The sequence below is a fragment of the Anaerococcus tetradius ATCC 35098 genome (assembly GCF_000159095.1).
Taxonomy (GTDB): Bacteria; Bacillota; Clostridia; order Tissierellales; family Peptoniphilaceae; genus Anaerococcus; species Anaerococcus tetradius.
On sequence record NZ_GG666297.1, the window covers coordinates 288,026 to 345,696 of the forward strand.

The window sequence follows — 57,671 nt, forward strand, 5'->3', positions numbered from 1 at the left end:
GAAGATAGGGATGTTATTGGAAAATTTGTAAGAGGAAAAAAATTATTCTAAAAAGGGGCTAGCCTAGGCTAGCCCTTGATATTTTCTCTAATAAATTCGATTAGGCCTTCTATCAAGTCATCAGAAGTCTTGTAGATTCTTGGCTTATCGAAAACATTGCCGTCCTTATCCATATAGGAAAGACCAGTTATTAGCTTGTTTATATACAAAAAGTCGTTTTGGAAGACGTCTTTTTTTATTTCGCATATCTTATCTTCTCTATCATTACCGTTAAGTCTTATATCTGTATATAGTTGAAAAATAGGGATGCCTCTTTCAAAGGCTATGCCCATCTCTCCAGCAAGGCCCAAATCTTCTGTATCCATAAGGCCAATCAAAAGGTCAGCTTCCTTGAGCCTCTTGTAGTCAGCCCAAAGAATATCATAACCATTAGCAAAACCTGCCGCCTTATCATTTATACTTAGATTATCGGCTGGATTATATAGGTCGATTTTATCGCCAAATTCTTTTTCTAGGGCATCTTGCACCTTTTTGGCTTGATATCTTTGTCCTTCTATAAATAAGTCACATCCTAAATATATTTTCATAATTTTCACCTCCCATCTATTATAACAAATAAAAAAATTTACTAAAACTATTTTATAAAATATAATAAGAATAAGAGAGGTGCTTATGAAAAAAAATATAAAAATTCTATCAACAAATTTCGATATAAGCCTAGGTAATGTAAGCGAAAACCTTGCTTCTATCAAAGATATAATAAAAAAAGCTGACAAATGCGGGGTAAACATCCTATCCCTTCCAGAATTGTGCCTAACAGGAGCTTCCCTTTATGATTTATATAAGGAAGATGTATTAATAGAAAGGGTCAAAGAAGCAATCATTGACCTAAAAGCTTTCTCCAAGGACTATGATCTTCTCATAAGTCTAGGTGCTCCCCTAAGAGAAAATGGAAAGCTCTACAATACCATACTTTTTATTAAGAAGGGTGAGCTTATAACAAGCTTTGTCAAAGAAAATCTCAAAGCCTACGAAAAAAACATCTTTTGTAGCGAAACTCCAAACTATTTTAGCCTAGGATCTAGTGAAGTTCCTGTAAATATGATTTATCCAGCAGAAATTTCAGGTATCAGGATTGGAGTAGTTATAGGAGAAGATGAAAGAGATGCCATAGCAACTTCCTTGGTCTTTAAGGAAATGGGGGTCGATTTAATCTTAAATCCTAACGCCTATGAGAAAACAGTCCAATCAAACAGACAAAGCCTTAGCGATATAAGCTACTTATCCAAGGGGCTTGTCTATGTATCATCAGGAGCTGGCAGGGGAGAATCTAGCACAGATTCAGTCTATCAGGGCTTAAATGTAATAGCCTATGATGGGGAAATAATTGAAAGTCGTGTAAATGACTCAGTAAGCTTTATCAAAAATTTTGAAATTGATGAAAATAGCCCTACAGCCTTTAAGAAATTTACTGACGAGAAAAATAAAGTAGCTAAGTTTCCTTATCTTCCAAAAGAAGCAAATAAAAAAGAATTTGTAGGAGATATAATGGAAATAGGAAGCTCTGCCCTCCTAAGTAGGATGAAAAAAATCGGAGTCGAGGATGTATTCTTGGGAGTATCAGGTGGGCTTGATTCTACCATGACCCTACTTTTCATAAACGAAGCCTACAAGAAAGCTGGCCTTCCAAAAGAAAAAATCCACGCCTACACCATGCCTGCCTTTGCTACAAGTAAGAGGACTAAGTCAAATGCCTTTTATTTATGCCAAGCCTTGGGAATTGACCTAAAAGAGATAAACATATCCGAAGCAGTAAAAATCCACCTAGCAAATATTGGCCATGACCTTAAAAGTCAAGATGTGGCTTACGAAAATGCCCAAGCAAGGGAAAGAACCCAAGTCCTCCTTGACCTAGCCAATATGTACGGGGGAATAGTAATAGGAACTGGCGATTTATCAGAATGTATGCAGGGCTTTGCAACCTTCAATGGAGATCATATAAGTAACTACTCCCTAAACTCAAGTCTAACTAAGACCCACTTGCGTTTCATAGTAACTTACCTTGCCGAAAACACAGACAATGACAAACTAGCTAAAGTTCTAAAAGATATAGTAGAAACTCCAATCTCTCCAGAACTAAAAAATGAAACTGATGATAAAATAAGCCAAAAAACTGAAGACATCATAGGCCCTTACGAGCTAATAGATTTCTTTATCTACCATCACCTCAAAGACAAAAAAAGTCCAAGAGAAATCCTAGCCTTGGCAAAATCTGCCTTTGGGGATGACTATAAAGAAGAAGTCATAAAAAAATGGCTAACCTCCTACTTCAAGAGATTTGCAGCCTCCCAATTCAAGAGAGCAACTGCAGTAGATGGGCCAAACATCACAGGACTTTCAACATCACCTAGACTAGGCTATAAAATTGCCTCCGATATGGCTTCTACTTTGTACTTGGAAGATATAGATGAATAAGAAAAAAATCGCCACAGGCCTAGGACTCCTTGCCCTAGGTCTAGGCTTTTATATCAACAGGCAATGCTTCTACGCCAAGGAAAAAAGAATTGATCTTAGAAATCCCAAGGTCAAAGGAGAAATAAGGATTACCCAAATATCCGACCTCCACTCCAATGTCATAGCCAATCTAGATGACATGCTAAGAAAAATCAGACAATTCAATCCCCACTTTATAATCCTAACTGGCGATATCATCGATTATGGAACAGAAAGAAAAATAGAAAGAAGCCTATTTTTTCTTAAAAATCTAAGAAAACTTGAAATTCCTACTTTTTTCATATCAGGTAACCACGAAGAAAAAGGCCCCAATCTCGACTATTTTGTAAGTCAGATGGAAAAACTTGGCATAGTCTATCTATTTAATGATGGGGTAAAATTTTCTGTAGGAGACAATATAATAAATCTCTATGGCACAGGCCACTATGCTAGATTCTACGAAAAATATAAGCCAAAAGACGATAACATAAACATCATCCTAAGCCATCTATCAAAATCAATAAGAGATGATGATAGAGATGACTTCGACTTTATCTTCTCAGGTCATACCCATGGCGGTCAAGTAAGACTACCAATAATTGGTGCCCTCCTAAGCCCAGCCGAGGGAATCTTGCCAGATTACGATATGGGAGTATTCCCTTACAAAAAAGGTATAATATATGTCGATAGCGGACTAGGAAACACCTTCCTACCACTGAGATTTCTAGATCCTGTGGGCTATTCCAACATAAGTATAAGAAATGGGTCTGTAGTTTAGTGGCAAAACAAGGGTGTCCGAAGCCAAAGATGGGGGTTCGATTCCCTCCAGACCTGCCAAAATATCAGTTCTATATCAGAGCTGATTTTTATTTGCGAATTTGCCTTCATATAGCAAAGTTTAAAGCTAAATTTATAAAAATAGTTTTATGTTACAGAAATTGAGACAAAACAATTAATAGTAAGCTTGAACAAGTTGAATCCATCAACGTTCCAGCGACTAAAGCTACATCCACCTTATCCGATATACCAAAGAGTCCTAATAGAGGATCATCAAAACTTGAAGATACTATCGTAAAGATCATAGACCTTCAAGGAGAAATCAATAGGGATATAGATAAGTTGTTAGATTTGAAAAAGAAATCGTAAGAACAATAAAAAAGATAGAAGATAAAGAACTTCAAGTAGTTTTAGAAAAAAGATATCTTTGTTTTGAATCTTGGGAGAGAATAGCGGTTGAGATGAATTACTCAATTCAGCATATCTTCAGACTCCATAGTAAGGCTTTGAAAAATATAGAAGTATAAAAAATCGGGTGACGCATAAATGCATCACCCGCAAAACTTTTGTCTTCAATTCGTACTATTATTATAGTAGCAATTTTAAAACTTGTCTATGATATCATGGTGTCCAATATCTAAAAGGAATATCAACTCATTATTTTCATAGAACCAAATAATGCGAATATCCATATTCACAGAAGATTCCCATAGTCCATCTGCACCTTGTATCTTCTTGGTTCTTAAAGATGGATGGGTAGGATTTTCTACGAAAAATTTAAGTTTCTTTTTCATTTGTTTCTTTTCAGTATCAGATAGTTTTTTATAATGTTTTTTAAAGGCTTTCGAATAAGTAAGTTTATAGGACATTACTTATCTAATTCCTCAAATAGAGAATCAATGGAATCAAAGATTGGCCTTTCTCCATTTTTTATAGATTCTTTAATTTCTTTTACTTCAGCTTTCAAGTTTTTTATGACGTGTTCTGGATAGATTGCAACTGGAACAAGTACAATTTTTCCCTTATCTTCTATGACTTCAAATTGATCGCCTTGATTTAATTCCATAGATTTTACTATGTCTTTTGGGATAGTAACTTGTGATTTAGCTTTTAGTTCAACCAACATAAGAAAACCTCCTTAGTTAGAAATTCATACTTTCTAACTAAATTATATTTTCTTCTAATGAAAAAGTCAAGTGGAGAGTAAAGTTGATAGAATGAGAGTAAGTAGTTGTAGTATAGTTAAAATAGCAAAAGAATAATAAAACTAGCCTTGGAGATTAAATCTTCAGGGCTTTCTTTATGGAGTGATAAAGTGCCGAGAAAACCTAAGAGACATGTTCTAATCCAGCTTGTCCTGAATTAGTTGATGGACGATTCTGTAAGAAACATGAGAAAGAATACAACAAAAACTATGAAAAATATAAAAGAGATCCAAAAACCCATAAGTGTTATGGAAAAGCGTGGAGACTTATTAGAAAAAGATATGTAGCAGAGCATCCGATTTGTGAGATGTGTTTAAAAGAAAATAGAATGACAAAGGTAGGGGTTGTTGCAAAACTATGAATAATCATCGTCCCATCATTAGAAAGTTCTCTTAGGAAATTTTACCTCTCCTTGCCAGTGGGCATATTAGTGCCTGCCGGATGATGGAGGCATTAGCCCGTCGGCAAGGTGAGACTTTCCGTGGAGGTTCTTCTAACTATAATGGTACGATTTATTCATTCTGCAACAGCCCCTTATATTTAAGTATTAGGAGGTGATACTATCGCTAAAAACGGAACATACAGAGGTGGAAGAAGAGTAAAAGCAGGAGGGAAACCACAGCCTGTTGCTGAAAAAATAGAAAAAGGTAAAAAATTAGAGATACTAATCTAGATAATAAAACAAACTATCAGGCCTATGTTGAGGCAAAGGGATTCCATCTATTAGATAAGTCTGAAAAAACATGGAAAAAATCATTTTTACTAGAGATAGCAGAAAAATTTCAAGTGAAAAATCCGATAATTACTGCAAATAATGACTATTTTATTCTAGGTTTGCCTTTTTATAATGATGATATAAGTAAAGGAAATTTTGATAAAGCTATTGATAATTGGGTTAATGAGATTTGATTAAAGCTTAAAATTAGAATAAGTATATAAAAAAGACGCTTTAAATATAAATTGAAAACATAGCCCCATCATTAGAATGATTTCTATTGATGGGGCTATGTTTATTTTAGTTTTTAAATAGCTTATATTTATCATTTATGTTCTATCTTCTGACAGTCAGGGCAAATTCCTGTAAATTCGAAGTTGTGGCCTGTTATTAGGAAGCCTGTTTCTTTTTGTATTTGCTCTTCTAATGGATGGACAGGGCAGTTTTCTAGGATTATTTTTTTGTTGCATATGGTGCAAGTCATAAAGTGCTTGTGCTTTTCATTGTTTAGTTGGTAGTAGCTTATGCCATCTATATTTGTGTTTTTTAGAAGGATTTCATTTTCTTCAAGAGTGTTAAGGTTTCTATAAATAGTGGACAAATCAACCCTGATGTCTTCTTTGATAAGTTCATAAATTTCGTCTGCTGATATAGGATTGTTGCATCCTAATAGGGTTTCTAGTATAAGCTTTCTTTGCTTAGTTATTCTCAAATTTTTTTTCTTTAGTAAATCTTCTATATTCAAAATCTTATCCCTCCTTATATATTATACAATTATTTGACAGATTGGAAAATAATAATATAATCATATTTGCAAATAGATTGCAAAAAGAAAAGGAGATAATATGAAGGTAAAAAATATAGTAGCAGTATTGGCCCTAAGTTTTGTTTTAGGAGCTTGCGGCAACAATTCCGATAAAGAAAAGAGCCCAGATAAACAAGAGGCTAAACAAGAAACTAGCGTCAATGAAGAAAAGAAGGATGACAAAAAGGCTGAAGATGCTAAGGAAGAAAGAGTTATTTATACATCATTTTTCCCAATCTATAATCTAGCTAAACAAATAGCAGGAGATAAGTTTGAAGTTAAATCTTTTGTGAATTTAAAGACAGAAAGCCATGATTTTGAGCCATCTGCAAAAGAAATCGCAGAACTTTCTTCTACTAAGTTAATGTTTATTAATGGTGCTGGCATGGAAGAATGGGAAGGTGCTGTAAAGGATGCAGTCGATATTGACCTAGTAAATACAAGTAAGGATATCGACCTTATCAAGGCTAGTGAAGATGATCACGACGATCATGATCATGACCATGATAAGGATGAAGCGAAGGATGATCACAAGGAAGAAGCTAAGGATGAGCATAAGGAAGAAGCTAAGGATGATGACCACGACCACGACCATCATCATGGCGAATATGACCCACATACTTGGTTAGATCCAGCTAATGGTAAGCTTCAAGCAAAGATAATTGCAGATAAATTATCAGAAATTGATCCTGCAAATAAGGATTATTATATGGCAAATTATGAAAAGATTGCCAAAGAGCTTGATGATATGGTTAAAGAATATAAGGAAAAATTTGATAAGGTTGAAAATAAGAAATTCATAGTTCCTCACCAAGCTTTTGGTTATCTTGCAAGGGAGTTTAATCTTGAACAAATTCCACTAAATAGTCTAACATCAACAGGGGAAGCAGATGCTAAGGTATTAAAGGAAGTTGCAGATCTAGCAAAGGCTGCTAAGTTAAAGACTGTATTTTACGAGATGGGTGGTTCAGATAAGGAAGCTAAGACTCTAGCAGATGAAATTGGAGCAGAGGCTAAGCCAATTAACACCCTCGAGTTTGCAACTGATGATGAATTAAACTCAAACAAAACTTACCAAGAAATGATTAAGGAAAACCTAGAAGCAATCTATAAGTCCTTATCATAAATATAATTAGACCTATAAATCCTAAGAATTAAGTAACTTTAAGGGCAAAGAATTATTATATCTTTGCTCTTTCTTTTGATTTTTTATCTTAGACAAAGCTAAGATTTTTTAAGAATATATGGGTCAAGGGGTATAATGTAGTATATGAAATTGCTAGAGATTAAAAACCTTAAATTCGGTTATGAAGAAAATTTAATACTTAATGATATCAATCTCCAAATAGAAAAGGGTGATTTTATTGCGGTTAGTGGGGAGAATGGTTCGGGCAAGTCTACTTTGATTAAGCTTATTTTGAAGGCAGAAAAAAAGGATTCTGGACAGATTAAAATTCTAGGCAAGCCTATCGAAGATTTTCATGAGTATGAAAAGATAGGCTATCTTCCTCAAGTTAGTGACTCATCTCAGATTGCCTTTCCTGTTACTTGCAAGGAATATGTAAGACTTGGCCTATACAAGGACTTTAATATTTTCAATATGGCGACAAAGAAAGTAGATCAAAAGGTTAAAAATGCCTTCTCCTCTCTTTCTATCGAAGATTTGATAAATAAGCCTTTCAACAAGCTTTCTGGCGGTCAGCAACAAAGGGTCATGATTGCAAGGGCTCTTGTTTCTACACCCGAGATGCTTATCCTAGATGAGCCTACTGTTGGCATAGATGCTAAACACAAAGAAGCTTTCCTAAAACTTTTGGCCCATCTTAATAAAGACCAGGCAATTACAATCCTAATCATAAGTCACGAGATGGATCTAATAAGGGACTTGGTTAACAGAACCGTTGTTTTAAAGGAAGGAAGGCTAATTGATGCTTGAATATGATTTTATGAGAAGGGCCCTACTTGCAGGAGGAATGCTTGCAATAATTATCCCTATGATCGGCGTGGTAATGATTAATAGAAAGACTTCCATGATTGGCGATGCCCTAAGCCATTCATCCCTATCGGGCGTTGCCCTTGGACTAATTTTTGGTATAAATCCTCTTTGGTCTTCACTTCTTATTTGCGTTCTAGCAAGTTTTGCAATCGAGGTCATTAGGAGGAGATTTAAGCAATATGGCGATATGGCAACAGCTATAGTAATGAGTGCAGGCATAGGTCTCGCTGCCGTCCTATCCGACTTTACCACAGGAGGTAAGAGCTTTGAATCATTTATGTTTGGCTCAATTACTACAGTTAGCAAGGAAGACTTAAGACTAATTGGAATAATATTTGTTCTAGTCCTAGTCCTTTCTCTTTATTTTTATAATGCACTCTTGTACAATTCTATAAATCCGATGATGAGTAGGCTATCAGGAGTAAAGACTGACCTAGTAGATTCTTTCTTCACCCTAATTACTGCAATAACAGTTGCGATATCTGCAAAAACTGTCGGTGCCTTGATGATAAGTTCCCTTATGGTAATACCAGTAGCGAGCGCCCTCCTTATAGCCAAATCCTACAAGGCTTCCTACCTTATAGCGATAATTCTTTCTTTGATATTTATGCTAAGCGGTATAAGCATAAGTTTCTATCAGGGAATAAAACCAGGAGGAGCCATAGTCCTAATAGCGATAGGATTTTTATTAGTAATATCCTTATTTAGCTTGATAAAAAAGAAAATCCTTGTTAAGAAATGAATAAAAGAGACATAAGTATGAATCTATTTCAGATTATTACTCATGCCTCTTTTCTCTAATTATAATTATTTATTAATTTTTCATCACAAAATCTAAGGCCATCTATATGTTCGAATAAGTCATCTTTAATTTTTCGGCCTAGTGAATCTAAGACAAAATCAATACCTTCTCTTCTTGCGAGTTTGGCAGCAGGAACAAAGTCAGAGTCTCCTGCAATCAAGACGATTTTATCCACTTGCTTCTTATATGCTAAAGAGGCAATATCAATTCCGATTTTCATATCAACACCTTTTTGTTTAGATGTTAGATAAAAATCCTTAGTAGTTAATTCATCAATACTAAGACTTCTATTTATTATTTTTTTTACACTTTCATATTTTAAAGTATAATTAACTTCATTTTCTGAAAGTCTACCTAATCTCAAAGCTACTTTTCTCTTCTTCTTCAATTCATTTAAAAATTCATTCATCCATAGATACTGAGGGTGTTTTTTCATATTTATAACCTTCATTGTTAGGGGGTCATATACGCTTGTATCAAGAGGAGGACAATCATAATAGAATATTCTATATAAATCATAGTATATATCTTCTCTTCTGATTTTTTCTTTTAAATGCCTCATACAATATGTAATCAGCATCTTAGCATCTTTTTCAGGACTATCTTCCTTTAATGCTTTTAAGGCTACTTTCCTGTAGTAACCTCCATCCACTAATATCGCTGCTTTCATTTTCGCTCCTATTAATAAAAAATCCTTGGTTTCGAAAATTCCCTTAGGGTGGGATATCTAATGCCAAGGATAAATATCATTGATTACAACATATCGTTGTTCATTTATATAATATCTTGAAACTTGTCTTTTGTCAAGCAGCTTTCAAATTAGACTTTCTTTATATACCTAAGCCCTAATGAGGGGGACTTTATAGTATAATGTTTATATAAGGAAGGTATTATGAAGATTATTATATCACCAGCTAAAAGATTTAAACATTTTGATAATTTTAAGACAGAGAAGATTTTGTTTGAGGATAAGACGAGAAAGCTTGTTGATGAGATTAGAAAGCTTAGCCTAAATGATTTAGGCAATCTCAATCAGACCAATGACGAGCTTACAGAGAAGGCTTATTTTGATTTCCAAGATTTTGATTTTGATAGACTCGACAACCCCGCACTTTTTTCCTATGATGGTTTGGTTTTTAAGCAGTTTTGCGAAGAAGATTTCCCAGATTTGGCTTATCTTAATAATCACGTCTATATAATTTCTGCCCTTTATGGTGCCTTAAAGCCTTACACAGGAATTAGGGATTACAGGCTATATTTTGACAACAAGATGATAGATCTCTATGATTTTTGGAAAGATGATATATATAAGGAAGTCTTTAGGGATAAAGACCTTGTGATTAATCTAGCGAGTAAGGAATATGCCAAAACTATAAGGCCTTATCTTAAAAAGGACGACATTTTTATTACCATAGACTTTAAGGATGAGAGAAATGGCAAGCTTAGGTCAATTGTAGCTTGGACTAAGGAGATGAGGGGGAAATTCCTCAAGGAAATTATTAGAAAAAAGATTGATAAGCTTGATGATATCAAGAAGATTTCTATTGATGATTATATTTTCGATTCCTTTCTATCAACTAAGGATAATTTCATCTTTGCGAGGAGAAAATCATGAGGCTTATCCACCTATCTGACCTTCATCTAGGAAAAAATATCGGATCATATTCTCTAATAGAAGAGCAAAAATTCGCCCTCGATGAGATTATTTCTATAATAAAAAAAGAAGAAGTCGACCTTGTAATGATTGCAGGAGATATTTTCGATACTACTATACCAAGTGCTGAGGCCCTTGACCTTTATTCCAATTTCTTGGAAGAAGTAGTCTTTGATTTAAAGAAAAAAGTTCTAGCCATTTCAGGTAACCACGATTCTTCCAAAAGGCTTGATATCAACAAGAGATTTTATAGGTCCAACAATTATTATCTCATAAGTGAATATGAAAAAAGCCCCCTTACTTTCGAAGATGAATATGGGAAGGTGAATTTCTACCTAATTCCCTTTATCTCAATCAATAAGGCAAGGACGATTTTTAACCCTTCCATAGATAATTTCACAGACCTTTACAAGTTTGCCCTAAAGGACATTGGCTATGAAGATAGAAATGTCCTAATCAGCCACTGCTATGCTTCTTCTATGAAGGAAGACAAAGAAGCCTACGATGATGGCCAAAAGCCCCTTACTATCGGAGGTTATGACATGATGGATGCCTCAGTTTTTGAGAAATTCGACTATGTCGCCCTGGGTCACCTTCACAGGGCCCACTTTGTTTTAGATCCAAAGATAAGATATGCGGGAACTTTTATGAAATATTCCTTCGATGAAGAAAATCAAAGTAAGTCTGTAACCCTTGTCGATCTTAAAGAAAAGGCGGAGATTAGAAAAATCGACCTTCCCCTTCTTAGGGACTTTGAAGTAAGAAGGGGCTTGTTCGAAGATCTCCTAAGGGAAAAATCTACTGATTCCTACATAAAATTTATACTCGAGGATTCCTCCATCATAGAAAATGCCATGGCCAAGGTCAAGGAAAAGTTTCCTAGGGCAGTTTCTATAAGCTATGCCAATAAGCTTGCCCTTACTAGGGAAGATAGCCTAGATATAGATTTGGAAAATAAGGATATCTTGGAGCTTTTTTCTGATTTTTATAAGTTTAAGATGGACGAAGATTTAAAAGATAAGGATAAGGAAGTTATAAAAAGGATAATAGCATGCGACCAAGAAGATTAAAGCTAAGGGGTTTTATCACCTACAAGGATACAATTGAAATCGACTTTACTAAGTTGTATGATAAGAAAATTTTCCTAATTTCTGGAGATACAGGCTCTGGCAAGACCAGCATTTTTGATGCCATAAGCTTTGCCCTTTACGGAAATGTAGCAAGGGATATATCATCTGATAGGCTTAGGTGTGATTTTCTTTCAGAAGAAGACCCCTATACTTATGTAAATCTAGAGTTTGATGTAGGAGCTAGGACCTATAGGATAGAAAGAATCCCTCGACAAAGAGCCAAAAAGACTAAGATCGGTCAAAGTATAGGCAATGCTGTAGCCCTTTTTGACATAACAGAAGAAGAAATTCTCCTTAGCGAAAAGCAAGGGGAAACTGACGAGATGATCAAAAATATCATAGGCCTTGATGATAAGCAATTTTCCAAGGTCATGCTCCTAGCCCAAGGGAAATTTCAAGAATTTTTGAAAGCCAAATCTACCGATAAGGCCAAGCTTCTCGGAGATATCTTTAAGACCTATGAGTACAAGGACTTCCAAGAAAAAATTAAGAATCTCGCCAAAGATTCCATCAAGGAGATGGACTATATAGACAAGGAAGTAGCAGGCGTCATAGACTATAGTCCAGAGATTAAAAAGCTAATAGACAGGGATTATCTCATAACCCACGATTTTTCTGCCATAGAAAAAATTCTTTTCGATGGCAAAAGCAGGCTCGATAAGACCTATGAGGAGATTACGAGCAAAGAAGAAAAAATGGACCTTCTTATAAAAAAGCTTATAGGAGATTTGGAAGAGGGCAAAAGGCTCAATGAAAATATAGAAAAGTACAAGACCATAGAAAAAGACCTCGAGCAATTATTAAGTCATGAAGAAGAAAATAAAATCTTGTTAGAAAAAATAAGGCTTTCAGATCTTGCCCAAAATATCCTAGTTTATGAAAAAAATTACAAAGATACCCTTTGTGATATAAAAAAGCTAGAGGATGGCCTTGGGGAAAGTGAAAGAATCGAAAAGGAAGAAACAGCTAAAAATAAGACCTTGGCCCAAGAGATTGAAGGCTTAGCGGATAAAAAAAGCATCCTTGATAAGAAAAAAATCGAAAAAGAAAATATGGACAAGCTTTTGGAAAACTACAAGACTTTTCTCAAAGCCAAGAAATCCTATAAGGATATGGAAAAAATCAAGGAAGAAAGGCAGGACAATCTAGCAAGCCTTGAAAACTTAGACAAAGAATTTAAGAATTTAAGGCAGATTTTCGATCTAAATAACGAGCTTATCGGAGAAATCTCTGAAAAGGGGACTAATGAAAACAAAAATCTCACCAATTTATCTGAAAACATCAGAAAGTTAGAAGAGGATAGGAAAAAACTTCTAGAAATCAAAGACCACAAGGAAAAAATTTCTCAGTTATCCACAGATAAGGACAAGCTCGAAGAAATCGAAAAGAAGGCCCTAGCTAGTGAAGACCTAATAATCATAAATAAGCTCATAGATAGGGCCAATGAAGAAGGCCTTTGCCCAGTCTGCCTTAAAAAGCAGGATAAAATTCTTCACAAGCACCCAATAGAAGACATAGACCTTAATCTCTTGAGAAAAAATCTTGCCAATGTCAACCAAGCCCTAAATTTAAGAAAAGAAAGCCTAGGAAAAATTGAAAAAGACCTGACTTCAAAGGATAATCTAGAGCAAATCGGAAAGCTTCTAGAAGGAAATTACGTCCACAAAAAAGCAATCGAAGAAAATATCCTAAGGCTAAGAAAGGATTACCAAAAAAGAGTCGAGGATAGGAAAAGTTTTAAGAAAAGCCTTGATAAATTGACAGAAGAAATTAAGACTTCCAAGGATAAGGATAAAAGCTTGCTAGATATGCTTTCTGCCAACAAGGATGCTGAAATCACCTATCTAAGCCAAAAGGACCTTATGAAAGACTTTGATGAGAAGATTCTAGAAGAAAAAAGTCTAAAGCTCAAGGAAGAAATAGAAGGTCTTGAAAAAGAAATAAGTGATATAAGCAAGGCCTTCCAAAAGTCCCAGCTAAGATTAAAGGAAATCCAAACCAATATAGAAAATAAAAAGGAAAACCTCAAGGATCTATCGGCTAAGGCTAAGACCTCCAAGGATGACTTCGAAGAAAAAGTCAAAGAGAGTTTTGCCAATAAGGAAAGCTATCAAGCGTCTTTACTAGCTTCAGATAAACTTTTTGAAAAAAAAGATGTGGTTGATTCCTACTTCAAGACCCTTTCCAAGGCGAAAATTTCCCTAGACAATTTCGCATCCTACAAGGATCAAAAGCCTATGGACTTGGAAAAAATCGAGAAAGAAATAGAAATTGAAGACCTAAATAAAAAAGAGCTATCAATAAAGAAGGCAGAAATTTATGCGAGAATCGAAATTTTCTCAAAGACCTACCAAAGGATAGGGGATTTGAAAAAATCTTACGAGAAGGGCCTAGCCGATGCCGAATCCCTCGCCCGCCTTTCCAAGGTCGCTGATGGATCTTTTGGCAAGGTCATAGGTAGGGAGAAGATTGACTTTGAAACCTTCGTCCTAACTTACTACTTTGATAAGGTTCTAAGCCTTGCCAATTTGCGTCTAATGGATATGACTGGCAATCAATTCTCCATGATTAGAAAATCCGAAGCCGAAGATCAGAGGTCTAAGGCAGGCCTTGACATAGAAATCTTAGATGCCAACACTGGCAAGGCTCGCCCAGCCTCAACCCTTTCTGGAGGAGAGAGCTTTCTTGCTTCCCTTTCTCTTGCTTTGGGTCTTTCTGATGAGATTAGTATGGAAAATGGGGGAATAAGAATCGACACCCTCTTTATAGACGAAGGCTTCGGGACCTTGTCCAAGGATTATTTGGATAAGGCCATTTCTACCATCGAAAAACTCGCCTATGAGGATAAATTTATCGGCCTTATCTCCCATGTAGATGAGCTAAAAGAAGCGATAGATGCAAAGATAAATGTTACCTATACACCAAGCCATGGATCAAAAGTGGAGGTTTGTGGATGATTAAGACAATAATTTCAAGATACCCGAGAGACATATCGACTTATATATATAAGGAAATTGAAAAGGATCTGGCCAGGGGAAAGAAGGCCATGCTCATAGTTCCTGAGCAATACACCCTACAGACTGATATCAATTTTATGAGAAATATTTCCAAAAAATCAGTAATGGATGCCAAAGTCCTAAGCTTTTCTTCATTAAAAAGCCTGATAATAGACAAAATTGGTCAAGCTGATAGGAAATTTCTAAGCAAAAATGCCAAGACCCTGCTTATAACAAATATCCTTCAAGATATAAATGATAAGCTAAGCCTTTTCCAAAACAAGGCTTCTAACATTGACTTTGTAAATAATATAGGCTCTCTAATTTCTAGCATTAAGGACAATAATTTTGACGAGGAATTTTTTAATAATGTAGAAAATACCGACGATCCTATAACCAAGATTAAATTTAAGGAGCTAAAGATGATTTTTGACGCCTATGAGAAAGAAATCTCAGGCAAGTTCATCGACTCCGAAGACAACCTAACTTACATCATAGAAAGGCTTCCGACTTGCGATTTTCTCGATGATGCCATCTTTTATTTCGATAAGTTCGATAGCCTATCCGAGCTTAAACTCTCCTTTATAGAGGCTCTCTTGGCTAGGGGAAATGTCGTAAATGTTAGCCTAAATATAGACAAGAATTTCCTTTTTGCAGATAGATTTTCTGATGTAGAATTTTTTGACCCAGGCCTAAGGCTCTACCAAAAGCTCAATGAGCTTGAAAAAACTAAGGATATCTTTGTCGAGGAAGCTTCTATATATAAAGAAGATATTTATCACCTGGCAAAAAACTTCGAAGCCTATAATTACAAAAAATATGGCAAAGACCCAAAAAACATCTACTTTTTGGAAAATACTTCGACTAAAAGCGAGGTCATAAATATAGCCAAGCTCATTAACTACTTGGTCAAGGCGAAAAATTACAGGTACAGGGACCTTGCCATCTACATATCTGACGAAGACGAATATAAAAATGAGATAATCAAAGTCTTTAATAGATATGACTTGCCTGTCTTTATGGATCAAAGAAGGAAGCTTTCTGATAATCACATAATAAAGACCTTCCTAGCCATCCTTAGACTTGTCATCTACAATTTCCAAAGGCAGGATATGAATTATTTCCTAAGGTCTGGGCTTTTTTCCTTCTCAGAAGACTTCGAGGATAAGGTTATAATCCTCCAAAATTTCATCAAAACAAGAAAAATAAAGGGCAAAACTTTCCTTGATGACAAATACTTTGAATTTGACCAAGAATTTTATGAGAAAATTTACGAAAATGACCCTCAAAGCGAGGCTAAGCTTTCTGAAAAAACGAGAGAATATGAGATAGTAAATGAACTAAGGACAAGAATCCTAAAGCTTCTAGCCCCTCTTCTTGAAAAAAGACAAGGCCCTAGCAAAGATTTATGCCAGGCTATCTTTGAAGTAATCTATGATGAGGATATCAGAAGGGGGATAGACAAGTACCAAGCTATTTTAAAAGCTTCTGGCCGTCTTGATGACTACAAGGAAAATGAGCAGGTTTGGGATAAGTTTGTAGAAATCTTAGAAGAATTAGTCGAGCTTATGGGTCAAAGAGAAAATTCCCTAGGAAAAATCTATTCCCTAATTGAAGCGACCGCAAGGGATATCAATGTAGGAATAATCCCTCCAAGCAAAGACCACATAGAAGTAACGAGTTTCGCCAGAGCTGCCATAGCAAATAGAAGGATCAATTTTGCCCTAGGCTTAAATGATGTATTTTTCCCTTCAAAAAGTGGGGAGGACTTGATAGTTGGAAAAAATGAGAAGGATAAGCTAAGGGACTTGGGTATTGACCTAAAGGTCTTTGATGAAGACCTAGAAGAGCGTGAAAAGCTCAATCTCTACAAGCTAATCACCATATCAGATAAGATATTTTTCTCCTACTCCCTAGCCAATAGGAAATCGGAAGCTATTAACAAGTCCATAGTCCTAAGTGGGATAATGAATATATTTAAAGACGACTCTTTAAATCTTTCTTCTATGATTTATGGATCAAGGCTAGGCCTTTCCATAGAAAAATATTCCCTAGTCGCCCTCGAAAACTACGCCCTAAAAAATCTAAGGAAGATGATTGGAAAAGAAAAAGTTAGCGTAGACGATAAGGCTATATCAAAGGCCATGATAAGTTATCTAAAGGACAGGGATTCATATGATTTAATCAAAAAGGCCCTAAATTTCACTAATGATAAGGAAAGGCTAAGGAAAGATTTGACAGAAAAATTGTACAAGAAAAACCACTTCAATGTAAGCGAGATAGAAAATTATTCAAGATGTCCTTACAAGTATTTCGTAAACTATGGTCTAAGGCCAAAAATCGAAGAAAGCTATGATGTCGACCATATGGAAGTAGGTAATATTGTCCACAAGCTTTTTGAGGACCTTTCCCACAAGCTAAAGAATGAAGATATAAAGACCATAAGCCAAGAAGGCCTAGATGAGCTTCTAGTAGAAAACTTCACCAAGGCGACTGAAGAAAATCTCGATAAGACTAGGAGGAAGGATGCGAAAAATAAGTTTATCCTAAATAATGTTCTCACATCAACAAGGAGAAATTCAAAAAAGCTTCTTGATCAACTAAGCCAGGGCGACTTTGAGATCTACGCTGTAGAAGAAGACTTTGGCTATGGCAAAGACATCCCCCAAGTTTTTGTCGATGATGAAAATTATTTGAGGGGAAGGATAGATAGGATTGATAAGGCGGGAAATTTCGTAAGGATAATCGACTATAAAACAGGCAACAAGACCTTTAAGATAGTCAATCTCCTAAACGGCCTAGACCTCCAGCTTTTAGTGTATATGATGGCAGTTGCCAAAAATTCTAAGGAAGTAATGATTCCTATAGGCTCTTTCTATATGCCCCTTTATGATGAGATGGAATCGGTAAACTCTGATGGCTACTCTAAGGAAATAATCGAAAAATCCCTAGCCGATAAATTTAGGATAAATGGTCTTATTGTAAAGATAAATGAAGAAGTCTTTAAGCTAATTGATAGGGATGCGGATTCTCTCAAAGATTCTTCTATAGTTGATATCAAAAACTCTGACATCCTAAGTCCAGAAGAAGCAGAAAAAATCGAAACTTTTGCCAAAAAACTTGTCAGCAAATACATTAGAAATATCAAAGAAGGCGACATAAATCTAAGGCCTCTAGCCTATGATGCTAACAAGAATGAGTGCCAATACTGCGACTTTTTGGGCATATGTAAGTTCGATATCACCATAGACCAACTCCGCTATAGGGTCTTCGATAAGGAGATAAGCATTGATGATTTAGGAGGAGAAGAAGATGACTAAGATGCACTTTACCAAAGACCAAGAGCTTGCCATTAATGCTCGAGGAAAAAATATAATAGTATCCGCCGCCGCAGGCTCTGGTAAGACCAGCGTCCTTGTTACGAGGATAATCAAGCTTATCACCGAAGATAAGGAGGATATAGCAAAATTTATCATAGTTACCTTCACCAACAAGGCCTCAGTCGAGATGAAAGATAGAATAAGAAAGGCCCTCGAGGATAAACTTAGGGATAAGGATGCTGACTTATCTTTTATCAAAGAGCAGATGAAAAATTTAAAGCATGCTCAAATAAAGACCCTCCACTCCTTTTGCTCGGATATGCTAAGGGAAAACTTCTACTATTTTGATGACCTATCCCCAAACTTCAAAGTAATTAGCGATAATACATCGACTATCCTAAAGGCAGAAGCAATTGATGAAGTCTTCGATATGAAATATGAAAATATGACAGAAACTTTCGAAAACTTCCTCCACAGCTTCGCAAGGACCAAAAACGATTCGGGAGCAAAAGATATAGTTCTTAAAACTTATGATAAGATTATGTCTCAAACAAGACCCCTAGCCTGGCTAGATGAGGCTACTTCTTCTGCCTTTAATCTTGATAAATTCAAAGGAAAGATTAAAGAAAGCTTCGAAAAAATCCTTGCCCTTGCCAAAATCAACTACGACTATAGCTTGGATATGGCAATGCGAGATAAGCACCAAGAACTTATTTCTGATGACTACAATCAAATCAAGGACCTCTACTTACTTATAGATGACAATTGGGATAGCTTTATCAAAAAAGCTTCCGTCATAAAATTTGGCAGGATATCAAAGACAAAGAAGGACTCAGAAGAAGACTATCAATTTATAAAATCCACAAGGGATAGATATAAGGAAGAGATAAAGACCATAAGTGCCTTTATCAAAAATACCGATAGCCTTACCATAAGCCTTTTTGAAGGACTCGAAAAGGAAATACTAGCTGAGCTTAACAGCCTAGTCAAGGACTTTATGGGGGCTTATGCAAAAAAGAAAAGCGAGAAGTCCTATCTCGACTTTTCCGACATGGAACATAAATTTATCGACCTAATAGACATAGAAGAGGCGAGGGACAAACTTAGGGATAGATTCGCCTATATCTTCTTTGACGAATACCAAGACTCAAATGAGATACAAAACTACATCATAGAAAGGCTAAGGGGGGCGAACAATCTATTTTTAGTTGGAGATGTCAAGCAGTCAATTTACGGTTTTAGGAGGGCAGAACCCAAGATCTTCCTAGAAAAGCTCGACAGCTACGAGCAAGACGAAGATTCTATTAGGATAAATCTCAACCAGAATTTCCGTTCGCAAAAAGACATCCTAGATTTTGACAACTTCATATTCGATAGGCTAATGACTAAGGAAAGCTCGGATATTGATTACAAAAATGCAGGTCATAGGCTAAACTTCGACAAAAACGACAAAAGTCCATTCAAGAGGGCTCAAGTCAAAGTCATAGATCAAAAGATAAGAGAAGAAGACTACCTAGTCGAGCTTGTAGAAGAGATAAGGGAAATGGGCTACGATTATAGGGACATAGCCATCCTTCTAAGGTCGGGAGCAAAGTCTTATATCTACGAAGAAGCCTTCAAGAAGGCGGAAATTCCTTTCTTTAACGATATAAGTAAGGTCTCCTTTAGGGCAGTCGAGGTTACATTCTTTATCAATATCCTAAAATATCTCGCCAATCCCAAAGACGACCTAAGCCTACTTTCAATCCTAAGATCAGAAATCTTTGGCTTTACAGAAGATGACCTAGTAGAAATAAAGCTAAACTCAAGTGCTTTTTCCTTCTACAAGGCCTTTAAGGAATACGACAAGGATGATGAAATAGGGGAGAAAATCAAGGACTTTTTGACAAAATTCGCAGACTTCTCTCACATGCTAAGCCTTCTTAGCCTTTATGAATTTGGCAATTACATCTTTGAAGAAACTGGTCTTTATCAATTTCTAATGGCAAGAGATAGGGCAGAAGATAGGATTGGAAATGTCGAAAGCTTCATAGACATAATGGATGAGTTTGACAAGTCTAATGACAATGGGCTTTTTGCCTTTCTCGACTTTGTAGACTCCCTTTCCATGAATCAAACAGATAGCATTGCAAGTGCAAGGGACTTATCCGAATCGGAAAACCTCCTAAGGATAATGACAATTCATAAGTCCAAGGGCCTAGAATTTCCTGTAGTAATCCTTGCCGATAGCTCAAAAAGATTTAACAACAAGCACCTAAAAGAAGCCATAGTCTTTGATGATGATCTGGGCATAGGAATAAACCTATCAGATTATGAAAACAAATTGCGTTTTTCTTCAATCAGAAAAAATCTCATCAATGACAAGATAACAGAAGAAAACAAAAAAGAAGAAATGCGTATCCTCTATGTGGCAATGACCAGGGCAGAAGAGATGCTATTTGTAACAGGAGAGAGGAATCTCAAAACTATAGAAAAAATAGCAGGAAGAGTCGACTTTTTAAAGATGAACTCCTATATGGATTGGCTCCTCGCAATTCTTTCAACTGATGCTGTTGGAAGTGGACTTTTCGAAAGCTTTGAAACAGACAAGCTCACAGGAATAGCAAGTCTTGATGTCATAGATGAATGTAAGTCCATAGACAAATACCAAACTTGTGACATCAATGACTTCCTCGATGATGAAAATATAAACGAAGAAATATATAAGAGGATACAAGAAATTCACGATAAGCCTTATCCTTACCTTGCAGAAATCAAGGATTCAATCAAAAAATCCGTAACAGAAGTAAGTAAGGATTTCGACCCATCGGCTGACGGCTACAAGCTACCAAATTATGGTGAAGAATTAAATCAATCTGACTTTAGAAAACCAAACTTCATAACAGAAGAAAAAACCTTCAAGGCAACCGAGAGGGGAACTATTATCCACAAGCTCTTCCAAGCCCTAGACTTTAAGGACTATGAAAAAGAAAGTCTAGAACAAGAAATTGCGGAACTAATCACCAAGAAAAAAATCGACAAGGCCACCACAAAGCTAATAGAAATTGACAAAATCCTAGCCTTCTACCAAAATCACCTCATCAAAAACCTAGCCCAAAAGGCTAAAAAAATAAGAAAAGAAGAATCCTTCCTCATGCAAAAAGATGACTACTATCTAAATGGACAAATCGATTTGATGTTTGAACTAGAAGATGAAATAATCCTAGTAGACTTCAAAACCGACAAGAAAAAAAGAGAAGGCTTCTACGACAAGCAAATAAAAATCTACAAAGAAGCCGTAGAAGAAGCCCAAGCAAAAAAAGTAAGCCAAGCCCTAATCTACTGGTACAACTTCAAAGAAATATCTGAAATAAAATAAGGGAAAGGATGAGGAAAAGGTCCTCGCCACAATGAACGTACTCCCTCCCTTTGTCATTCCTAATGGTCTGGCCACAATAAACGTTAGTGAATTGATGGCAGACCTTAATCGAGGCTAACTTTTTTTGTCATTTCGACAGAGCTTCCACGGGGAAGCGACGAGAAATCTGATTAGTAAATCTAATATCCAAGCAAACAAAAGACGTTAAGAAAAAATCCCTCCTCGCAAGAAAATCCTGCTTGGAGGGATGACAGGAAGCTCGTCAGCTCGATAAATCAATCCAACCTGCAAATCCAAGGGGCAAAAGGCTAAATAATAACAAAGTTTTACTTACACAATCTTGACAAAATTCATCTTTTGTTATACCATTTACCTGTAATAATAAAGAAATTAAAGGAAATTTAATGAATAAAACAAACAATCTAATTACAAAAATAGTTGGTGTTTTGGCAGCTGTTGTTAATCTTTTCTTTTTTTATTTCTTATTTAAATACAAAATCCTCCCTGGTAAGTATAGGATGGCTTTAGCCGTCATTATGGGTGTGATTATTTGTATTTTTTTGTATATAGGATTTTTTAAAAAGGAAAATTCACGAACAAGCAAGGTAATTGCTGTAGTCCTACTTCTATGCATAAGTTTTGGCGAGCTATCTTTTCTTTCTTATGCCAATAAGTCCATTAGAACTGTGGCAGAAATTAACAACAAGCCTGCCCAATCTACCAACGAGATGAGCTTTGTTGTGCTTAAAGATTCTCCTATCCAAACTCTAGCAGAGCTTTCTGATAAGGAAATAGCCACTGCCGATGGCATAGATAAGGAAAACACTGACAAGGCACTTGCCAAGTACAAGGAAGAAAATTCAAAAGAGCTAAGAGCGAAAGACTTTGATAATTATCAAAAATCAGCCACAGCCCTTTTGGATGGGTCTTGCGAGGTAATGCTTCTTAACGAATCATTTAGACCTATACTAGATGAAACAATAGATGGATTTTCAGAAAAGACCAGGGTACTAAAATCGGTACTTGTAACAAGTGATAAGAAAAAAGAAGATGCCAAGGCTCAAGTTAAGGAAAATCAATCATTCAATGTATTCCTATCTGGAATTGACACTTCAGGAAGTCTTTCCAATGTATCAAGATCTGATGTAAATATGATTCTTAGCGTAAATCCTGTAAAAAAGAAGATTTTAATCACAACAATTCCAAGAGACACCTACCTATCCATTGGTGGAGAGGGAGATAAGTACGATAAACTAACCCACGCAGGACTTTTTGGAGTCGATACTTCAATAAAAAGTGTAGAAAAACTTCTAGACGTAAAGATAGACTACTATGGCAAGGTCAACTTCACAACCTTGATACAATTAATCAATGTACTAGGTGGTATCACCGTTGACAATCCAGTAGCCTTCTCTGCAAGTGGAGAAGAATATTATTTCCCAAAAGGACAAGTGGATATGGATGGAGATATGGCACTTGCTTATTCAAGGGAAAGATACCATCTCCAAGAAGGAGACTTCGATAGGGGCAAGAACCACACAAGAGTCCTTACTGGCATAATTAAAAAAATGCTAAGCCCAGAGATGCTCCTAAACTTCAATAAAATATCGGACATAGCTTTAGAATCTATTAATACCGATGTACCATATGAGAAGATGATAGAGCTAGTCAATAAACAACTAGCAGATGGAGCTAACTGGCAAATAGAAAGCCAGGCTCTAAAAGGAAAAGGAAGCATGGATCTTAAATCTTATCTAATGCCAGGTGCTGATCTATATATGATGGTACCAAGTAAAAATTCCATAGAAGACTTGCACACAAGGATTTTGGAAAATAATAGGTAAACATCAGTAATTTTGCCAAGATAGTCCTTTGACTAGTGTGAGAGCACAGGAAAGTTAAAGTAAGAAGTTAAAGTGTAGCTATGGAAATATATCAAGAAAAGAGCAGCCCCAAATCGCAAGCAAAAAAGCTAAGCGAAAAGGGGTCTCCATGCTTTAAGCTCCTATCATCCCTAATGGCTCAGGCCACAATGAAAAGGCCTCTTGTGTCATTCCTAATGGTCTGGCCACAATAAACGAAAGTGAATTGATGGCAGACCTTAATCGAGGCTTTGCGAGGTGAAGGTCGTAAGACCTGAGCCCGCAAACTACCGTCGAACGAACGCAGTGAGGAGGAATCTAACTAGAAAGTCTCATATCCAAGAAACCATAAGACGTCAAAAAAAGAGATCCCTACGTCGCTCCACTCCTCTGGATGACAGGGGGGGTGTGTCATTCCGACAGAGAAATCGCAGATTTCGACGAGGAATCTGACTAGTAAACCTAGGAGCCAAGCAAACATAAGACGTCAAGAAAGAGATTCTCACGTCAGAAGCGAAGCTTCATCCTCAGAATGACAAGGGGTCGCTTTGCTCACTGTGACAATTCCATTAAGGATGACAAGGTTTCATCAAAATAAACATTAAGCATAAGAAAAAAGAAGAAGGAAAGTAAAATGGGACAAACAACAATCATTCTTATGATTCTCACAATTCTATCAAAAACATTCGGATTTGTAAGAGAATCAGTAATGGCTGCTGTAATAGGAGCAGGAGACATAAAATCCATTTATGTCACAGCTACAACCATCCCAGACATCATGACCTACACTGTAATAGTAGGCATAGTTGCAGCATACATTCCTGTATACACAAAGGTAAGTGCTGAAAAGGGCGAAGATGAGGCAGAAGCCTTCACTTCAAATCTCATCAACACCCTTATGGTCTACGGAGCAATACTATTTGTACTAATAATAATCTTTGCAGGCCCAATCTCAAAAATATTCTCACCCAAACTTACAGGCAACAGCCTAGACTTAGCTAGAAACTTTACAAGGATCATGGCCCTATCAATCTTTACCTTCCTCTACTCAGCAGCCATAAGAGGCTTTCTAAATGCCAAGGGTAACTTCATAGATCCAGTCATACCAGGAATAGTCATAAATATATTTGTAATTGTGGCAACCCTTCTTACAGGAATTTTTAGAAACCCATACATCCTAATAATAGGAACCCTACTAGGAAGCATAATCCAATTTGCAAGATTTCCCTTTGTCAGCAGGAAACTTGGATTTACCTACAAGAAAACAATAGATTTCAAAAATCCTTACATAAAATACATGCTCACAATTATGATTCCAATCATCATATCAAGCGCAGCAAACAAACTATCAATCCTAATAGATAAATCCATGGCATCAGCCTATCTTGGAATAGACTCCGTCGCCAAGCTCTTTTATACAGAAAATATGCTAGACTTCATAGTAGAAGTCTTTACCATAAACATAGCGACAATCACCCTTCCCAAAATAGCTCAACTTGCAAATACGGGGAAGATAGAAGAGATGAAAGAAAAAACCTCACAAAGTCTAGTACTAACCATGGCCCTAGTCTTACCAGCGACCTTCGGCATGATGGCCCTAGCAAGCCCAATTATTAGATTAATTTACGAAAGACACGCCTTTAGCCCAGCCGATACTAGGATTGTAGCTTCCCTATTAATATCCTATGCCCCTTACATCATCTTCATATCAATACTAAAAATAGTATCCAACGCCTTTTACGCAACAGGAGACTCCAAATCCCCACTACTTATAATCCTCTTCCAACAAGCCATAAACGTGCTTTTAAACATGGTTTTGGTAGAAAGATTCGGCATAGACGGCATAGCCTATGCGACAAGCATTTCAACAGCACTCGGAAGTGCCATATTAATCGTTGTTTATCATAAGAAATTTGGTAAAGTAAATAGGATAAAGAATATTATTTATATGGGTAAAATTGTCCTCGCTTCATTAGTTATGGTAATGGCGACCAATTTCACTTATAATTTACTTTCAGATTATACAGGTTTTGTAATAAGCTTACTTATCTCAATTATTTTTGCATCTTTTGTTTACATAGCAGCAGTTATACTGCTAAAAGTTGACGTCATAGATGAAATTATAGAAAAGTTTAAAAACAAGTTAGGAAGGAAATGATATATGGATATATCTAAATTATTAGATAAGAAAAAAATGACATTAATATTTTTTGATGTTTTAATATTGAATTTGGCATATTTTTTAGCCCTTTATTTTAGATTTGATACTAATTTTTCTAGAATACCTTATGATTATCTGTCAGCTTTTACTATATATACCAAAATTAACACCTTGATAACGATTGTTATTTATACAAGATATAAGATGTACAACATGATACTTGAGTATGCTTCCTATACAGAACTTATCAATATTACATTGGCATGCATTCTTTCTTTGGCAAGCCACGTCATTTTTATGACATTTTTTGTAAAGAAGATGCCACTTTCTTACTTTTTATTCGGATTTATGATTCAATATGTTCTAACAGTAGCATCTAGATTTGCAAAAAAGATGCTTATTCATTGGAATTACAAGGAAGATAATGGCAAGAAAAACTACAAGAAAGCTTTAATTATTGGAGCGGGTTCAGCTGGCCAGACTCTAAAGAGAGATATAAATAACTCAAACTGCGGTGGCAAAACCAATATCCAAGTTGTTGGATTTATTGATGACGATCCTAGGAAAATTAACCAATACATAGATGGAGTAAAAGTCCTTGGAGATAGATATGCAATCAAAGATATTGTAGCCAGGGAATTGATTGACACGATTCTTGTTGCTATTCCATCAGTGGATGAACAAGAAAAGAAAAAAGTTTTGAAGCTTTGCAATCAAACAAATTGTGAAGTTAAGGTTCTTCCTGGTATATATCAAATGGTTTCAGGTAAGATTACCATGTCCACTCTAAAGGATGTCCAAATAGAAGACCTCCTAGGACGTGACCCTGTAAAGATTTTTTCAAATGAAACCTTCGACTATCTAAATGACAAGGTAGTACTTGTCACAGGAGGGGGAGGTTCTATAGGATCTGAACTTTGTAGACAAATCTCCCAATATGGTCCCAAACTACTAATTATTTTTGACATATACGAAAACAATGCCTATGAAATAGAACAAGAACTTAAGAGAAATAATAAAGACTTAAACTTTATAACCCTGATAGGATCGGTTAGAGACTTTAAAAGAGTAGAAAAAGTTTTTAAAACTTACAAGCCTGATATAGTTTTCCACGCAGCAGCTCATAAGCACGTTCCCCTAATGGAAGTAAGTCCAGTTGAGGCTATTAAAAACAATGTAAGAGGAACGTATAATGTAGCCCTTCTTTCACTTATCAATGATGCCAAGAGATTTGTTCTAATATCAACGGATAAGGCAGTAAATCCTACTTCTATAATGGGAGCAACTAAAAGAGTTTGCGAGAAGATTATTCAAGGAATAAATGACATTAGAGCAAGTAAGGAATATAATAAACTTGCAAGGGTAATCATCCAAGATGGGGATAGAAATATAACTATCAATCCAGAAGATTTATTAGAAGGAAAAAACCCTAGAACAGAATTTGTAGCAGTTCGTTTTGGAAATGTATTAGGATCAAACGGTTCAGTAATCCCATTATTTAAAGAACAAATTGCAGCAGGAGGACCTGTAACAGTAACCCACCCAGAAATCATTCGATATTTTATGACAATCAAAGAAGCTGTAAAGCTAGTCCTTCAAGCAGGTTCAATGGCTCATGGAGGAGAGATTTTTGTCCTCGATATGGGAGAACCAGTAAAGATAGACGACCTTGCAAGACAACTTATAAGGCTATCAGGCTATCAACCAGATATAGATATGCCTATAGTTTATACAGGACTAAGACCTGGCGAAAAGCTCTATGAAGAAAGATTGATGGATGAAGAAGCGCTCACAGATACCCACATTAATGGAATATCAGTAGGTCGACCACTTGACTTCTCTAGAGAAGAATTTTTCGGTAAGCTTGATAAAGTAATTAACCAAGAAAATATTGATGAATTGGACATTGTTGCTACAATAAACGAATTGATTAATACATTTATAGGAAAGGAAGAAATATAAAAGCTAAATGTTTGATAAAAGTAAAAATATAAAAAAATTAGATAAAAAAGTTTGGCTATCTTCACCAACTATGCACGGCGAAGAACTAAAATATATGACAGAAGCCTATGAAACAAATTGGATGAGTACGGTTGGAGAAAATATAAATAAGGTGGAAGAAGAAGTTGCTAATAAAACAGGATGTAAATATGCAGTAGGTCTTGCAAGTGGAACATCAACTCTTCACCTTGCAGTAAAACTTGCAGGAGTTAAAAGAGGAGAGAGAGTATTTTGCTCATCAATGACCTTCTCAGCAAGTGCAAATCCAATATGCTATGAAGGAGCAATCCCTGTATTTATTGACTCTGAATATGATACATGGAATATGGATCCAAAAGCATTGGAGAAGGCTTTCGAGATTTACCCTGACACAAAATATGTTATGCTAGTTCACCTTTATGGTACTCCTGCAAAGATAGATGAAATAGTTGAAATTTGTAAGAAAAATAAAGCCACATTGATAGAAGATGCAGCAGAGTCTTTTGGAGCTACATATAAAGGAAGACAAACAGGAACCTTTGGAGCCTATAATGCTATTTCCTTCAATGGAAACAAAATAATAACAGGTTCATCTGGAGGAATGCTTCTTACAAATTCTAAAAAAGCAGCGGAAAAAGCAAGAAAATGGTCTACCCAATCTAGAGAAAATGCTCCATGGTATCAACATGAAGAAGTAGGCTACAACTACAGAATGAGCAATGTTATAGCAGGAGTAGTAAGAGGGCAACTTCCTCATTTGGAAGAACATATAGCACAAAAGAAAGCTATATATTATAGGTACAAAGAAGGACTAAAAAATCTACCTGTATCTATGAATCCATTTGACAAAGAAAATTCAGAGCCCAACTACTGGCTATCATGTATGATAATAGACAAAGATGCCATGAGCAAGGAAGTAAGAGGAGACTTGGACTACCTATACAAGCCAGAAAAGGGCAAATCATCACCTCATGAAATCCTAGATGCCATAGCAAGCATAAACTCAGAAGGAAGACCTATATGGAAGCCAATGCACAAACAGCCTATATTTAGAAATCATGACTTTATAAATAGATACGGTCTTGCTAATGCTATGACCAATGCTTATATAGCAGGTGGAATTGTTGATGATAGGGATAACTTACCAGAAGATATATGTTCAGATATATTCAAAAGAGGACTTTGTCTTCCAAGTGATAACAAGATGACTAAAGAAGAGCAAGATAGGATAATTGAAGTTATTAGGGCTTGTTTTGAGTAGGAGGAACAGTTGAATAGTAAAAAGAAAACTTTTTATCAAAGATATATAAAAAGATTATTAGATATAGTTCTTTCACTATTTGCTATAATTATTTTATCACCGCTTTTATTAACACTTTATTTATTAGTAAGATTTAAATTAGGTTCTCCTGCAATATTTACCCAGGAAAGACCAGGAAAAGATGAAAAAATATTTAAACTATATAAATTCAGATCTATGACAAATCAAAAAGACAGCTATGGAAATCTACTTCCTGACGAGCAAAGACTCACAAGTTTTGGAAGAAAACTTAGGTCAACTTCACTTGACGAATTACCAGAATTATTTAACATACTAAAGGGTGATATGTCTATAGTCGGACCAAGACCACTGCTAGTTGATTATTTGGATTTATATAATGAAAAACAAAAACATAGACATGACGTAAGACCCGGGTTGACTGGACTAGCTCAAGTAAATGGTCGAAATACTTTAAGTTGGGAAGATAGGTTTGAAAAGGATATAAGATATATTGATATTATATCATTTATAGTTGATTTAAAAATAATTGTTGATACGTTTAAAATAGTTTTAAGAAGAGATGGAATAAACTCTGAATCCTGTGTAACGATGGAGGATTTTTATGGTAGTAAATCTTGATGGATTAACAACTCCATATTTTATAATATATCAAGATAAATTAGATAAAAATATAGAAGATTATAAGACTGCTTTGATAAATGAATGGCCTAATTCACAATTATCATTTTCTGTCAAAACTAATTCTTTACCTTGGTTACTTGAATATATAAGAGATAAAGGTATTTTTGCAGAAGTAGTTTCTAAAGAAGAGTATTTATTAGCTAAAAGATGTGGTTATAAAGATAATGAAATTATTTTTAATGGTCCAATCAAAAATAAAGATATTTTTTTAGATTCCTTAACAATGGGGGCTACTGTAAATATAGATTCAAAAGAGGAATTGAATTTCTTATTTGGATTAAATGAACAAAGTAGAAATAATATTGGAATAAGAATAAATCCTAATCCGGATATATTTGAAGAGAAAGATATAGCTTATAAAAATGATGGATTTAGGTTTGGGTTTTCTGAAGAGACAGGAGAATTAAATCGTGCTATTAGCATTGTCAGAGGTGCAAGTGATTCTGTAGGATTACATATTCACTGTAATAGCATAACCAGAAGCAAAGAAGTATATATTGCATTAGCAAATTATGCTAAAAAAATAATAAAAAAATATGATTTGAAAGTATCATACATAGATATAGGAGGGGGCTTTTTTGGTGGAATCCCTGGAAAAACAACTGCGAGAGAGTACATTTCAGTAATTAAAAATGTATTATCAAAGGTTGTTGATATAAATGTTACTAAGTTAATCATAGAGCCTGGTTCAGCTATAATAGGTTCATGTGTTGATTTAGTTACAAAAGTAATTGATGTAAAAGAAACATGTCGATCAAGAATTGTAACTACAGACGGAAGTAGAATACATATTGATCCATTATGGGCAAAAAAAAGTTATGTGTATACATTAGAAAACAAGAGTGATTCTAATATAACTAAACAAATCATCTGTGGTTACACATGTATGGATCATGATAGATTAATGACAATATATAATGATAAAAAATTAGAATGTGGTGATAAAATAATATACCATAGAGTAGGAGCTTATTCAGTGACATTTGGTGGAATGTTTATAAGTTACTATCCAGATGTTTACATCAAAAAATCAGAAAATATAGAAAAGGTTCGTGGAAAAATATCGGTAGACGATTTTTATAATATACATTCGTTGTAGTAGATGTGACAAAACTCAAAGATTTTAATAAGATAAAAAGCAATGATTGTTTTAATAAAATTATATAATGTAATTAATAACGGAAAAAAATTAATTAGTGAGTTATAAGCTAATTAAAGTTCATGGATAATTATAAGAATAATTTCAATATATTATTTACTGACAATCTAAAGTAATGAATACTAAGGGGTTTAAAAAATGAATATTTTATTTTGTAGTGTTGGAAGAAGATGTGAGTTATTAAAGAATTTTAAGCAATCATTAGGTAATAAATCAAAAATAGTTGCTACAGACATGTCAAAAACTGCTCCCGCTATATATTTTGCTGACAAATATTATATAGTTCCTCCAATTGCAGAAGAAGGTTATATTGACAAAATTTTAAAAATCTGTCAAGCTGAAAAAATAGATGTAATTACCACCTTGATAGATCCAGAAATTAAGTTGCTATCAGAAAATAGAGATAGGTTTAATGATATAGGAGTGCTTGTATTAGCACCAGATTTAAACACTGCCAATATATTTTTTGATAAATATAGAACTTATTTAGAGCTTAAAAAGTTGGGGATAAATACAGTTCTAACTTATGATAGCATAGACAACTTCAAAATAGGTTTCAAAAATAAAGAAATAAAATTTCCAGTCTTTGTAAAGCCAAGACAGGGAAGTGGTTCAGTAGGAGCGAGAAAAATCACCAATTTTAAAGATTTAGAAGAAGCTCTTAAAGAGGATCAAAGTCTAATAGTTCAAGAGTTTATGGGTGATTTTGAAGATATAGATTGTGATGCTTACTTTGATATAATCTCTAAAAAATTAGTATCAATATTTTCTAAGAAAAAACTAGAAACAAAAATAGGCGGAGCAAGCAAGACTATATCTTTCAAAGACGAAAATTTATATGCATTTCTTGAGAATGCACTCAGTAATTTTACATTCAATGGACCAATTGATGTTGATTTATGGTATAAAGATGGTGAATATTATTTATCAGAAATAAATCCGAGATTTGGTGGTGCATATCTGCATGCTTATGGAGCAGGAGTAGATTTTATAAAAATGATTGAAAATAATGTAAAGAAAATCGAAAATAATAAAAGTGATTTAGTATATGAAGAAGATATAGTTATGATGATGTATGATAGCGTAGTAATTAAGAAAATATCCTTATAGATTTTAAATAGGTAATAAAACGAAGATTTTAATGATGGATGATGATTCAAAGGACTGCTACTAATTAGGGAAGAGTTGATAAAGGAATGGTTATTTCCAAATGTTTTTATTGATAGTAATCCAATAAATAGCAAAAGAATAAAGTGATAATTATTGCCCAGATACTAAAGAGAAAAATAAATCTGAAGATATAGGATGCAAAGTAATAATATTATGTTTCAAAAGAAATGGGAAAACCATATTAATGATTTGCTTTTGAGTTTTCTATATTTAAAAATTATTAAAAACATGATCATATTCTTATTTTGATTTATACAATTAAACCTAATATATTGTAGATAGCAGCATAAATTTGCAAAAAGCCGTATATTACAAATATAACTGGATTAGGTACCTGTATTTATAATGAAAACTTTCATCAATAATTATAAAAAATTTTATAACCTAGGAGTAAATAAATAATACGCAATACTTGATCAGTATTAACAAAATTTGAAGCAACAAAATTGTAATCGAAAGCAATAAAAAATTCTTCAACTTTGAGGAGGAGTTGAGAAGGATTATTTAAGTTAAAAAAATTCTTTTATTCAACAATCCATAAAGGTACGTTACAGGGAAAAAGGTATTTATGACAAATCAGTACACATATTTAACAAAAAAATCGAGTTTAGAAAGTGATTGTTCAAGTTATTTTCTGACTTATATATGAATTATATAGTAGGAGTATAAATTTCTATGTCTAATTTAAATTTACTATTTTTATCACTGGGTCGATATAATGAGCACAACATAACTGAAAATGGAATATACACCAGTTTGTTACGAGAATTTACCAAAAGCAATTATAATGTATATATAATTTCCCCTATAGAGAGAAGGGATTATATAGGTGAAATAGAAAAGTTAAAATTTATTAATGATATACATTATTTAGATGTAAAAATAGGAAATATTACAAAAACAAATAAAATTGAAAAGGGAATTGCAACTATAAATATAGAAAATCAATTTTTAAGAGCTATCAAAGTTTGGCTTTCTGATGTTAAATTTGATATTGTGATTTATCCAACTCCACCAATCACTTTTTATAAGGTAATAAAATACTTAAAAAGAAGAGATGGAGCCCTAACATATTTGATGCTTAAAGACATATTTCCTCAAAATGCTGTCGATTTAGGTTTTTTTAGCAAAAAAAGTCTAATATATAAATATTTTAGAAAAAAAGAAAAAAAGCTTTATGAAATATCTGATTATATAGGTTGTATGTCTAAGGCAAATGTGGATTATTTATTAAAATGTAACCCAAGTTTAGATGAAAAAAAAGTTGAGATATTTCCTAATAGTATAGAACCAGTAAATTTAAGCATTGATGAAGAAGAAATATATTTTGTAAGAGAGAAGTATAATTTACCTCATGATAAAAGAATATTTATTTATGGAGGAAATTTAGGTAAACCACAAGGTTTGACTTTTCTGTTAAATTGTATAGAAAGTATAAAAAGTATAGATGATATTATGTTTCTTATGGTGGGTAATGGAACAGAATTTGAGTATATTGTAAAAATGAAAGATGAACTTAATCTTTATAATCTGAGAATAATGGCAAAATTATCAAAGGATGACTTTGACAAATTAGTAGCTTCTTCTGATGTGGGGATTATATCATTGGATCACAGATTTACTATTCCTAATTATCCTAGTAGAATATTGTCTTATATGCAATCTAAGATTCCTATTTTAGCAATAACAGATAATAATTCAGATATTGGTTTAGATATTATAAAAAATAACATGGGATGGCGGTGTAAGAAAAATTCTATAAATGAATTTCGCGAGATTATAAGTGAAATAATGACGGATTTTAATATCCACAATATTTCAGAGAAGAAAGAAAATTCGTTCGAATATTTAAAAAATAATTTTGATATAAAAAAATCAATAATGAATATAATTAATAAAATATGATAGGTGATAAAATTGAGAATATTAATTTTTATGTCAGGATTTTTTCCTGGCAAAAAATATGGAGGACCTCCAGTAAGTATAAATAACTTTTGTAATCTAATGAACGATGAAGAAGTATATATTGTATGTACAGATCATGATTTGGGAGAAACAAAAAGATATGATTCTATTAATAGAGGTTGGAATGACAGAGGAAACTGTAAGGTATTGTATTTAGAAGATAAAGAATATGGCTATTCTAACTTAAATAAAATAGCAATTGATTTAAAACCAGATTTGATATATCTTCAGAGTTTATTTAGTAGGTCAACATATTATGGATTAAGAATAGGCAAAGTTAATAATATAAAGATTTTATTAGCTCCACGTGGGGAGTTGAATAGTGGAGCTTTTAGGAAAAAATATAAAAAAATTCCATATATATATTTTTTGAAAATTTTTAAATTAATTAAAGATATATATTTTCAATCAACTAGTATTGAAGAATCTAGTTCAATTAAAAAACAATTGAAAGTAAGCGATAATAATATTCATCTTTTGCATAATATTCCATCAGCTCCTCAAAATCATTATTTTTATAGTGAGAAGGTATCAGGTAAAGGTAAATTTGTTTTTATTTCTAGGATTCATCCAAAAAAAAATTTATTATCTGCTATAAGATATTTTAATAATATAAATGGGGAAGTTTTATTTGATATATATGGTCCTATTGAAAGTAAAAAATATTGGAAATCGTGTCAAGATGAAATAAGAAAGTTAAAATCTAATATTCAAGTAAATTATTGTGGAATCATACCACATTCTATGGTTCATGATGTATTTAGTAAGTATGATGCTTTTATTTTTCCAACATTTAGTGAAAATTTTGGTCATGTAATAGCCGAAGCTTTATCAGTGGGTACAATAGTATTAATAAGCGATAAGACGCCTTGGAATTATTTGAAAAATAAAGGTGTTGGGTATGTGATACCCTTAACTCAGAAAAAAATGTATACTAAGGTTATTCAGAAAATAGTTGACATGAACGATGATGAGATTAGATTAATAAAAGAAAGAATAGTTAGATACATAGAAAACAATAATAGATATAAAGAACTTAAAATAGAATATTTAAATTGTTTTAAAAGTATAATTAAGGAATATCAATGATTTATTATGTTGCATATTATAATCCAATAGAAGAAATAAACAGGCGTACTCCTAATTTTGCGGCTGAAGATAAAATAGATTATATTTGTGATACGATTAATGATATTGGCGAAAAAGTTACCATACTATCAAATTCTAAATCATTAATAAGGAAATTTTTACAAACAACACAATATATAGAATCTGACAATAAAAAGATTATTATGTTTGCATCACTACCAAAATTAAATATATTTCTCCATATTATAAACGTATTATTTGGATATTTACAGTTATCCTGGTATTTAGTTAAAAATGTTAATAATGATGATACTGTCATTGTTTATCATTCTTTAGGATACAGAAATTTAATTAAAAATATTAAATTAATAAAAAGGTTTAGATATATTCTTGAAGTTGAAGAGTTATATAAACACATCAATGACAACAAATCATCGTTTAAAAATAAAGAACACAAAGTATTTAAATATCCAGATGCCTACATATTTTCTAACTCTGAGCTTAACAATGTAGTTAACAAATATCATAAGCCATCAGTTGTAGTTAATGGTGTATATAGGGCAAATACAACTAAATTCAAGAAATTAAATAATAAATCTATACGAATAGTTTATGCTGGTTCTTTAGAAAAACAAAAAGGAGTCGACTATGTAATTAAATCATGTGAATTTTTAAATAAAGATTATGACATGAGGATAATAGGTTTTGGTTCGGAAAGCGATATAAGAAGAGTTAAATCATTAATTTTAGAAGTTAAAAATAGTAGCAGATGTAAAATACAGTATGATGGATTATTTAAAGGAGAAGATTATATTAGCTATTTGCAGAAGTTTGATATAGGAATATGTATACAAGATCCTAATGATGAATTTAATAAATATGAATTTCCTTCAAAAATTTTATCGTACATGTCGAATGGGTTAAGTGTTGTAGTGAATAAGTTGGAGCAAGTTGAGAATAGTGACTTACATGAATATCTTACTGTTTCCGAAGGAATAGATGCTTATAAAATATCAGAAGCAATTAAGAGAGTGGACATGAATGAAAACTCTAATGTAGATATCTTAAAAGGTTTAGACGAACAATTTAAATTAAAACTCTATAAATTAATAAAAGGAGAATTAGGGGATGCTAATGAATAATATTTTAATGGTTGGAGCACATTTTGATGATGTTGAGTTGGGTGTCGGTGGTACAGCTGCAAAGCTTGCATCTGAAGGAAAAAATGTATATAAAATAACTTTAACTGATAATGTTACAAAATTTGATGATATGAATATAAATGTAGAATATGAATCAAGTAAAAAGCAAAGCGCTAAAGCTTGTAGAATATTAGGAATCAAAGAAATTATCGATTTCGAACCAGCTGAGTGCTCTAAGCTTGAATACTCTCAAGAAATAATGCAGAGAGTTGAAAAAATAATATATGAATATAATATTGATACTATATTTATGCATTTTAACGCTGACATGAACACAGATCATGTTGCTGCATCTAGAATATGCTTAACAGCTGGCAGACATTGTAAAAATATTATTCAGTTTCAATCTAATGGATATGTTTTAGAAAATGTCTATTATCCAACGTTCTTTATAGATATCTCAAATTTTATTGATAAGAAAAAAGAGGCTCTAAATTGTTATGGATCAGAACACAATAGATTTAATAGATTATTCGAATCATCTATTGAAAGATGCCATGTTTGGGGTTATGCTAATAAGGTAGAATATGCTGAAGGATTTAATATTATAAAAATGCTTATGGATATTTAATGGAGACTAACATATGATTAGTAATAATGTAGTTGATATAGATAATAAAGGAGAAGTAAATAAATTAGAAAACTTTTTCTTTTGGGGAATAACTATTGACATTTTTTTCTTACCTTATTTATCAAGCATATCAATTAGTATCTCTGTAATTTTAGTTATTTTGTGGATGATAATAAGAGTGCAGAATTTGAAAGTATATAAAGAGGAAGCTTTGTTTATTTTTATGGCTATTCTAATGTTATTTGGAACATTAATTAATCCTCTGTATAGTGGAAGAGCTAAATTTGAAACATCATTTATTACTGCTATAAAGAGATACTTTCAGTATGTTTTATGTTTTAGTGTATATTTTTTTTATAAGAATTATTTTAAAACTAATAATGTTGATATAGAGAGAATTCTGATATTATTTATTTTTTATATTGCTTTCTTTGCACTATTATATAAAATATTTCCAAACATATATGCTAACATAAAAATCAAGTTAAATCCAGCAGATAATCACACTAGAAGATATTTGTCTAATCAAGTTCAATATAGATTTAACTATTTATGGACTGATCCTAATAATATATCTTATATGTTATCGGGTATAGCAGGTTTCCTAATTTTTAAAGATATTAATTATTTAAAAAAAAATGTATTATTGATATTAATTTGTTTTACTGAATTATGTACTGCTAGCAATGGTGGTATTATAATGTTATTGTTAGTATTATCTTTACAAATTATATTTAAATTTTTATATTTAATAAAATCAAGAATTAATATCAATAAAATATTATTTATGTTATTTCTATTGGCTTTGCTAATTCTTATTTATAGATATACAAGTTTATATAAATATATATATAATAATTATATTAGAATTACTCTAGAAAGAGCTAGTTATTATTCATCAAGTTCAGGGGGACGTTTTGACGATTTAGTAAACTCTTTTAAATATCTTGAGCCATTTATGTTAATATTAGGATCAGGTAACGAGGGATTCGCTTCCGAAATTGGGCATATATATTGGATAGGTATGTATGGAGGTATCTCTTACCTAATTTTTATGTATATAATGTTTAGAGTGAAACTAAATAAAAACTACAAAAAATTTATATGGATGATTCCATTTTTTGTTGGATTTACAATGAATATAGCAATTGGTGAGTACAAATGGATGGCTATTTATTTATTTTTATTAGCATATTCACGATATGGAGGTATGGCTAATGAATAAAAGCAAACAGCTTATTAAGAATACTATAATTTTAAGTTTTGGTAATTTAAGTACTAAAATATTAACATTTTTGCTATTACCATTGTATACAGCTGTCTTATCAACTGATGACTATGGTCTAATCGATGTTTTAATTACTTTTAGTGGACTCTTGGTTCCATTTGTCACTATGGAAATGGGTTCAGGTGTATTTAGATTTTTAATAGAAAAAGAAACTATACTTGAAAAGAAGCAAGTTATTTCCACAGGAATAATATCCTCATTAGTTGGTATATCAATTTCTACAATATTAATACTAATAGTAAGTGTTTTTTATAAAATACCACATTTTACTGCTTTTTTAATGTATTATTCCACTACATCGCTATTAGTAATAGTGTCCAATATAATAAGAGGTTTTGGAAATAATGTATTATATTCTTTTTCAAATTTTATAATAACTCTTAGTTCTCTTATCTTGAATGTTATTTTTATAGTTTGTCTAAAAAAGGGGGCAGTATCTATTCTAATTTCAGCATCCATTGGTAATACCATAGGTATATCTCTTATGATAATTGGAGAAAAACTATGGAAGTATATAGCTGTTAAAAATTTTGATAAAATAACATATAAAGACATTACTGAATACACTTTACCTTTGATACCAAATACTGTATCATGGTGGGTCGTTAGCGCATCTGATAGATTAATAATTTTATTATTTTTAGGAGCCTCAGCAAATGGTATATACGCTATATCAAATAAAATACCCGGGATTTATGCTACATTATTTACGGTATATAATCTAGCATGGACTGAATCAGTTTTAAGAAATGAAAGCGATAGTTTTTTTGTAGAGAATACCTTTCATAAAAGTGTAACAATTATGTCATATACTATTTTAGGAATTATAATCTGTACAAGTTTATTTTTCAATAAACTAATAGGACCGAATTATCAGGATAGTTATTGGCATATATTTATACTATTAATTTCTATTTTTTTATCGTCTTGTTCGTCGTTATTAGGAGCTATACTTAGCGCTAAATATAAGAGTAAAATGATTATGAAAACAACTATAGTTGGAGCTTTATTAAATATATTATTAAACTTTGTTGGAATTAAAATAATAGATCTTTACGCTGCATCTTTATCTACGTTGATTTCTTATTTCGTTATTCTATGTGTGCGACTTAACAATTGCAAACAATGGTATAATTTAAAGTTGTACAAAAGAGAAGATATTTTATTTATTCCTCTTATAGTTTTAACTATTTTTTCTTTTTCGATAAGAAATATATGGTTAAATATAACAAGTATTTTTTGTATAGTTTTATTATTCAGCATACAAAATTATAAATCGATTTTAAGTGGTTTTAAACTATTATTAAATAAAATACAAAATTTAAAGAGAAATTAAATGATTTGATACTGCTTTATACAAGGAGATAATATGAAAAAAATTATTAGACATGCACTTCTGTTACTTAGATCTATAACTTATTATCTTTATACTTATTTTCATATTAAAGATCACAAACTATGGTTATTTGGTGCGTGGAAAGGAACAACCTATAATGACAACTCTAAGTACCTTTTTGAATATGTTCTAGAGAACCACCAGGAAATTAATGCTTTTTGGTTGACTAAAAATCAAGATGTGTATGATTATTTAAATAATAAGGGTTATCCGGTTAAATTTTATCCATCAAAAGAAGCCAATAAAATGATTGCTGAAGCCGGATACTTATTTCAAACAGAAGGATTTAAGGATATAGGTTATTATCCAGTTGCAAGAGCCAAAGTTATACAATTATGGCATGGAAGCCCTATAAAAAACTTAGCTTGGTTTAAAAGAAACAGTAACGCTTTAAAAGATATATTTATAAGATTAGAAAATGGGGATAGACGTAAATTTCGTTGGACTAGTACTTCCGATTTTTATACCAGGTTTCATAATAAAGTATTTGATATTCCTATAGATAATTTTATTAACACTGGCTCACCAAGATGCGATGCAATCATGATGCCTGGTGATTCTTTAATTGATAAAATTAAAACGAAAAATGATTTTAATAAAACGATATTGTATCTCCCTACACATAGAAATTGGGGAGATGATTTCAATTTTGACTTCATTTTAGAGGGATTGAATATAGTTGAAAAAAAACTTAGTGGTTCTAATATATGCTTTGTTTATAAACCGCATCCAAATGAAGCAAATTTAATAAAATCAAAAATTCCTAACTTTAAAAATATAATTGTATTAGATGGCCTTTCACAGGAGCAACAGGATTTATATGGATATTTATATAAATGTGATATACTAGTTAGTGATTATTCAAGTGTAGCTATAGACTATTTACTTCTGGATAATCCAATAGTTTTGTTTCCATACGATTTGGAAAATTATATTGAAAATGATGGTGGAGTGACACAAGAATATTTTGATTTACAAGTTGGTCCTTTTACTTATTCTTGGGATCAAATGATTTTAAAAGTATTAGAATTATTAGAGAATGACACCTGGAAAGATAAAAGATATGCTGCTAATAAATTCTATAATGAATTTAATGATGGGAATAGTTGTGAAAAAATAGTAGATTATATATTGAATGAAATATAAATTAAAATCTATATTGGAGGTATATATGTCTTTATTTAAGAATAAAGTTTTAATGATAACAGGAGGTACTGGTTCTTTTGGTAATGTTGTTCTGAATCGTTTTTTGGAAACAGATATAAAAGAAATTAGAATATTCTCACGTGATGAGAAAAAACAAGACGACATGAGGCATAAATTTCAAGCAAGCATGGCTGAAGTTGCTGACAAGATAAAATTTTACATTGGTGATGTAAGAGATTTAAACTCTTGCAGAACTGCTATGCATGGCGTAGATTATATTTTTCATGCAGCAGCTCTAAAACAAGTTCCATCTTGCGAATTTTTCCCAATGGAAGCAGTAAAGACAAATGTAATAGGTACAGATAATGTTCTTACTGCTGCGATAGATGAGGGAGTAGAGGCGGTTATTTGCTTATCCACAGATAAAGCATCATATCCAATAAATGCTATGGGTATGTCTAAGGCAATTGAGGAGAAAGTTGCCATTGCAAAATCTCGTAATTCTGGGAAGACAAAAATTTGTTGTACAAGATATGGAAATGTAATGTGTTCTAGAGGATCCGTTATTCCATTATGGATAGATCAGATAAAAGCAGGAAATCCTATTACTATCACAGAACCATCTATGACAAGATTTATAATGAGTTTAGAAGAAGCGGTTGATTTAGTATTATTTGCCTTTGAGCATGGCGAAAATGGTGACCTTTTAATTAAAAAATCACCAGCATGCACTATCCAAACACAGGCTGAAGCAGTTTGTGAACTATTTGCAGGAAACAAAGAAGCTATAAAAATTATAGGCATTCGTCATGGTGAAAAAATGTATGAAACCCTACTTACTAATGAAGAGTGTGAGAAAGCCATAGACATGGGTGATTTTTATAGGGTTCCAGCTGATAATAGGAGTCTAAATTATGATCAGTTTTTTGTAGATGGCGATGAATCTAGGAATACATTATCTGAGTTTAATTCCAATAATACAAGGATGTTAACTGTAGAAGAAACTAAAGATAAAATTGCAGCACTTGATTACATTCAAGATAGATTAAACGAAGATAAGTAATTATTTAATGAAAGTAAAAGGTATGGATTATAAATTTAAATGGAAAAATGATGGAAGATTAAAGCTTTGTATAGGGCTTGGAACAAGACCAGAAATAATAAGACTTGCTGCAGTAATTAAAAAATGTATAGAATACTTTGATACTTGTGTTATATACTATAATCAGAACTGGGATAAAAACCTAAGTACTGTTTTTTGGGAAGATTTTGAGCTTGAGAATTCAAATGGTGATTTTGGACCTGATATTCTTGTTCCTGTTGTAGGAGAAAATCTTGGACAGACCTGTGGTAATATTCTTTCAAGAAGTTATGAATTATTAAATGAATTAAATCCTGAAGGATATTTGGTACTAGGAGATACAAATTCATGTTTGTCAGCTATATCTGCTAAAAGACTTCATATTCCACTGTTTCATATGGAAGCAGGGAATAGGTGTAAAGATGAATGCCTACCTGAGGAAACTAATAGAAGAATTGTTGATGTAATATCAGACGTCAATCTACCTTACTCTGAAAGAGCAAGAGACTATCTTATTGAGATGGGTATGCCTAAAGAAAGAACATTTGTTACTGGTTCACCGATGGCAGAAGTTTTGTCCATGAATTTAGAAAAGATAAGAAAAAGCGATATTTTATCTAGACTTGGATTAGAAAAAAACAATTATATTTTACTTTCAGCTCACAGGGAAGAGAATATAGATACAGAGAAAAATTTTCTTAGTTTGTTTAATGCAATAAATAGTTTAGCTGAAAAATATGATATGCCAATATTATATTCATGCCACCCTAGATCTAAAAATAGGTTGGAGTCATGCGGATTTAAATTAGATAAAAGAGTAAGGGTAAATGAACCTCTTGGATTTAATGATTATAACAATCTTCAAATGAATGCTTTAGCCATAGTTAGTGACAGCGGTACCTTACCTGAAGAGTCTAGTTATTACTTATCAATAAATGAACCTATAGCGGCTGTGTGTATCCGAACATCTACAGAAAGACCTGAAGCATTAGAAGCAGGAGATTTTATACTTGCAGGTATAAGTAGCAGAGAACTTATAAATGCTACAGAAATGGCTATAGATATGAAGCAAAGAAGCATATTTGGTAAACCAAGTCCAGACTATACGGACAAAATAGTCTCAATGAAAGTTGTAAGAATTATTCAAGGATATGTAAATGTAGTTAACAAGATGGTTTGGAGAAAAAATTAGTTAGTTTGGGGGAGGTTTTCTAATGAATATTCTTGTTACAGGCTCAAAGGGAATGGTTGGGACTTCGCTTGTAAATAACTTAAAAAATATAAGGGATGGGAAAAATAGAACTAGACCTAATATAAATATAGATGAAATTTATGAGTATGACATTGATAGCAGAGAGGAAGATTTATTCGAATATTGTAAAAAAGCTGATTTTGTATTTAATCTAGCTGGAGTGAACAGACCCGAGAATCAAGAAGATTTTATGAAGGGAAACTTTGGATTTGCAAGCGTACTATTAAATACCTTGAAAAAATATAATAACAGAGCAGGAATAATGTTATCATCATCTATCCAAGCTACGCTCTCTGGCCGATTTGCCGACAGTGAGTATGGTAGGAGCAAAAAATCTGGTGAAGAATTATTCTTTGAATATCAAAAAGAAACAGGAGTTCCTGTATTTGTGTATAGATTCCCTAATCTTATGGGTCATTCCAGACCAAAATATAATAGCGCTATTAGTACATTTTGTTGGGCAGTTGCCAACGACGAAAATTTCACAATTAACGATAGACACACAGAGCTTGAAGTTTTGTATATAGATGATTTAATTGAAGGAATGTTTGATTTACTCGAAGGGAAAGAAAAACATTGTGAGTACAGTGGAGTGGATGCTATTGTAGATGATGATGGGAGATACTGTTTTATTCCAACAACTCATAAAGTAACATTGGGTGAAATAGTTGACTTACTTAAAAAGTTTAAAAATCAGCCTATTAGTCTAATGATGCCCAAAATGCCAGAAAGTTCATTTGCAAAGAAGCTATTTAGTTTATACTTGACATATCTCCCTAAAGATAAATTCAAATATAATCTTAAGATGAATACTGATAATAGAGGAAGCTTTACAGAGCTAGTTCATACTGAAGACTGCGGTCAAGTATCAATTAATATTAGCAAACCAGGTATTACTAAGGGTCAACATTGGCACAATTCTAAATGGGAACAATTCATTGTTGTTCATGGGCATGGGCTTATACAAGAGAGATGTATAAATACAGGTGAGTTTGTTGAATTTGAAGTAAGTGGAGATAAAATCGAAGCTATCTATATGATTCCAGGCTGGACTCATAATATTATTAATTTATCTGAAACTGAAGATTTAGTCACAGTAATGACTTGTAATGAAATATTTGATAAAGATAAGCCTGATACATATTTTGAAGAAGTATAATATAAAAGTTGATAGATTAAGTTACTTAAATTAGCGCAGCATTTAAAATTCCAATATAAAACTTATTAGAATTGCCTTATTATTTCTTTACATTATAATATTACTTGAAGGGAGGTATTATGAAACGAATAATAACTTATGGTACATTTGACTTGATACATTATGGACATATTAATTTATTAGAAAGAGCAAAAGCTTTAGGTGATTATTTAATTGTAGCTATTTCTACTGACGAATTTAATAATTACGAAAAACATAAGAAAACATATTTTACTTATGAACAACGTAAAAGATTGGTAGAAGCCCTAAGATGTGTCGATTTAGTAATTCCTGAGAAAAATTGGGATCAAAAAAAAACAGATGTTCACCTCTATGATATAGATACATTTGTAATTGGTGATGATTGGAAAGGGAAATTTGATTTTCTTGAAGATGAAGGGGTTGAGGTTGTATATCTCCCAAGGACCCCTGAAATTAGTACTACACAAATAAAGAGAGACTTAAACAATAGAAATAATTAATATATATCGTTGTAGAAAATAATAACTATAATTTGCAAATTTATGATACTAAAGAAGATTCTAGGGTCTCAAAATAATGGTTGGATTTCAAAACGTGTTGGCGAAAGTTTATGATGCTTTTGTCAACACGATTTTTAATTAAAATAAAAGAAATCGTTAATCATTTAATGTACAAATAAATTAACAACAACTTAAAAAGAAGAAATCGAAGTTATCTATATGATTCCAGGCTGGACTCATAATATTATTAATTTATCTGAAACTGAAGATTTAGCCACAGTAATGACTTGTAATGAAATATTTGATAAAGATAAGCCTGATACATATTTTGAAGAAGTTTAAAAGGAGAGCAATCTCTCCTTTTAAGCTAATCTCTTTTAAATATATCTCTAGTATAAACTTTATCTATCACATCATCTAATTCTGAGTCATATCTATTAGCTATGATTGCTTGGCTATTTTTTTTGAATTTTTTTAGGTTATTTACTACTAGTGATCCGAAGAAGGTGTCGCTGTCTTTTAGGGTTGGTTCGTAGATTATTACTTTTGCTCCCTTTGCCTTTATTCTTTTCATTACTCCTTGGATGGAGGATTGGCGGAAGTTATCGGAGTTTGATTTCATTGTTAGACGGTAGACTCCTATGGTGCAGTCTTTTTCCATTTCTGGTTGGTAGTCGCCATCTGAGTTATAATCGTAGTAGCCAGCTATACTTAGGACTTGGTCGGCTATGAAGTCTTTTCTTGTCCTGTTGGATTGGACAATGGCGGAGATCATATTTTGTGGGACTTGGTCGAAGTTGGCTAGGAGTTGTTTGGTATCTTTTGGTAGGCAGTAGCCACCGTAGCCGAAGGATGGATTGTTGTAGTGGCTACCTATTCTTGGATCTAGGCATACTCCTCTTATTATTTCTTCTGTGTTTAGATTTTTGCTTTCAGCATAGGTATCTAGTTCGTTAAAGTAGGATACCCTAAGGGCAAGGTAGGTGTTAGCGAAAAGCTTTACTGCTTCTGCTTCTGTAAAGCCCATAAAGAGGGTTTCTATATCCTTTTTGATTGCCCCTTGTCTTAAAAGATTTGCAAAGATTTCTGCCTTTTCTCTACTTTTTTCATCGCAAGATACTATTATCCTTGATGGGTATAGGTTATCGTAAAGGGCCTTGGACTCTCTAAGAAATTCTGGGCTAAAGATTATATTTTCAGTGTGATATTTTTCTCTGACAAACTTGGTGTAGCCAACGGGAATAGTCGATTTGATGATCATCATAGCCTTAGGATTTACCTTTAGGACTAATTCAATTACAGCCTCTACTGCTGAGCAATCGAAGAAGTTCTTCTTGCTATCGTAGTTGGTAGGAGCTGCGATTACGACAAAGTCGGCGTCCTTGTAGGCAGACTCACCATCAAGAGTCGCTACTAGATCGAGGTCTTTTTCGGCTAGGTATTTTTCTATATAGTCGTCTTGGATAGGGGAGATTTTCTTGTTGATTAGGTCTACCTTCTCTGGGACTATGTCTACTGCTTCTACATGGTTGTGTTGGGAAAGAAGGGTCGCTATGGACATTCCTACATAGCCTGTACCTGCGACTGCAATCTTGTATTTTTTATCAATTGGGATAATATTTTCTGCCTTTTCTTCTTCTTCGAAGAGGTCCACAATTTCAAAATGAAGGACTTCGCCAATGGCTTGGAGCTGGTCGATAGAAGGAGTGTAGTCAGCTTGTTCTAGGCGACTGATCATAGCCCTGTTGATGCCGGTCATCTCGGCAAGCTTAGCCTGGGTGAGTCCCATCTCTTTTCTTTTGTTGATGACAGTATCTGCCATTTTTTCTATTGATAGTTTTTTCATTACTTCTCCTAATTAGTCTTTTGATGTTAGTATCATATTCCTTAGAGGAGAAATGTCAATATAAATAACACAAAATAATATTTGTATGATTAATTTTATTGCATTGAGTTTTTGAGTAACATTTCAACTGATCTTATTTGTAAATGAATCATTTTTCTTGACGTCTTAATGTTTCATGACTCTGAGAATTACTAGTTAGATTTCTCGTCGCTTCCCCGTGGAAGCTCTGTCGAAATGACACACACCTGTCATCATTAATGGAGTTGTCCCAATGAGTGTAACGAATTGAGGAAACTCCTTAATCGAGGCTTTTCGAGATGAGCATTTATATATTTAAGCGAATCCGAAAACTACCGTCGAGGAGCGAAGCGACGTGATGATCTCTTTCTTTGACGTCATATATTTACTTAGGTCTTAGATAAACTAATCAGATTCCTCGTCGAAATCTGCGATTTCTCTGTCGACGGTAGTTTGCGGGCTAAGGTCTAGCGACCTTCACCTCGCAAAGCCTCGATTAAGGTCTGCCATCAATTCACTTGCGTTTATTGTGGTCAGGACCATTATTAATTGTGTGACTTATATAGTTTGATATACTTTCCTAAGCTCCTTTATTCCTAGACTTAGGCGGTTGGCTACTGTTTTTGGGGAGAGGTTCATTTTTTGACCTATTTCTTTGTTTGTTAGGTCTTGGTAGTATTTTAGTTTTAGGATGAGGGAGTTTTTCTTATCGATTTTTTCCAAGCTTTTTCTTATTTTTTTCTCTTCTTCTTTTTTGACTAAGTTATTTTCAAGGTCAGCCTTCCCTGGTATTTCTTCTATTATTTCTACGCCCTTGTCGTTTTTCTCGTAAATTGAAGTCGGTCTTTTCACCTTTGCCTTGTCTAGGAAGTAGTAGCGGAGCTTGTTTTGTAGATAGTTACCAAAAGTTCCCCTTCCTTGTTCATAGCTTCCTATGGCATCAATCAGGATCATCCTTGCTTCATCTATTGCCTCATCTTCTTCGAAGGCGCTGAATTTTTTTACTGTTTTAAGTATTAGTGGCTTGTAAGCTGCCATTATTCTCTCAGAATTGTCTAAAGTTATTTTCATAATATTTCCTTTCCGAGAGCTCTCTTTTGTCGACATCATAATCATAAATGAAATGGCATAAAAAGTTTAATCGGCCTAAGGCTTGATAGTTTCCTACGTGAACTTTAAAAGGCTTTTATAAAAACAAAACAGACAATTAAAGGCTAAAAACCTGATAATAGGGAAAGATAAGCCCATTTTTTCTATATATAGGTGAAAGGAGGTTAATACTTGCGAGAGTAAGGAGAAAATTTTAAAGAAGGGAGTGGCGCACTTTCTTAATCTCTTGAGAATAGCTTTGTGATATTTAAGTTAAGTCAACTAAGGATTTATGCCTTTTAGTTTGTCTTCTTAAATGAGATTACATTGATAGATTTTTAAGAAAAGGACGAAATTTTGCCTAGAGCAAAAAACGTCCTCATGCCTAGAAAACTATGGACATCATTAAAATAATTAGTGAACTTGGCTTTCCTGTCGCCATTTGTCTAATTTTAATCTTTCAAATCAATGGAAAGATAGACAGGATATTGATAGATACTAAGGAAATAAAAAGCAAAATCGGCCTAGTCTAAGACTGGGCCAAGGAGGTAAGATGACAAAAATTGACAAGATGATTGACTTTGCCATGTCCAAACATGGCAGGGTCAGCTATTCTATGGCCTATCCTCAAAGGTTGGGGCCAGAAGCTATGGACTGTTCGTCCTTTGTCTACTATTCATTAATAGCCGGGGGATTTCTTCCCCCATCAACTAGGATTGGCAATACCGAATCCCTCTACAAGCTAAGGGGGAGTGTCCTAACAGAAATTTATGACTATAACAAGGTACGTAGGGGAGACATTTTCATAAGAGGAGTGGAGGGACACTCTGCTGGAGCCTACGGCCATACGGGGATTTTCCTAAGGAAGGGATCAATTATCCACTGTAACTACACAAACAATGGTGTATCAATCAATGATGAATCATCCTATATAGGCTACTATCTCGACTGTAAGCGTTCCTGTGAGGAAAGATACTTTAGACCCATAGAAAATGGGAAGGATGAAAGGCTTGGGATTTGGAAAAAGGGAAGAGCCCTTGTCCACGCCATTAGCAATGTAAGGGAGAGACCCACGACTAAAAGTAACATTGTAACCCACTACTATCCAGATGACACCATAAACTACGACTTTCTCGTAAAAAGTGATGGATACTTTTGGCTATCCTATATAGGAAATGAAAGCGGTCTAAGAAGATACGTTGCCTACGCTGATGATGAGGGCAACTCTTGGATAGATGTTTAAAAAAATAAAAAAATCGGGAAGAATTGAGAGATTTTTCTATATATAGGTGTAGGGCCTACAAAATAAGAAAAATAAAAGGAGAAAAAAATGAAAGTAAAAATTATGTATGAATTGGCAGATAAGCTAAGTGGAAAAATCAAGAAAGCATCAAAAACATTCTCAAACTTTGTAAAAGGTATATCAGATGAAAGCCTAAAGGAATTCGTAAGAGCCTATACTAGCCTAATGGATGTAGAAAAAGAAGTTGCCATGAAAATCGTAACAAGTGAATTAGCATAAGGAGGAAATAGAATATGAATCAAGTATTAAAGCTACAATTTGCAGATGAACAAGGAGCAAAAAGGATTATATCAATAGATAAGCCAAAAGGAAATTTGGATGAAAATGCCATAAACAAGGCCATGGATGAAATTATAGCATCAGGCTCCCTAGCCACCAAAAATGGTAAGCTAACAAAAAAAGTAAAAGCCTATCTAGAAACAATTGAAATCAAAGAATACAAGATAAACAAATAAGAAGAAAAGAGGAAAAGCCAGCGAAAGCTGGCTTTTTTGCTGGGTTGAGAGCTTAATAATGTCTTACTCTTGCTTGGCTATGAGAATTACTAGTAAGATTTCTCCTAACTTCGTTCGATCGAAATGACATGTAGGTCTTCCAACGATTCACTTGCGTACATTGTGGCCAGAACCATTAGAAATGACATCATTCTTGCAATCTGAGGAGCGAACGATACCCCACCTGTCATCCTGAGGAAGAAGCTTCGCTTCTGACGCGAGGATCTTTCCTTTGATCTCTTATTGTTACTTGGCTATGAGATTTACAAGTAAGATTTCTCCTAACTTCGTTCGATCGAAATGACATGTAGGTCTTCCAAAGATTCACTTGCATTTATTGTGGCGAGGAGGGATTCATTTTCTTCAAAATTTTTATATATTTCTTTAATTTTGTAGAAAAAGTGTAAAAAGCTTGTTGAATTTTAAGGTGTTTTAGTATAAACTATTATATAGATGTACTTTTGTAAACAATACTACTATAAGGAGAAAATTAATGAATGAACAAGAAATTGATTTAATTGAATTGTCTAAGAAGTTAGTCAAACATTTGCCTATGATTTTTTTATTTGCAATTGTTATAGGAGCATTGAGTTTTGTTTTGTCTAGCTTCATTATTACGCCAAAGTATGATTCTAATGCTACTATGATCGTAAGCAATTCTACTCAAAATAATGATCAGAACCCTCAAGCTAATGTCGATTATGGTCAAATCCAAGCCAATAAGGCTCTTATTTCTACATATTCCGAGATTGTTAAGTCCAAGGGTATAGCTGATAAGGTTATTAAAAATCTAGGCCTTGATATGGATTATGAGGAGTTTTCTTCTAAGGTTTCTATTGAGCCTGTGAAGGATACACAAATTATTTCTGTAAAGGTTGTCGATACTATTCCTGAGAGGGCTATGGATATTGCTAATGAAACTGCTAATATTTTTAAGGGTTCTATTGGCGATATTATGAAGGTTGATAATGTACAGATTCTCGATGGAGCTACCCTTCCAGAAGAGCCTTCTTCACCTAAAATTGCAAAAAACACAGCTATCGGTTTAGTTTTAGGATTTGTACTTGGTATGGCTGTTGCCTTATTTAGGGAATTAGCAGATTCATCTGTAAATAGTGCAGAAGAAGTTACAGAGTTTTTTGATATACCAGTCATTGGTATTGTGCCAGATAGAAAGCAAGGAAATTAGTATGAGTAAGAAAAACAGTTATTATAGTGCCTCTATGTATGATGAGGCGATTCGTTCGGTTAGGACAAATATACAATTTAGTAGCTTGGATAAGAAAAATAAGATTATAGCTGTAACATCTACCAAGCCATCCGAGGGTAAGTCTACAGTTATTTATAAGCTCGCCAAGTCTTTTGCGGATAATGGTGAGAGGGTAATCCTTATAGATTGTGACTTGAGATCTCCTTCTCTTTATGAGATAGCAGGAATTAATGATAATGTTGGCGTTACTAATTATCTAACAGGCAAGGTTAGTATACAAAGGGCAATAAACAAAGATCGTGACCAGGCAAATCTCGATTTGATTTTTACAGGTCCAGTTCCACCAAACCCTGCCGAGATTTTAGCATCGCAAGTTTTTAAGAAATTCATTGAAGATTTATCAGAAGTTTACGATTATGTCTTTATTGATACACCACCAGTTGGTCTTTTCACAGATGCTTCTATAGTCTCTACCTTATGTGATGGGGTAATCTTTGTTATCAAGTCTTCTGATACCAAGAAGGAAGATATAACTTTGGCCTTGGATAATCTTAAAAAGGTTGACGCTCACATTCTAGGTGCAGTTCTTACCTATGTTCCAATGAAAGATAAAAGGTATGGGAATTATTATTAGATGATAGATATACACAATCACATAGTCTATGGAGTAGATGATGGATCGAGGTCAATAGATGAGAGTCTTGCTATGGTTGACTTGTATATGAAGTCTGGTTTTAGCGAAATAATCGCTACAAGCCACTTTGATAGGTCAAGATATATGGTCGATGCATCAGAAATTCGAGATAAAGTTTCTATATTGAATGAAAAGATAAAAGAAAAGGGCCTAGATTTTAAGATTTATCCTGGTCATGAAATTCAAGTTGAAGTAGGTATGGAGAAAAAGCTTGCCTCAGGAGAGCTTCTTAGGCTTAATGATACAAGATATGTCCTTTGTGAGCTATCTTTTGTGAATAAGCCTAATTTTTTGAAGGACTTATTCTATAATCTTCAGCTGGATGGTTATGTGCCAATTATAGCCCACGCTGAAAGGTATCCTTATGTAGCTAGAGATATTGATTGGCTAATAGATTTTATTAAAATGGGTGCACTTATTCAGGTTAACTACTCATCTATTAAGTCAAACTACGAAACTATCAAAAGCTTATTAGAAAGAAATATGGTTCATCTTATTGCTACTGATGCCCACCAATCTGAGTGGAGAAATCCCTATATCAATGAATATAAGGAAGAGATTCTAAAAATTGTATCAGAAGATAAGTTCTATAAGCTAAGCACGAGTAACCCTTCTCTTGTTTTAAGAGATCAATTTATCCCAAGTGAGCATGAAAAAATCTTAATAAATAATAAAAAAGAGAAAAGAAGCATATTTAGTTTTTGGAGAAGAAGATGAAGTTGAAATATATATTTTTATCTGCAATCATCCTATTGAGTCTTAACTCTTGTAATAAAAAGGAAGATAACTATCAAGCAAAGAACATACAGGTAGAATCAGTCTTTGACAAGAAAGAAGACCCAAAAAAGGCTGAAAAGTCAAATGAGGATAAAAAAGCAGAAGAAAAGACTGAAGTAAAAAAACAAAAGCCAGCAAAAGAAGAAAATAAAAAGAAAAAATTCAGGACAAGAGGTACTACAAATATGAGAAGTGAGCCAAATACTGTGGAAGACAATATCTTAGTAGCCGTTCCTGGTGGAAGTGAGTTTGAGGCTTTAGAAGAAACAAAGGGCGAGGACGCAGACTGGATAAAGCTTACTTTTGAAGGTAATACTGGTTTTATAAGAAAAGACATGCTAGAAGAAATTAAATGAGACAAAAGACCGTTAAGAAATTGACGGTTTTTCTTTTGGGAAAATTAAGAGGGATCTCTATTTTGACGTCATATGCTTGCTTGGCTATAGGACTTACTAATTAGATTTCTCCTCACTTCGTTCGATCGAAATGACACAAGATGCCTTAATTGTGGAAAGATGCATTAGCAATGACATCCCCTTCCTGTCATCATGAAAAGCGAAGCGACCACCATGTCATCTCAAACGAGTAAGCAAGCTTTCGAGGAGGTAACTCTTTTTTATGTCATATATATGCTTGACTCGTTGATAAACTAGTTAGATTTCTCGTCGCTTCCCCGTGGAAGCTCTGTCGAAATGACAAGAGGGACGACATTCAAGGGGTGAGCAATCTTCATGTCGCACATAGGAGTGTGGCGACACCTCCTGTCATCCCGAACGAGTAAGCTTAGCTTTCGAGGAGGGATCTTTTTCTATGGTGTCTTTTTTCTCCTTGACTCTTAGACTTGCTAGTTAGATTTCTCATCGCTTCCCCGTGGAAGCTCTGTCGAAATGACAAGAGGGACAGACATTCAAAGGGGAAGCAATCTTCATGTCGTGTAGAGGAGTGTGGCGACACCTCCTGTCATCCCGAACGAGCAAGCAAGCTTTTGAGGAGGGATCTTTTTCTTTGACGTCATATATTTACTTAGGTCTGAGATAAACTAATCAGATTCCTCGTCGAAATCTGCGATTTCTCTGTCGGAATGACAGGTATGTCTGCCATCAATTCACTTTCGTTTCTTGTTGCAAGTATCATTCGAAATTACAGGAGGAATATTTTTCTAGTATCCTCCATTTATATTTATTATATCGCCAGTGATGTAGGAGGCTTCTTCTGATATTAGGTAGGCTACTAGGTTTGCTATTTCTTCTGCTTTGGCGAATCTTTCCATGCCTACTTCTTTTTTTAGTTCTTCTAGTTCTTCTTTGGAGAAGTCTTTTGTCATCATGTCAGTTTCTACTATGCCTGGGGCTATGGCGTTTACTCTTATCTTGCTTGGGGCAAGTTCTTTGGCGAGGGATTTAGTGAGGCTGTTTATGGCACCCTTGCTTGCAGAGTAGGCGCTTTCCATGCTTGAGCCTTCTTCGCCCCAGATTGAGGAGATGTTTATTATGACTCCTTCTTTTTTCTCTAGCATCTTTCCTACGGCTCTTTTGCTTGTTAGAAAGACAGAGTCGAGGTTGGTCTGGATTATTTTTTGAAAGCTTTCATAGGGGGTATCTTGGATAAGGGAGTAGTGGGCGATTCCTGCGTTATTTATGAGGATGTCGACTGCTCCTAAGTTTTTTTCTATGGTGGCAAACATTTCTTCTACTTGGTCTTCTTTGGAGACGTCTGCTCCTATGGCTATGGTGTAGGGATTTGTTTGTCTTAGTTCTTCTAGGAGGGATAATGCGGCCTTTTTGCTTTCCTTGTAGTTAATGGCAATTTTGTAGTTTGGGTTGAGTCTTCTTGCTATGGCCTTGCCTATGCCACGAGAAGAGCCTGTTATTAATACTGTTTTCATATTACTATTTTATCACATTGCTTATCTTATTAATATAGGAGACTTTGGGTATGAATATATTATAGATGTAAAGGAGTTTTTATGAAATATTACACACTAAATGACGGCTTGAGGGTTCCAGCCCTTGGTTTGGGGACTTACAAGATTGAAGATGAGAAGATTATAGATGAGGTTATTAATGCGGCCTTCGATTTAGGTTATGAGTATATTGATACAGCAAGTTTTTATAATAATGAAGAATATATAGGAAAGGCACTTAGTCATTCTTCTAAGAGGAGGGCTGATTATATGCTTGCAACTAAGGTTTGGCCATCTGCCTATGGACTTGATAAGACTAAGAGATCTATTGATGAATCTTTAAAGAAGCTTGGGACTGATTATATTGATGTTATCCACCTCCATTGGTTTGGCAAGGATTTTGATGAGGCTTGGAAGGTTTTTATGGACTACAAGGATCAAGGGATAGTAAGGTCTATTGCGGTTTGCAATTTTATGCCAGAGCAAGTGGAAAAGTTATTGGAAGTGGGAGAGGCTCCATCTATGGATCAATTAGAAAGTCATTTGTTCTTGCAAGATAGAAAGACTAGGGCTTTTCTTAGGGAAAAGAATATCAAACACCAGGCTTGGAGCCCACTAGCAAGGACTAGGGGAGGTCTTTTAGATGAAGCTATTCTAAAAGATATAGCTTATAAGTATAACAAGACCCCTGCCCAGATAGCTTTGAGGTGGAATGTTGATCAAGATACTTTTGTCATACCAAAATCTGTTCATCCAAAAAGACTAAGGGAGAATATAGATATATTCGACTTCGCCTTGGATGATGGTGATATGAAGGTATTGGCAAGCCTTGATAGGAGACAAAGATTTTCTCAGGATCCCCTAGATCAAGATTGGCTAGAAAAAATTAGACATATGTAGCTAGCATGTCTTACTTTTTTATTAGTTTTGTGTTGATTTAAAGCAAAAGACCCCTCTAGAAGGAATTTCTTCTAGGGAGGTCTTATTTTTATTTGTCTTTTGCTTGGAGATATTTGTCTATGTTTTCTGCGGCTTTTTTGCCTGCACCCATGGCAAGTATTACTGTCGCAGCACCACTTACGGCGTCTCCTCCTGCGAATACTCCATCTTTGGTGGTCATTGTTGTATCGTCTATGATGATTCCGCCCCAGCTTTCTGTGTCGATATCGTCATTGGTTTGTTTGATAAGTGGGTTTGGAGATTGACCTATTGAAATTATTACAGAGTCGAATTCTACTTCTTCATATTCGCCAGTTGCTACTGGACGTCTTCTACCAGATTGGTCAGCTTCGCCTAGGGCCATTTTTTCTGCTTTTACTTTTTTAACCCAGCCATTTTCGCCTATGATTTCTACTGGATTGTGAAGGTTTAAGAAGTTAATTCCTTCTTCTCTGGCGTGGTGGCTTTCTTCAAGTCTAGCTGGCATTTCTTCGAAGCTTCTTCTGTAGACTACTGTTACATCTGCTCCCAATCTTTTGGCAGATCTTGCAGCATCCATTGCTACGTTTCCTCCACCTACTACACAGACTTTCTTTCCTATGTGGACTGGTGTGTCGTATTCTGGGAACTTGTAGGCCTTCATTAGGTTCATTCTTGTTAAAAATTCATTTGCTGAGTAGACCCCGTTGAGGTTTTCTCCTGGTATGTTTAGGAATTTTGGAAGTCCTGCTCCTGTTGATAGGTAGATTGCTTCGAAGCCTTGGTCGAAGAGGTCTTTTAGGGACATGGTTCTTCCTACTATGGTGTTGGTTTGAAGTTTTACTCCAAGACCTATTACGTTTTTAAGTTCTGTTTGAACTAATTTTTTTGGAAGTCTGAATTCTGGGATTCCATACATTAGTACGCCTCCAGCTGTATGGAAGGCATCAAACATTACTACCTTGTAGCCAAGCTTAGCGAGGTCGGCTGAGCAAGAAAGTCCAGAAGGGCCTGCTCCTACAACGGCAACTTTTTTGTTTTTGCTGGTTACTTCGACTGGCTTGTTGTAATTTTTGCTATTTCTATGATCAGCTACAAATCTTTCGAGTCTACCGATTGCTACTGGTTCATCTCTTCTTCCCCTAGTACAATTTCCTTCACATTGGTTTTCTTGCGGACAAACTCTACCACAAATAGCTGGAAGGTTGTTGGTTTCTGCGATTTTTTCGTAGGCTCCATCTAGGTCGTCTTCTAGGAGAAGGCTGATAAATTCTGGGATTTGTACTCCAACAGGACAACCAGAAACGCAAGGTCTGTTCTTGCAGTGGACGCATCTTGTCGCTTCTTCCTTAGCCATTTCAAGTGTATAGCCCAAGCTTACTTCATCAAAGTTCTTATTTCTTACATTTGGGTCTTGTTCTGGCATTGGAACTTTAGTTTTGGACATATTGAATTTAGCCATGTCTTACCTCCCCAGTTATATTGCAAATATGCTCACGTTCTTCTGTGACATAGTTTCTAGCTCTGTTCATAGCTTCGTCGAAGTCTACCAAGAATCCATCAAAGTCTGGTCCATCAACGCAGGCAAATTTCATCTTGCCACCTACACTTAGTCTACAGCAACCACACATACCTGTTCCATCTACCATGATTGAGTTCATGGATACAGTTGTTGGAATATCGTATGGTCTAGTAACTCCTACTACATTTTTCATCATGATAGCAGGGCCTATGGTTAAGACATGATCGTAGTTTTTGCCTTCTTTGATTAGATCATCAAGGACTTGGGTTACGAAGCCTTGTCTACCATATGAGCCATCGTCTGTAGTTATGTACAAATTGTCTGAACAAGCTTTTAATTCGTCTTCAAGGATGATGATGTCCTTGTTTTTAAAGCCCATAATAACATCTACATTGGCGCCTAGCTCATGTAGGTATTTGGCTTGAGGATAAGCAATAGCTGTACCAAGTCCACCGCCTACTACGCATACATTCTTTCCTTTAAGATCGTCAAGATCTGTTGGTTTGCCTAGTGGTCCAACAAAGTCTAGGAAGCCATCTCCTGCCTTTAGTTTGTCCATTCTCATGGTTGTGCCACCTACGATTTGAACAATGATTGTAACGTTTTCTTCATCTGTTTCAGATATGGTAAAAGGAACTCTTTCTCCTTTTTCGTCTAGCCTTAGAATAATAAATTGACCTGGCAAGGCTTTTTGTGCTATAAGCGGAGCCTTGACAACAAATTTTATTGTATTCTCATTCAAATTGGTTTTTTCTATAATTCGTGCCATAAATTTCCTCCTCGTAATATAATATCAAATCATCTACTATTTTACAATAATGGTGCAAAATATTTAGTAAATAGTAGAGTATGTGATAACTAAGAAAGAGGGCGATTTTTAAAAGAAAAAGCAATATTCCAACAAGTATTTACTTAAAAAATTTATTCCTTACTATAGACCCTACAAGAAAATCTTAGCATCTTTTACTAGCATAAGTTAGCGACTCTTACTTCTCCTAGCTTAATTCTTGACGAAACGATAAGTGCCTTAGACAACAAAAGCGAGGCCCTTATCTAAAACTTGCTTGAGAAATTATCTAAGGCTAGGACTACTCTTAGCATAGCCACCGTCTTTTTTATCCAAATATAAAAATGCTTATTAACAAACTTTTCTAGGTGCGATGATTTTAGGACTTAAAGTTGTATAATGAAATAATAGAAAAGGAGTATATATGGCAAAAATTTTCGGCAAAATCTTGCATGGATTCGCAAGCCTTATTGGAAATATCTTTACAGTTTTAATAAATATTATGAATGTCATAACCATGACCTTTGAAGGAATAAGGCAATTGTTGTTTTTAGTCTTTATATTTGGCTGCTCCGGCTTTGTCTTTTTTCCCTTCATAGCCTTGGCTATACCGAGAAAATTGTGGACAGTCATCTTTATAATATTGATAATACCAATCCTAGGTCCTAAATTTATTTCTATGCTCAAATATGGCAACTACACTCTTACAGAATGGATGTATGATAGGGCAGATAGCCTAATAACAGGAAAAAAAGTGGGCTTCGATAGCCTTTCTGATTATTCAAACAAGTACAAGTTTGAAAGGCAAGAGGAAAGAAGAAGACAAGCAGAAGAAGCCGCAAGAGCTAGTCAAGAAGAGATGAATAGAAGATTTGAAGAAATCTTTAGGGGCTT

49 protein-coding genes (2 of these 49 running past the window's edge) are annotated in these 57,671 nt (G+C 34.0%); 39 read left to right on the forward strand and 10 right to left on the reverse strand.

Annotated features, from left to right (window positions below):
* Window positions 1-51: the 3' portion of an amidohydrolase family protein gene (locus HMPREF0077_RS06615; protein WP_004837226.1), read on the forward strand. The gene continues 1,221 nt to the left of window position 1, outside the view; 51 of the gene's 1,272 nt are visible here — the last part of the coding sequence; its start codon lies beyond the left edge, outside the window; the stop codon is at window positions 49-51.
* 17 nt (window positions 52-68) lie between these two features.
* Here HMPREF0077_RS06615 and HMPREF0077_RS06620 read toward each other — a convergent pair whose 3' ends face one another.
* Window positions 69-587: a nucleoside 2-deoxyribosyltransferase gene (locus HMPREF0077_RS06620; RefSeq protein ID WP_004837227.1), complete on the reverse strand. Its 519-nt coding sequence runs from the start codon at window positions 585-587 to the stop codon at window positions 69-71.
* Between the two features lie 85 nt (window positions 588-672).
* Here HMPREF0077_RS06620 and nadE point away from each other — a divergent pair, with 85 nt between their 5' ends.
* Window positions 673-2,475, forward strand: a complete 1,803-nt coding sequence (nadE, locus tag HMPREF0077_RS06625; RefSeq protein WP_004837228.1) for an NAD(+) synthase — start codon at window positions 673-675, stop codon at window positions 2,473-2,475.
* Window positions 2,468-3,271, forward strand: coding sequence for a metallophosphoesterase (locus HMPREF0077_RS10465; RefSeq protein ID WP_004837229.1), 804 nt, complete (start codon window positions 2,468-2,470; stop codon window positions 3,269-3,271). Before nadE ends, HMPREF0077_RS10465 begins: the two co-directional genes overlap by 8 nt.
* 601 nt (window positions 3,272-3,872) lie before the next feature.
* Here the strand turns inward: HMPREF0077_RS10465 and HMPREF0077_RS06635 are convergent.
* From HMPREF0077_RS06635 to HMPREF0077_RS06645, 3 genes are all read right to left on the reverse strand, one after another.
* Entirely contained in the window at window positions 3,873-4,139 is a 267-nt protein-coding gene (locus tag HMPREF0077_RS06635; RefSeq protein WP_004837230.1) for a type II toxin-antitoxin system RelE/ParE family toxin, read from the reverse strand.
* Window positions 4,139-4,396, reverse strand: coding sequence for an AbrB/MazE/SpoVT family DNA-binding domain-containing protein (locus HMPREF0077_RS06640; protein WP_004837231.1), 258 nt, complete (start codon window positions 4,394-4,396; stop codon window positions 4,139-4,141). Before HMPREF0077_RS06640 ends, HMPREF0077_RS06635 begins: the two co-directional genes overlap by 1 nt.
* A gap of 1,119 nt (window positions 4,397-5,515) precedes the next feature.
* The gene (locus HMPREF0077_RS06645; protein WP_004837234.1) at window positions 5,516-5,935 is read right to left on the reverse strand and encodes a Fur family transcriptional regulator; all 420 of its coding nucleotides are present in this window, start codon (window positions 5,933-5,935) and stop codon (window positions 5,516-5,518) included.
* Between the two features lie 100 nt (window positions 5,936-6,035).
* Between HMPREF0077_RS06645 and HMPREF0077_RS06650 the strand changes: the two genes are divergently transcribed.
* The 3 genes from HMPREF0077_RS06650 (at window position 6,036) to HMPREF0077_RS06660 (ending at window position 8,733) form a co-directional block, all read left to right on the forward strand.
* Window positions 6,036-7,121, forward strand: a complete 1,086-nt coding sequence (locus tag HMPREF0077_RS06650) for a metal ABC transporter solute-binding protein, Zn/Mn family (protein ID WP_004837235.1) — start codon at window positions 6,036-6,038, stop codon at window positions 7,119-7,121.
* A gap of 144 nt (window positions 7,122-7,265) precedes the next feature.
* The gene (locus HMPREF0077_RS06655) at window positions 7,266-7,931 is read left to right on the forward strand and encodes a metal ABC transporter ATP-binding protein (RefSeq protein ID WP_004837236.1); all 666 of its coding nucleotides are present in this window, start codon (window positions 7,266-7,268) and stop codon (window positions 7,929-7,931) included.
* The gene (locus HMPREF0077_RS06660; RefSeq protein ID WP_004837237.1) at window positions 7,924-8,733 is read left to right on the forward strand and encodes a metal ABC transporter permease; all 810 of its coding nucleotides are present in this window, start codon (window positions 7,924-7,926) and stop codon (window positions 8,731-8,733) included. The genes HMPREF0077_RS06655 and HMPREF0077_RS06660 overlap by 8 nt, the downstream gene beginning before the upstream one ends.
* Before the next feature lie 55 nt (window positions 8,734-8,788).
* On the opposite strand, the gene HMPREF0077_RS06665 is transcribed toward HMPREF0077_RS06660, so the two are convergent.
* Complete coding sequence (locus HMPREF0077_RS06665; protein ID WP_004837238.1) at window positions 8,789-9,463, reverse strand: NYN domain-containing protein; 675 nt, start codon at window positions 9,461-9,463, stop codon at window positions 8,789-8,791.
* A gap of 222 nt (window positions 9,464-9,685) precedes the next feature.
* Here HMPREF0077_RS06665 and HMPREF0077_RS06670 point away from each other — a divergent pair, with 222 nt between their 5' ends.
* The 24 genes from HMPREF0077_RS06670 (at window position 9,686) to HMPREF0077_RS11110 (ending at window position 44,558) form a co-directional block, all read left to right on the forward strand.
* Window positions 9,686-10,408, forward strand: a complete 723-nt coding sequence (locus HMPREF0077_RS06670) for a YaaA family protein (protein WP_004837239.1) — start codon at window positions 9,686-9,688, stop codon at window positions 10,406-10,408.
* Window positions 10,405-11,517 (forward strand): exonuclease SbcCD subunit D, encoded by a 1,113-nt coding sequence (locus HMPREF0077_RS06675; protein WP_004837240.1) that lies wholly within the window; start codon window positions 10,405-10,407, stop codon window positions 11,515-11,517. The genes HMPREF0077_RS06670 and HMPREF0077_RS06675 overlap by 4 nt, the downstream gene beginning before the upstream one ends.
* Window positions 11,499-14,534, forward strand: a complete 3,036-nt coding sequence (locus HMPREF0077_RS06680) for an SbcC/MukB-like Walker B domain-containing protein (RefSeq protein ID WP_004837241.1) — start codon at window positions 11,499-11,501, stop codon at window positions 14,532-14,534. Before HMPREF0077_RS06675 ends, HMPREF0077_RS06680 begins: the two co-directional genes overlap by 19 nt.
* Window positions 14,531-17,893, forward strand: a complete 3,363-nt coding sequence (locus HMPREF0077_RS06685; RefSeq protein ID WP_004837242.1) for a PD-(D/E)XK nuclease family protein — start codon at window positions 14,531-14,533, stop codon at window positions 17,891-17,893. Before HMPREF0077_RS06680 ends, HMPREF0077_RS06685 begins: the two co-directional genes overlap by 4 nt.
* The gene (locus HMPREF0077_RS06690; protein ID WP_004837243.1) at window positions 17,886-21,251 is read left to right on the forward strand and encodes a UvrD-helicase domain-containing protein; all 3,366 of its coding nucleotides are present in this window, start codon (window positions 17,886-17,888) and stop codon (window positions 21,249-21,251) included. The genes HMPREF0077_RS06685 and HMPREF0077_RS06690 overlap by 8 nt, the downstream gene beginning before the upstream one ends.
* Window positions 21,252-21,655: 404 nt before the next feature.
* Window positions 21,656-23,095 (forward strand): LCP family glycopolymer transferase, encoded by a 1,440-nt coding sequence (locus HMPREF0077_RS06695; protein ID WP_004837244.1) that lies wholly within the window; start codon window positions 21,656-21,658, stop codon window positions 23,093-23,095.
* A 652-nt stretch (window positions 23,096-23,747) separates the two neighbouring features.
* A complete protein-coding gene (gene murJ, locus HMPREF0077_RS06700; protein WP_004837245.1) occupies window positions 23,748-25,271 on the forward strand; it encodes a murein biosynthesis integral membrane protein MurJ in 1,524 nt (507 codons plus the stop codon).
* A 3-nt stretch (window positions 25,272-25,274) separates the two neighbouring features.
* On the forward strand, window positions 25,275-27,236 hold the full coding sequence (locus HMPREF0077_RS06705; protein ID WP_004837246.1) for a polysaccharide biosynthesis protein: 1,962 nt from the start codon (window positions 25,275-25,277) through the stop codon (window positions 27,234-27,236).
* A gap of 7 nt (window positions 27,237-27,243) precedes the next feature.
* Window positions 27,244-28,515: a DegT/DnrJ/EryC1/StrS family aminotransferase gene (locus HMPREF0077_RS06710; protein WP_004837247.1), complete on the forward strand. Its 1,272-nt coding sequence runs from the start codon at window positions 27,244-27,246 to the stop codon at window positions 28,513-28,515.
* A gap of 9 nt (window positions 28,516-28,524) precedes the next feature.
* A complete protein-coding gene (locus HMPREF0077_RS06715; protein ID WP_004837248.1) occupies window positions 28,525-29,154 on the forward strand; it encodes a sugar transferase in 630 nt (209 codons plus the stop codon).
* Window positions 29,138-30,316, forward strand: a complete 1,179-nt coding sequence (locus tag HMPREF0077_RS06720; protein ID WP_004837249.1) for a type III PLP-dependent enzyme domain-containing protein — start codon at window positions 29,138-29,140, stop codon at window positions 30,314-30,316. The genes HMPREF0077_RS06715 and HMPREF0077_RS06720 overlap by 17 nt, the downstream gene beginning before the upstream one ends.
* Window positions 30,317-30,514: 198 nt before the next feature.
* Window positions 30,515-31,486, forward strand: coding sequence for an ATP-grasp domain-containing protein (locus HMPREF0077_RS06725; RefSeq protein ID WP_004837250.1), 972 nt, complete (start codon window positions 30,515-30,517; stop codon window positions 31,484-31,486).
* A gap of 735 nt (window positions 31,487-32,221) precedes the next feature.
* Window positions 32,222-33,451: a glycosyltransferase family 4 protein gene (locus HMPREF0077_RS06730; protein WP_004837251.1), complete on the forward strand. Its 1,230-nt coding sequence runs from the start codon at window positions 32,222-32,224 to the stop codon at window positions 33,449-33,451.
* Between the two features lie 12 nt (window positions 33,452-33,463).
* Entirely contained in the window at window positions 33,464-34,600 is a 1,137-nt protein-coding gene (locus HMPREF0077_RS06735) for a glycosyltransferase (RefSeq protein WP_052588105.1), read from the forward strand.
* Window positions 34,597-35,742: a glycosyltransferase gene (locus tag HMPREF0077_RS06740; protein ID WP_004837253.1), complete on the forward strand. Its 1,146-nt coding sequence runs from the start codon at window positions 34,597-34,599 to the stop codon at window positions 35,740-35,742. Before HMPREF0077_RS06735 ends, HMPREF0077_RS06740 begins: the two co-directional genes overlap by 4 nt.
* Entirely contained in the window at window positions 35,735-36,373 is a 639-nt protein-coding gene (locus tag HMPREF0077_RS06745; protein ID WP_211204686.1) for a PIG-L deacetylase family protein, read from the forward strand. The genes HMPREF0077_RS06740 and HMPREF0077_RS06745 overlap by 8 nt, the downstream gene beginning before the upstream one ends.
* A 13-nt stretch (window positions 36,374-36,386) precedes the next feature.
* Entirely contained in the window at window positions 36,387-37,598 is a 1,212-nt protein-coding gene (locus tag HMPREF0077_RS06750) for a hypothetical protein (RefSeq protein WP_004837255.1), read from the forward strand.
* Window positions 37,591-38,997: a lipopolysaccharide biosynthesis protein gene (locus HMPREF0077_RS06755; protein WP_004837256.1), complete on the forward strand. Its 1,407-nt coding sequence runs from the start codon at window positions 37,591-37,593 to the stop codon at window positions 38,995-38,997. Before HMPREF0077_RS06750 ends, HMPREF0077_RS06755 begins: the two co-directional genes overlap by 8 nt.
* 33 nt (window positions 38,998-39,030) lie before the next feature.
* Window positions 39,031-40,203 carry a CDP-glycerol glycerophosphotransferase family protein gene (locus HMPREF0077_RS06760; RefSeq protein ID WP_004837257.1) on the forward strand — a complete coding sequence of 391 codons (1,173 nt, stop codon included), beginning with the start codon at window positions 39,031-39,033 and terminating at the stop codon, window positions 40,201-40,203.
* Between the two features lie 25 nt (window positions 40,204-40,228).
* Entirely contained in the window at window positions 40,229-41,266 is a 1,038-nt protein-coding gene (locus HMPREF0077_RS06765; RefSeq protein WP_040349533.1) for a polysaccharide biosynthesis protein, read from the forward strand.
* A 7-nt stretch (window positions 41,267-41,273) separates the two neighbouring features.
* Window positions 41,274-42,476 carry a UDP-N-acetyl glucosamine 2-epimerase gene (locus HMPREF0077_RS06770; protein ID WP_004837259.1) on the forward strand — a complete coding sequence of 401 codons (1,203 nt, stop codon included), beginning with the start codon at window positions 41,274-41,276 and terminating at the stop codon, window positions 42,474-42,476.
* Window positions 42,477-42,498: 22 nt separating this feature from the next.
* Window positions 42,499-43,695, forward strand: a complete 1,197-nt coding sequence (locus HMPREF0077_RS06775; protein ID WP_004837260.1) for a polysaccharide biosynthesis C-terminal domain-containing protein — start codon at window positions 42,499-42,501, stop codon at window positions 43,693-43,695.
* A 119-nt stretch (window positions 43,696-43,814) separates the two neighbouring features.
* On the forward strand, window positions 43,815-44,216 hold the full coding sequence (tagD, locus tag HMPREF0077_RS06780) for a glycerol-3-phosphate cytidylyltransferase (protein WP_004837261.1): 402 nt from the start codon (window positions 43,815-43,817) through the stop codon (window positions 44,214-44,216).
* 204 nt (window positions 44,217-44,420) lie between these two features.
* Complete coding sequence (locus HMPREF0077_RS11110) at window positions 44,421-44,558, forward strand: polysaccharide biosynthesis C-terminal domain-containing protein (protein WP_487042720.1); 138 nt, start codon at window positions 44,421-44,423, stop codon at window positions 44,556-44,558.
* A 25-nt stretch (window positions 44,559-44,583) separates the two neighbouring features.
* Here HMPREF0077_RS11110 and HMPREF0077_RS06785 read toward each other — a convergent pair whose 3' ends face one another.
* Both HMPREF0077_RS06785 and HMPREF0077_RS06790 read right to left on the reverse strand, forming a co-directional pair.
* On the reverse strand, window positions 44,584-46,062 hold the full coding sequence (locus HMPREF0077_RS06785) for a nucleotide sugar dehydrogenase (RefSeq protein ID WP_004837263.1): 1,479 nt from the start codon (window positions 46,060-46,062) through the stop codon (window positions 44,584-44,586).
* Window positions 46,063-46,638: 576 nt separating this feature from the next.
* A complete protein-coding gene (locus HMPREF0077_RS06790) occupies window positions 46,639-47,151 on the reverse strand; it encodes a sigma-70 family RNA polymerase sigma factor (RefSeq protein WP_040349534.1) in 513 nt (170 codons plus the stop codon).
* Window positions 47,152-47,722: 571 nt separating this feature from the next.
* On the opposite strand from HMPREF0077_RS06790, the gene HMPREF0077_RS06795 reads away from it, so the two are divergent.
* From HMPREF0077_RS06795 to HMPREF0077_RS06825, 7 genes are all read left to right on the forward strand, one after another.
* Complete coding sequence (locus HMPREF0077_RS06795; protein ID WP_004837266.1) at window positions 47,723-48,412, forward strand: peptidoglycan amidohydrolase family protein; 690 nt, start codon at window positions 47,723-47,725, stop codon at window positions 48,410-48,412.
* Between the two features lie 87 nt (window positions 48,413-48,499).
* Window positions 48,500-48,691, forward strand: a complete 192-nt coding sequence (locus HMPREF0077_RS06800) for a DUF1659 domain-containing protein (RefSeq protein ID WP_004837267.1) — start codon at window positions 48,500-48,502, stop codon at window positions 48,689-48,691.
* A 14-nt stretch (window positions 48,692-48,705) separates the two neighbouring features.
* The gene (locus HMPREF0077_RS06805) at window positions 48,706-48,927 is read left to right on the forward strand and encodes a DUF2922 domain-containing protein (protein WP_004837268.1); all 222 of its coding nucleotides are present in this window, start codon (window positions 48,706-48,708) and stop codon (window positions 48,925-48,927) included.
* Window positions 48,928-49,459: 532 nt separating this feature from the next.
* Window positions 49,460-50,155: a YveK family protein gene (locus HMPREF0077_RS06810; protein WP_004837269.1), complete on the forward strand. Its 696-nt coding sequence runs from the start codon at window positions 49,460-49,462 to the stop codon at window positions 50,153-50,155.
* Window position 50,156: 1 nt separating this feature from the next.
* On the forward strand, window positions 50,157-50,810 hold the full coding sequence (locus HMPREF0077_RS06815; RefSeq protein WP_004837270.1) for a CpsD/CapB family tyrosine-protein kinase: 654 nt from the start codon (window positions 50,157-50,159) through the stop codon (window positions 50,808-50,810).
* Complete coding sequence (locus tag HMPREF0077_RS06820; RefSeq protein WP_004837271.1) at window positions 50,811-51,587, forward strand: tyrosine-protein phosphatase; 777 nt, start codon at window positions 50,811-50,813, stop codon at window positions 51,585-51,587. It abuts the gene before it with no gap.
* Entirely contained in the window at window positions 51,584-52,003 is a 420-nt protein-coding gene (locus HMPREF0077_RS06825; protein ID WP_004837272.1) for an SH3 domain-containing protein, read from the forward strand. The genes HMPREF0077_RS06820 and HMPREF0077_RS06825 overlap by 4 nt, the downstream gene beginning before the upstream one ends.
* Before the next feature lie 803 nt (window positions 52,004-52,806).
* Here HMPREF0077_RS06825 and ymfI read toward each other — a convergent pair.
* Window positions 52,807-53,532, reverse strand: coding sequence for an elongation factor P 5-aminopentanone reductase (gene ymfI, locus HMPREF0077_RS06830; protein ID WP_004837273.1), 726 nt, complete (start codon window positions 53,530-53,532; stop codon window positions 52,807-52,809).
* An 81-nt stretch (window positions 53,533-53,613) separates the two neighbouring features.
* Between ymfI and HMPREF0077_RS06835 the strand changes: the two genes are divergently transcribed.
* The gene (locus HMPREF0077_RS06835; RefSeq protein ID WP_004837274.1) at window positions 53,614-54,450 is read left to right on the forward strand and encodes an aldo/keto reductase; all 837 of its coding nucleotides are present in this window, start codon (window positions 53,614-53,616) and stop codon (window positions 54,448-54,450) included.
* Between the two features lie 88 nt (window positions 54,451-54,538).
* Here the strand turns inward: HMPREF0077_RS06835 and gltA are convergent, their stop codons facing one another.
* On the reverse strand, window positions 54,539-55,930 hold the full coding sequence (gene gltA, locus HMPREF0077_RS06840; RefSeq protein ID WP_004837275.1) for an NADPH-dependent glutamate synthase: 1,392 nt from the start codon (window positions 55,928-55,930) through the stop codon (window positions 54,539-54,541).
* Entirely contained in the window at window positions 55,923-56,759 is an 837-nt protein-coding gene (locus HMPREF0077_RS06845) for a sulfide/dihydroorotate dehydrogenase-like FAD/NAD-binding protein (RefSeq protein WP_004837277.1), read from the reverse strand. The genes gltA and HMPREF0077_RS06845 overlap by 8 nt, the downstream gene beginning before the upstream one ends.
* 442 nt (window positions 56,760-57,201) lie before the next feature.
* On the opposite strand from HMPREF0077_RS06845, the gene HMPREF0077_RS06850 reads away from it, so the two are divergent.
* Window positions 57,202-57,671: the 5' portion of a J domain-containing protein gene (locus HMPREF0077_RS06850; RefSeq protein WP_004837278.1), read on the forward strand. The gene runs 298 nt beyond the window's last position; the window shows 470 of its 768 coding nt (coding positions 1-470); its start codon is at window positions 57,202-57,204; its stop codon lies beyond the right edge, outside the window.

Excerpts from the sequence above, each read along its gene's own strand:
- HMPREF0077_RS06620 (WP_004837227.1), bottom strand. The coding sequence starts at position 587 with ATGAAAATATATTTAGGATGTGACTTATTTATAGAAGGACAAAGATAT.
- nadE (WP_004837228.1), top strand. The coding sequence starts at position 673 with ATGAAAAAAAATATAAAAATTCTATCAACAAATTTCGATATAAGCCTA.
- HMPREF0077_RS10465 (WP_004837229.1), top strand. The coding sequence starts at position 2,468 with ATGAATAAGAAAAAAATCGCCACAGGCCTAGGACTCCTTGCCCTAGGT.
- HMPREF0077_RS06635 (WP_004837230.1), bottom strand. The coding sequence starts at position 4,139 with ATGTCCTATAAACTTACTTATTCGAAAGCCTTTAAAAAACATTATAAA.
- HMPREF0077_RS06640 (WP_004837231.1), bottom strand. The coding sequence starts at position 4,396 with ATGTTGGTTGAACTAAAAGCTAAATCACAAGTTACTATCCCAAAAGAC.
- HMPREF0077_RS06650 (WP_004837235.1), top strand. The coding sequence starts at position 6,036 with ATGAAGGTAAAAAATATAGTAGCAGTATTGGCCCTAAGTTTTGTTTTA.
- HMPREF0077_RS06655 (WP_004837236.1), top strand. The coding sequence starts at position 7,266 with ATGAAATTGCTAGAGATTAAAAACCTTAAATTCGGTTATGAAGAAAAT.
- HMPREF0077_RS06660 (WP_004837237.1), top strand. The coding sequence starts at position 7,924 with ATGCTTGAATATGATTTTATGAGAAGGGCCCTACTTGCAGGAGGAATG.
- HMPREF0077_RS06665 (WP_004837238.1), bottom strand. The coding sequence starts at position 9,463 with ATGAAAGCAGCGATATTAGTGGATGGAGGTTACTACAGGAAAGTAGCC.
- HMPREF0077_RS06670 (WP_004837239.1), top strand. The coding sequence starts at position 9,686 with ATGAAGATTATTATATCACCAGCTAAAAGATTTAAACATTTTGATAAT.
- HMPREF0077_RS06675 (WP_004837240.1), top strand. The coding sequence starts at position 10,405 with ATGAGGCTTATCCACCTATCTGACCTTCATCTAGGAAAAAATATCGGA.
- HMPREF0077_RS06680 (WP_004837241.1), top strand. The coding sequence starts at position 11,499 with ATGCGACCAAGAAGATTAAAGCTAAGGGGTTTTATCACCTACAAGGAT.
- HMPREF0077_RS06685 (WP_004837242.1), top strand. The coding sequence starts at position 14,531 with ATGATTAAGACAATAATTTCAAGATACCCGAGAGACATATCGACTTAT.
- HMPREF0077_RS06690 (WP_004837243.1), top strand. The coding sequence starts at position 17,886 with ATGACTAAGATGCACTTTACCAAAGACCAAGAGCTTGCCATTAATGCT.
- HMPREF0077_RS06695 (WP_004837244.1), top strand. The coding sequence starts at position 21,656 with ATGAATAAAACAAACAATCTAATTACAAAAATAGTTGGTGTTTTGGCA.
- murJ (WP_004837245.1), top strand. The coding sequence starts at position 23,748 with ATGGGACAAACAACAATCATTCTTATGATTCTCACAATTCTATCAAAA.
- HMPREF0077_RS06705 (WP_004837246.1), top strand. The coding sequence starts at position 25,275 with ATGGATATATCTAAATTATTAGATAAGAAAAAAATGACATTAATATTT.
- HMPREF0077_RS06710 (WP_004837247.1), top strand. The coding sequence starts at position 27,244 with ATGTTTGATAAAAGTAAAAATATAAAAAAATTAGATAAAAAAGTTTGG.
- HMPREF0077_RS06720 (WP_004837249.1), top strand. The coding sequence starts at position 29,138 with ATGGTAGTAAATCTTGATGGATTAACAACTCCATATTTTATAATATAT.
- HMPREF0077_RS06725 (WP_004837250.1), top strand. The coding sequence starts at position 30,515 with ATGAATATTTTATTTTGTAGTGTTGGAAGAAGATGTGAGTTATTAAAG.
- HMPREF0077_RS06730 (WP_004837251.1), top strand. The coding sequence starts at position 32,222 with ATGTCTAATTTAAATTTACTATTTTTATCACTGGGTCGATATAATGAG.
- HMPREF0077_RS06740 (WP_004837253.1), top strand. The coding sequence starts at position 34,597 with ATGATTTATTATGTTGCATATTATAATCCAATAGAAGAAATAAACAGG.
- HMPREF0077_RS06745 (WP_211204686.1), top strand. The coding sequence starts at position 35,735 with ATGAATAATATTTTAATGGTTGGAGCACATTTTGATGATGTTGAGTTG.
- HMPREF0077_RS06750 (WP_004837255.1), top strand. The coding sequence starts at position 36,387 with ATGATTAGTAATAATGTAGTTGATATAGATAATAAAGGAGAAGTAAAT.
- HMPREF0077_RS06755 (WP_004837256.1), top strand. The coding sequence starts at position 37,591 with ATGAATAAAAGCAAACAGCTTATTAAGAATACTATAATTTTAAGTTTT.
- HMPREF0077_RS06760 (WP_004837257.1), top strand. The coding sequence starts at position 39,031 with ATGAAAAAAATTATTAGACATGCACTTCTGTTACTTAGATCTATAACT.
- HMPREF0077_RS06765 (WP_040349533.1), top strand. The coding sequence starts at position 40,229 with ATGTCTTTATTTAAGAATAAAGTTTTAATGATAACAGGAGGTACTGGT.
- HMPREF0077_RS06770 (WP_004837259.1), top strand. The coding sequence starts at position 41,274 with ATGAAAGTAAAAGGTATGGATTATAAATTTAAATGGAAAAATGATGGA.
- HMPREF0077_RS06775 (WP_004837260.1), top strand. The coding sequence starts at position 42,499 with ATGAATATTCTTGTTACAGGCTCAAAGGGAATGGTTGGGACTTCGCTT.
- tagD (WP_004837261.1), top strand. The coding sequence starts at position 43,815 with ATGAAACGAATAATAACTTATGGTACATTTGACTTGATACATTATGGA.
- HMPREF0077_RS06785 (WP_004837263.1), bottom strand. The coding sequence starts at position 46,062 with ATGAAAAAACTATCAATAGAAAAAATGGCAGATACTGTCATCAACAAA.
- HMPREF0077_RS06790 (WP_040349534.1), bottom strand. The coding sequence starts at position 47,151 with ATGAAAATAACTTTAGACAATTCTGAGAGAATAATGGCAGCTTACAAG.
- HMPREF0077_RS06795 (WP_004837266.1), top strand. The coding sequence starts at position 47,723 with ATGACAAAAATTGACAAGATGATTGACTTTGCCATGTCCAAACATGGC.
- HMPREF0077_RS06800 (WP_004837267.1), top strand. The coding sequence starts at position 48,500 with ATGAAAGTAAAAATTATGTATGAATTGGCAGATAAGCTAAGTGGAAAA.
- HMPREF0077_RS06805 (WP_004837268.1), top strand. The coding sequence starts at position 48,706 with ATGAATCAAGTATTAAAGCTACAATTTGCAGATGAACAAGGAGCAAAA.
- HMPREF0077_RS06810 (WP_004837269.1), top strand. The coding sequence starts at position 49,460 with ATGAATGAACAAGAAATTGATTTAATTGAATTGTCTAAGAAGTTAGTC.
- HMPREF0077_RS06815 (WP_004837270.1), top strand. The coding sequence starts at position 50,157 with ATGAGTAAGAAAAACAGTTATTATAGTGCCTCTATGTATGATGAGGCG.
- HMPREF0077_RS06820 (WP_004837271.1), top strand. The coding sequence starts at position 50,811 with ATGATAGATATACACAATCACATAGTCTATGGAGTAGATGATGGATCG.
- HMPREF0077_RS06825 (WP_004837272.1), top strand. The coding sequence starts at position 51,584 with ATGAAGTTGAAATATATATTTTTATCTGCAATCATCCTATTGAGTCTT.
- ymfI (WP_004837273.1), bottom strand. The coding sequence starts at position 53,532 with ATGAAAACAGTATTAATAACAGGCTCTTCTCGTGGCATAGGCAAGGCC.
- HMPREF0077_RS06835 (WP_004837274.1), top strand. The coding sequence starts at position 53,614 with ATGAAATATTACACACTAAATGACGGCTTGAGGGTTCCAGCCCTTGGT.
- gltA (WP_004837275.1), bottom strand. The coding sequence starts at position 55,930 with ATGGCTAAATTCAATATGTCCAAAACTAAAGTTCCAATGCCAGAACAA.
- HMPREF0077_RS06845 (WP_004837277.1), bottom strand. The coding sequence starts at position 56,759 with ATGGCACGAATTATAGAAAAAACCAATTTGAATGAGAATACAATAAAA.